This window comes from Ruegeria sp. YTSA108 (assembly GCF_059610185.1).
On the sequence record NZ_JBXWND010000016.1, the window covers coordinates 1 to 57,142 of the forward strand.

Annotated in this window: 51 protein-coding genes, 3 tRNA genes and 1 riboswitch (1 of these 55 cut by a window edge); of the genes, 30 read left to right on the forward strand and 24 right to left on the reverse strand. The window is 57.5% G+C overall.

Annotated features, from left to right (window positions below):
- Positions 1-610: 610 nt before the first annotated feature.
- The 3 genes from AC2FHW_RS17700 to AC2FHW_RS17710 all read left to right on the forward strand — a co-directional run bounded on the left by AC2FHW_RS17700 (position 611) and on the right by AC2FHW_RS17710 (position 6,030).
- Positions 611-4,210, forward strand: a complete 3,600-nt coding sequence (locus tag AC2FHW_RS17700) for an adenylate/guanylate cyclase domain-containing protein (protein WP_496822363.1) — start codon at positions 611-613, stop codon at positions 4,208-4,210.
- 27 nt (positions 4,211-4,237) lie between these two features.
- A complete protein-coding gene (locus tag AC2FHW_RS17705) occupies positions 4,238-4,495 on the forward strand; it encodes a DUF4242 domain-containing protein (protein WP_142640326.1) in 258 nt (85 codons plus the stop codon).
- A 119-nt stretch (positions 4,496-4,614) separates the two neighbouring features.
- Positions 4,615-6,030: an FAD-binding oxidoreductase gene (locus AC2FHW_RS17710; protein ID WP_496822365.1), complete on the forward strand. Its 1,416-nt coding sequence runs from the start codon at positions 4,615-4,617 to the stop codon at positions 6,028-6,030.
- Positions 6,031-6,399: 369 nt separating this feature from the next.
- Here the strand turns inward: AC2FHW_RS17710 and AC2FHW_RS17715 are convergent, their stop codons facing one another.
- Complete coding sequence (locus AC2FHW_RS17715) at positions 6,400-7,314, reverse strand: LysR substrate-binding domain-containing protein (RefSeq protein ID WP_496822366.1); 915 nt, start codon at positions 7,312-7,314, stop codon at positions 6,400-6,402.
- A gap of 90 nt (positions 7,315-7,404) precedes the next feature.
- Here AC2FHW_RS17715 and AC2FHW_RS17720 point away from each other — a divergent pair, with 90 nt between their 5' ends.
- From AC2FHW_RS17720 to AC2FHW_RS17755, 8 genes are all read left to right on the forward strand, one after another.
- Positions 7,405-8,529, forward strand: coding sequence for an NAD(P)/FAD-dependent oxidoreductase (locus AC2FHW_RS17720; protein WP_173487991.1), 1,125 nt, complete (start codon positions 7,405-7,407; stop codon positions 8,527-8,529).
- 13 nt (positions 8,530-8,542) lie between these two features.
- Positions 8,543-8,812: a (2Fe-2S)-binding protein gene (locus AC2FHW_RS17725; RefSeq protein ID WP_276155382.1), complete on the forward strand. Its 270-nt coding sequence runs from the start codon at positions 8,543-8,545 to the stop codon at positions 8,810-8,812.
- Positions 8,805-10,193 carry an FAD/NAD(P)-dependent oxidoreductase gene (locus tag AC2FHW_RS17730; RefSeq protein WP_276155383.1) on the forward strand — a complete coding sequence of 463 codons (1,389 nt, stop codon included), beginning with the start codon at positions 8,805-8,807 and terminating at the stop codon, positions 10,191-10,193. The genes AC2FHW_RS17725 and AC2FHW_RS17730 overlap by 8 nt, the downstream gene beginning before the upstream one ends.
- The gene (locus tag AC2FHW_RS17735) at positions 10,190-10,960 is read left to right on the forward strand and encodes an ABC transporter ATP-binding protein (RefSeq protein ID WP_048531648.1); all 771 of its coding nucleotides are present in this window, start codon (positions 10,190-10,192) and stop codon (positions 10,958-10,960) included. Before AC2FHW_RS17730 ends, AC2FHW_RS17735 begins: the two co-directional genes overlap by 4 nt.
- A gap of 23 nt (positions 10,961-10,983) precedes the next feature.
- Entirely contained in the window at positions 10,984-11,775 is a 792-nt protein-coding gene (locus tag AC2FHW_RS17740) for an ABC transporter substrate-binding protein (RefSeq protein WP_394423932.1), read from the forward strand.
- 66 nt (positions 11,776-11,841) lie between these two features.
- On the forward strand, positions 11,842-12,531 hold the full coding sequence (locus AC2FHW_RS17745; RefSeq protein WP_276155385.1) for an ABC transporter permease: 690 nt from the start codon (positions 11,842-11,844) through the stop codon (positions 12,529-12,531).
- A 2-nt stretch (positions 12,532-12,533) separates the two neighbouring features.
- Entirely contained in the window at positions 12,534-13,301 is a 768-nt protein-coding gene (locus AC2FHW_RS17750) for an ABC transporter permease (protein ID WP_173487995.1), read from the forward strand.
- A 2-nt stretch (positions 13,302-13,303) separates the two neighbouring features.
- Complete coding sequence (locus tag AC2FHW_RS17755; protein WP_276155386.1) at positions 13,304-13,651, forward strand: RidA family protein; 348 nt, start codon at positions 13,304-13,306, stop codon at positions 13,649-13,651.
- 233 nt (positions 13,652-13,884) lie between these two features.
- On the opposite strand, the gene AC2FHW_RS17760 is transcribed toward AC2FHW_RS17755, so the two are convergent.
- Positions 13,885-13,971: transfer RNA gene (locus AC2FHW_RS17760), tRNA-Leu, on the reverse strand.
- 198 nt (positions 13,972-14,169) lie between these two features.
- On the opposite strand from AC2FHW_RS17760, the gene AC2FHW_RS17765 reads away from it, so the two are divergent.
- Positions 14,170-15,153 (forward strand): complex I NDUFA9 subunit family protein, encoded by a 984-nt coding sequence (locus tag AC2FHW_RS17765; RefSeq protein WP_496822370.1) that lies wholly within the window; start codon positions 14,170-14,172, stop codon positions 15,151-15,153.
- Here AC2FHW_RS17765 and AC2FHW_RS17770 read toward each other — a convergent pair whose 3' ends face one another.
- Positions 15,154-15,957 carry an undecaprenyl-diphosphate phosphatase gene (locus AC2FHW_RS17770; RefSeq protein WP_142640289.1) on the reverse strand — a complete coding sequence of 268 codons (804 nt, stop codon included), beginning with the start codon at positions 15,955-15,957 and terminating at the stop codon, positions 15,154-15,156.
- Between the two features lie 230 nt (positions 15,958-16,187).
- Between AC2FHW_RS17770 and AC2FHW_RS17775 the strand changes: the two genes are divergently transcribed.
- From AC2FHW_RS17775 to AC2FHW_RS17810, 8 genes are all read left to right on the forward strand, one after another.
- Positions 16,188-17,621, forward strand: coding sequence for an NAD(P)-dependent oxidoreductase (locus AC2FHW_RS17775; protein WP_496710612.1), 1,434 nt, complete (start codon positions 16,188-16,190; stop codon positions 17,619-17,621).
- A gap of 23 nt (positions 17,622-17,644) precedes the next feature.
- Complete coding sequence (locus AC2FHW_RS17780; RefSeq protein ID WP_271951681.1) at positions 17,645-18,079, forward strand: GFA family protein; 435 nt, start codon at positions 17,645-17,647, stop codon at positions 18,077-18,079.
- Positions 18,076-22,608 (forward strand): glutamate synthase large subunit, encoded by a 4,533-nt coding sequence (gltB, locus tag AC2FHW_RS17785; RefSeq protein WP_271951683.1) that lies wholly within the window; start codon positions 18,076-18,078, stop codon positions 22,606-22,608. The genes AC2FHW_RS17780 and gltB overlap by 4 nt, the downstream gene beginning before the upstream one ends.
- 184 nt (positions 22,609-22,792) lie before the next feature.
- The gene (locus AC2FHW_RS17790) at positions 22,793-23,707 is read left to right on the forward strand and encodes a Hint domain-containing protein (protein ID WP_142640281.1); all 915 of its coding nucleotides are present in this window, start codon (positions 22,793-22,795) and stop codon (positions 23,705-23,707) included.
- Between the two features lie 39 nt (positions 23,708-23,746).
- Positions 23,747-24,481, forward strand: coding sequence for a monofunctional biosynthetic peptidoglycan transglycosylase (gene mtgA / locus AC2FHW_RS17795; protein WP_142640279.1), 735 nt, complete (start codon positions 23,747-23,749; stop codon positions 24,479-24,481).
- A gap of 58 nt (positions 24,482-24,539) precedes the next feature.
- Positions 24,540-25,205, forward strand: coding sequence for an FtsZ-binding protein FzlA (gene fzlA / locus AC2FHW_RS17800; protein ID WP_142640277.1), 666 nt, complete (start codon positions 24,540-24,542; stop codon positions 25,203-25,205).
- An 80-nt stretch (positions 25,206-25,285) separates the two neighbouring features.
- On the forward strand, positions 25,286-26,323 hold the full coding sequence (gene queG, locus AC2FHW_RS17805; protein WP_496678858.1) for a tRNA epoxyqueuosine(34) reductase QueG: 1,038 nt from the start codon (positions 25,286-25,288) through the stop codon (positions 26,321-26,323).
- A gap of 72 nt (positions 26,324-26,395) precedes the next feature.
- Positions 26,396-28,399: a hydantoinase/oxoprolinase N-terminal domain-containing protein gene (locus AC2FHW_RS17810; protein WP_496822372.1), complete on the forward strand. Its 2,004-nt coding sequence runs from the start codon at positions 26,396-26,398 to the stop codon at positions 28,397-28,399.
- A 21-nt stretch (positions 28,400-28,420) separates the two neighbouring features.
- Here the strand turns inward: AC2FHW_RS17810 and msrA are convergent, their stop codons facing one another.
- The 3 genes from msrA to AC2FHW_RS17825 all read right to left on the reverse strand — a co-directional run bounded on the left by msrA (position 28,421) and on the right by AC2FHW_RS17825 (position 30,348).
- Positions 28,421-28,930, reverse strand: coding sequence for a peptide-methionine (S)-S-oxide reductase MsrA (msrA, locus tag AC2FHW_RS17815; protein ID WP_142640270.1), 510 nt, complete (start codon positions 28,928-28,930; stop codon positions 28,421-28,423).
- The gene (gene msrB / locus AC2FHW_RS17820) at positions 28,927-29,376 is read right to left on the reverse strand and encodes a peptide-methionine (R)-S-oxide reductase MsrB (protein WP_142640268.1); all 450 of its coding nucleotides are present in this window, start codon (positions 29,374-29,376) and stop codon (positions 28,927-28,929) included. The genes msrA and msrB overlap by 4 nt, the downstream gene beginning before the upstream one ends.
- A gap of 93 nt (positions 29,377-29,469) precedes the next feature.
- Positions 29,470-30,348 carry a DMT family transporter gene (locus AC2FHW_RS17825; protein ID WP_496729636.1) on the reverse strand — a complete coding sequence of 293 codons (879 nt, stop codon included), beginning with the start codon at positions 30,346-30,348 and terminating at the stop codon, positions 29,470-29,472.
- A gap of 139 nt (positions 30,349-30,487) precedes the next feature.
- Between AC2FHW_RS17825 and AC2FHW_RS17830 the strand changes: the two genes are divergently transcribed.
- Positions 30,488-31,684: a BCCT family transporter gene (locus tag AC2FHW_RS17830; RefSeq protein WP_142640264.1), complete on the forward strand. Its 1,197-nt coding sequence runs from the start codon at positions 30,488-30,490 to the stop codon at positions 31,682-31,684.
- Positions 31,685-31,907: 223 nt separating this feature from the next.
- Here the strand turns inward: AC2FHW_RS17830 and dxs are convergent, their stop codons facing one another.
- The 6 genes from dxs to AC2FHW_RS17860 all read right to left on the reverse strand — a co-directional run bounded on the left by dxs (position 31,908) and on the right by AC2FHW_RS17860 (position 37,164).
- Positions 31,908-33,836 carry a 1-deoxy-D-xylulose-5-phosphate synthase gene (gene dxs / locus AC2FHW_RS17835; RefSeq protein WP_281995949.1) on the reverse strand — a complete coding sequence of 643 codons (1,929 nt, stop codon included), beginning with the start codon at positions 33,834-33,836 and terminating at the stop codon, positions 31,908-31,910.
- 16 nt (positions 33,837-33,852) lie between these two features.
- Positions 33,853-34,719, reverse strand: coding sequence for a polyprenyl synthetase family protein (locus AC2FHW_RS17840; protein ID WP_271951699.1), 867 nt, complete (start codon positions 34,717-34,719; stop codon positions 33,853-33,855).
- Positions 34,720-34,962, reverse strand: coding sequence for an exodeoxyribonuclease VII small subunit (locus tag AC2FHW_RS17845; RefSeq protein ID WP_496822374.1), 243 nt, complete (start codon positions 34,960-34,962; stop codon positions 34,720-34,722).
- Positions 34,959-35,885 carry a histone deacetylase family protein gene (locus AC2FHW_RS17850; protein ID WP_271951702.1) on the reverse strand — a complete coding sequence of 309 codons (927 nt, stop codon included), beginning with the start codon at positions 35,883-35,885 and terminating at the stop codon, positions 34,959-34,961. Before AC2FHW_RS17850 ends, AC2FHW_RS17845 begins: the two co-directional genes overlap by 4 nt.
- 68 nt (positions 35,886-35,953) lie before the next feature.
- Positions 35,954-36,655: a response regulator gene (locus AC2FHW_RS17855; protein ID WP_142640254.1), complete on the reverse strand. Its 702-nt coding sequence runs from the start codon at positions 36,653-36,655 to the stop codon at positions 35,954-35,956.
- Positions 36,652-37,164 carry a MarR family winged helix-turn-helix transcriptional regulator gene (locus AC2FHW_RS17860; RefSeq protein ID WP_142640252.1) on the reverse strand — a complete coding sequence of 171 codons (513 nt, stop codon included), beginning with the start codon at positions 37,162-37,164 and terminating at the stop codon, positions 36,652-36,654. Before AC2FHW_RS17860 ends, AC2FHW_RS17855 begins: the two co-directional genes overlap by 4 nt.
- Before the next feature lie 160 nt (positions 37,165-37,324).
- Here AC2FHW_RS17860 and AC2FHW_RS17865 point away from each other — a divergent pair, with 160 nt between their 5' ends.
- Positions 37,325-38,191: a branched-chain amino acid aminotransferase gene (locus tag AC2FHW_RS17865; RefSeq protein WP_271951706.1), complete on the forward strand. Its 867-nt coding sequence runs from the start codon at positions 37,325-37,327 to the stop codon at positions 38,189-38,191.
- Positions 38,192-38,666: 475 nt separating this feature from the next.
- Here the strand turns inward: AC2FHW_RS17865 and cobO are convergent, their stop codons facing one another.
- The 5 genes from cobO to AC2FHW_RS17890 form a co-directional block, all read right to left on the reverse strand.
- Entirely contained in the window at positions 38,667-39,266 is a 600-nt protein-coding gene (gene cobO / locus AC2FHW_RS17870) for a cob(I)yrinic acid a,c-diamide adenosyltransferase (protein ID WP_271951707.1), read from the reverse strand.
- 56 nt (positions 39,267-39,322) lie between these two features.
- Positions 39,323-40,258, reverse strand: a complete 936-nt coding sequence (locus AC2FHW_RS17875; RefSeq protein ID WP_142640242.1) for a DMT family transporter — start codon at positions 40,256-40,258, stop codon at positions 39,323-39,325.
- Between the two features lie 54 nt (positions 40,259-40,312).
- Positions 40,313-40,975 (reverse strand): HD domain-containing protein, encoded by a 663-nt coding sequence (locus AC2FHW_RS17880; RefSeq protein ID WP_271951710.1) that lies wholly within the window; start codon positions 40,973-40,975, stop codon positions 40,313-40,315.
- The gene (gene aroC, locus AC2FHW_RS17885) at positions 40,959-42,059 is read right to left on the reverse strand and encodes a chorismate synthase (protein WP_271951712.1); all 1,101 of its coding nucleotides are present in this window, start codon (positions 42,057-42,059) and stop codon (positions 40,959-40,961) included. Before aroC ends, AC2FHW_RS17880 begins: the two co-directional genes overlap by 17 nt.
- 94 nt (positions 42,060-42,153) lie before the next feature.
- Complete coding sequence (locus AC2FHW_RS17890) at positions 42,154-42,594, reverse strand: 6,7-dimethyl-8-ribityllumazine synthase (protein ID WP_142640236.1); 441 nt, start codon at positions 42,592-42,594, stop codon at positions 42,154-42,156.
- 128 nt (positions 42,595-42,722) lie between these two features.
- Positions 42,723-42,868, reverse strand: a riboswitch (FMN riboswitch).
- Positions 42,869-42,922: 54 nt separating this feature from the next.
- Between AC2FHW_RS17890 and AC2FHW_RS17895 the strand changes: the two genes are divergently transcribed.
- Complete coding sequence (locus tag AC2FHW_RS17895; RefSeq protein WP_271951721.1) at positions 42,923-43,537, forward strand: FMN-binding negative transcriptional regulator; 615 nt, start codon at positions 42,923-42,925, stop codon at positions 43,535-43,537.
- A gap of 13 nt (positions 43,538-43,550) precedes the next feature.
- Here the strand turns inward: AC2FHW_RS17895 and AC2FHW_RS17900 are convergent, their stop codons facing one another.
- The gene (locus AC2FHW_RS17900; protein WP_142640232.1) at positions 43,551-43,994 is read right to left on the reverse strand and encodes a c-type cytochrome; all 444 of its coding nucleotides are present in this window, start codon (positions 43,992-43,994) and stop codon (positions 43,551-43,553) included.
- Between the two features lie 485 nt (positions 43,995-44,479).
- Between AC2FHW_RS17900 and petA the strand changes: the two genes are divergently transcribed.
- The 3 genes from petA to AC2FHW_RS17915 are packed head-to-tail and all read left to right on the forward strand — an operon-like array spanning position 44,480 to position 47,237.
- Positions 44,480-45,064, forward strand: a complete 585-nt coding sequence (gene petA, locus AC2FHW_RS17905) for a ubiquinol-cytochrome c reductase iron-sulfur subunit (RefSeq protein ID WP_142640296.1) — start codon at positions 44,480-44,482, stop codon at positions 45,062-45,064.
- Positions 45,065-45,075: 11 nt separating this feature from the next.
- Positions 45,076-46,407 carry a cytochrome b gene (gene petB, locus AC2FHW_RS17910; protein WP_142640230.1) on the forward strand — a complete coding sequence of 444 codons (1,332 nt, stop codon included), beginning with the start codon at positions 45,076-45,078 and terminating at the stop codon, positions 46,405-46,407.
- Positions 46,408-46,424: 17 nt separating this feature from the next.
- Positions 46,425-47,237, forward strand: coding sequence for a cytochrome c1 (locus AC2FHW_RS17915; protein WP_496822376.1), 813 nt, complete (start codon positions 46,425-46,427; stop codon positions 47,235-47,237).
- 80 nt (positions 47,238-47,317) lie between these two features.
- On the opposite strand, the gene mtaB is transcribed toward AC2FHW_RS17915, so the two are convergent.
- Both mtaB and dapF read right to left on the reverse strand, forming a co-directional pair.
- Entirely contained in the window at positions 47,318-48,574 is a 1,257-nt protein-coding gene (gene mtaB, locus AC2FHW_RS17920; protein WP_496822377.1) for a tRNA (N(6)-L-threonylcarbamoyladenosine(37)-C(2))-methylthiotransferase MtaB, read from the reverse strand.
- Positions 48,571-49,413, reverse strand: a complete 843-nt coding sequence (dapF, locus tag AC2FHW_RS17925) for a diaminopimelate epimerase (protein ID WP_496822385.1) — start codon at positions 49,411-49,413, stop codon at positions 48,571-48,573. The genes mtaB and dapF overlap by 4 nt, the downstream gene beginning before the upstream one ends.
- Before the next feature lie 212 nt (positions 49,414-49,625).
- Between dapF and AC2FHW_RS17930 the strand changes: the two genes are divergently transcribed.
- Positions 49,626-49,701: transfer RNA gene (locus tag AC2FHW_RS17930), tRNA-Lys, on the forward strand.
- Positions 49,702-49,952: 251 nt separating this feature from the next.
- On the opposite strand, the gene AC2FHW_RS17935 is transcribed toward AC2FHW_RS17930, so the two are convergent.
- Positions 49,953-50,028: transfer RNA gene (locus tag AC2FHW_RS17935), tRNA-Thr, on the reverse strand.
- Positions 50,029-50,204: 176 nt separating this feature from the next.
- Here AC2FHW_RS17935 and AC2FHW_RS17940 point away from each other — a divergent pair.
- From AC2FHW_RS17940 to arsJ, 3 genes are read left to right on the forward strand one after another with little or no spacing between them, the layout of a single operon-like run.
- The gene (locus AC2FHW_RS17940) at positions 50,205-51,038 is read left to right on the forward strand and encodes an arsenate reductase/protein-tyrosine-phosphatase family protein (RefSeq protein WP_271951740.1); all 834 of its coding nucleotides are present in this window, start codon (positions 50,205-50,207) and stop codon (positions 51,036-51,038) included.
- Positions 51,035-52,033, forward strand: a complete 999-nt coding sequence (locus AC2FHW_RS17945; RefSeq protein ID WP_271951742.1) for an ArsJ-associated glyceraldehyde-3-phosphate dehydrogenase — start codon at positions 51,035-51,037, stop codon at positions 52,031-52,033. Before AC2FHW_RS17940 ends, AC2FHW_RS17945 begins: the two co-directional genes overlap by 4 nt.
- Positions 52,030-53,289: an organoarsenical effux MFS transporter ArsJ gene (gene arsJ / locus AC2FHW_RS17950; RefSeq protein WP_496678877.1), complete on the forward strand. Its 1,260-nt coding sequence runs from the start codon at positions 52,030-52,032 to the stop codon at positions 53,287-53,289. The genes AC2FHW_RS17945 and arsJ overlap by 4 nt, the downstream gene beginning before the upstream one ends.
- 411 nt (positions 53,290-53,700) lie before the next feature.
- Here arsJ and AC2FHW_RS17955 read toward each other — a convergent pair whose 3' ends face one another.
- The 3 genes in view from AC2FHW_RS17955 to AC2FHW_RS17965 are tightly spaced (at most 1 nt apart) and all read right to left on the reverse strand, a layout consistent with a single transcriptional unit that may run on beyond the window.
- Positions 53,701-56,100, reverse strand: a complete 2,400-nt coding sequence (locus AC2FHW_RS17955; protein WP_496822379.1) for a trimethylamine N-oxide demethylase — start codon at positions 56,098-56,100, stop codon at positions 53,701-53,703.
- A complete protein-coding gene (locus AC2FHW_RS17960; RefSeq protein WP_496822381.1) occupies positions 56,097-56,468 on the reverse strand; it encodes a cupin domain-containing protein in 372 nt (123 codons plus the stop codon). The genes AC2FHW_RS17955 and AC2FHW_RS17960 overlap by 4 nt, the downstream gene beginning before the upstream one ends.
- 1 nt (position 56,469) lies before the next feature.
- Positions 56,470-57,142: the end of an ABC transporter permease gene (locus AC2FHW_RS17965; RefSeq protein ID WP_271951749.1), read on the reverse strand. It continues 1,310 nt past the right edge of the window; only the last 673 of its 1,983 coding nucleotides appear in the window; its start codon lies off the right edge, out of view — the gene reads right to left on this strand; its stop codon occupies positions 56,470-56,472.

Sequence of the window (57,142 nt, forward strand, 5' to 3'; positions counted from 1 at the left end):
TTCGATACCTGGAAGCAGGGTATACCGGCGACGATAACAGGGACACTTGCGGCTCTTGTTTTGAACGCTGGGTATTCGAAGCTTCTGGACGTTCTTTGATTTTGCCCACCGACTGATCTGGGGTTTACTAAGTCAGCGATTGAACAGCCTTAGCTGGCTCCAGTTATCGGCTCTGCAAGGCCCGCTTTCTGCACAATGCTGTCCTTCGTGCATGGTGCAGCATTAGTTGCTCTGGGCTCGCTGCCGACTTCGGTGCCGTTGCAGCAAAGCCCCCTGCCCCAATAGTAGCTGATCACGAGGGCGGCCCAGAGCCGACCTTGAACACTGTCTTGAAATACTGCATCCGCAGCCCGCATTGCTGCCGTTCGCCGCAACCGCAAAAGATGAGGTAGGTTGAACTCACGCAATACGGACAAAGCTGCCTATCGCGGCAGCGCAGCAAGTGCTCGCTGAGGGAGATCTGCCTGCAAAAAACCTCTGCATTCTGAAAAAAGTTGCATAAGTAGGTGTCATTTCTGTGAAAAGCAATGCGGACGTTTGACCGCCAAAAATCAGCCTGTGGTTACAGCGTTTTCTTGATTAGCGTCCCGTATCTAAGCATGATCCCGTTATGGCGGTTGAAATCGACAAATGGCTGAACGATCTCGAACTGGGTCAATACTCAGACGCTTTTGCACAGCATGATATCGACGCGCGCGTACTGCCACTACTGTCAAACGACGACCTTAAAGAGCTTGGGGTTAGTCTGGGCCATCGAAAAATCATCCTGGCAGCGGTTCAGGAATTGACTGGTCAAAAGCACTCGTCTCAATCGCCGCAGGCCGTAGACGTGGATGCAGACGAAGTCGGCCCGGTCCCCATTTCGGATGAATCGCAAGGCGTGACCTTATCCGCAAGGAAGCCTGCTTCATTAGCGATCGCAGAGAGGCGTCACTTAACAGTTTTGTTTGCTGATCTCGTCGCCTCGACTGAGTTGACTAACCGGTTTGATCCCGAAGACATGCGCGAACTGCTGCAGAGCTACCAGGATGCGGTTGCAGGTGCAGTTAGCAGGTATGGCGGCTACGTCTCGAAGTATTTGGGCGACGGTCTCCTGGTTTTTTTTGGCTGGCCTACAGCCTATGAAGATCATGCAGTTCGCGCTTTAAAGGCTGGTCTTGAGGCCGTTCGGCGGGTCAGAGATCTTAAAGCACCTGACGGTGAGCGTTTGTCAGCCAGGTTAGGTATCGCGAGTGGCGACGTGGTAGTTGGCGATACGATCGGTGAAAACACCTACGAAGAAGGAGCCATGACGGGGCCAATTGTCAATCTGGCAGCGCGGCTTCAGGAACACGCAGAACCGAACTCAGTTGTTTTATCTGCTGAGGAGACCGAAGAAACTTTGCATCGGCTATTTGAGTTTAGGTCTCTTGGACAAACCGAGCTGAAAGGTTTCAAAGAACCACGGACCCTTTTGACTGTCGTATCAGAACACAGCGCGGAAAGCCGGTTTCGAGCATCTTATAGAGACGAAAGTGGCAGCGTCATGATTGGTCGCGACTACGAAAAAGGTATCCTTTTACAATCATGGCTGCGTGCGCAGAACAGTCAGGGAGAGGTTGTTCTGCTTGCCGGTGAAGCAGGGATCGGTAAATCGCGATTGGCGGAAGAGTTTCTCGCTAATGCTGTAGCGACTAGCGAAGCTGATATTATCAGGCTGAACTGCTCTCCTTACCTTATCAGTAGCCCGTTCCACCCTGTCGCCCAGAGGATTTCTCAGGATGCTGGTGTGGGGACAGATTTTGATGACGACCAAATTCTCGACCTTGTCAAAAAAATGTTGGAAAGCCGAGAGGGCTTGGAATGGGAAAAGGTTCTGCCCGTCTTTGCCGCGCTGGTTGCGCCTCACAGTGCTCTTGCCCGAAGCGTTCTCGATATGTCACCGCAGGAGCAACGTGACCTCACGATTCAGACGTTAATCCACACGGTTCAGGTGCGCGCAAGCACGCGTCCTGTTATTCTTTGTGTTGAGGACGCGCATTGGATTGATCCTTCCACCCAAGCTCTTTTGGATCGCTTCAAAGCAATTTGCGCAGATCTGCCTTTGATGATTTTGATTACCCACAGGCCCGGCTGGGAACTTGCCCATGATGACGGGGAAGCGCACGTACATACGCTCCAGCTGCGTCGGTTTGATACGACCCATGTCTCGAACCTAGTTCGCCATGTTACCGGAAAAGCACCCGACGATGCTCTGATTGCCACAATCATTGAGAAGACGGACGGCGTGCCTTTGTTCGTCGAGGAACTGGCCCGGGCGATTGTTGAGGCGGGTGAACACGGGCAAGTCCACATACCCGCGTCTTTGAAGGGCACACTGATGGCACGTCTTGACGCGGTCTCGCCAGAGGCTAAACAAGTCGCGTTAACAGGAGCCGTCATTGGACGGGAGTTCGAGCCTAGCTTGCTGGCTTCCGCAATAGGTCTTGCGAGTGCGGAAATTCAATCTCGTATAGAAGAGCTGTCTCGAACGGGTTTGATCTTTGAAAGCGGGCACAATCGAGGGTATTTCGTTTTCCGTCATGCCCTTATTCGCGATACCGCCTATCAATCCATGCTTGGCTCAACCCGCAGACAACAACATGCAAACGTGGCCCGTGCTTTGATGCAGTTGCGGTCAGCTGAGATTGAACGCCGGCCCGAGTTGGTTGCCCGCCATCTTTCAGAGGCCGAAGAATGGCGTGCTGCGTTCGACAAATGGCAGACGGCAACCGAAATGGCATTGGCGCGATCCGCCAGCCAAGAGGCGATGGTCAACGCTAGGGAAACACTCAAAGCGGCTGAAAATCTTGGATCTGACAACGGCGTCGAAACGATCAAAGCCAAAATCCTGATTGGTCGCAGCCATGACAGCCTGGGTCAGTTGCCAGAGGGGATAGCGGCTTTGAAAGAGGCCTCGGACGCCGCCCGTGGAATAAACGATGTGGCGCTCGCCGCTGATGCTGTGAACCATTTTGCGGACTCGTGTATGATGTCGAGTAAGAGACACGGCGAGGCCATTGAGCTTTGTGTTAGAGCTCTGAACGACCTTCCCGACGATGACGAAGTTCGGCAGTGCAGATTGATGAGCCAACTTGCACGGGCACATATGTTTGTCGGCCAGTTTTCTGAAGGCGCACGCTTTGGTCAGCAATCAATGGAACTGGCCGCGAAACTGGGGGACTATAAATCCCAATTCTCAGTGATGATGATGCATTTTGGGGCACCATTCGTCGCACGCAAAGGAAGAGAGGTACGTCATTGGCGTGAAAATCTTGATGCGATGCATCGAGCGGCCGAAAACCTGGGGAGTATTGATCAGGGTCGGGACCGGACACTCAGTCTTTTTGTCGGGGCCGAAATGGCCGACCGCGACTTGATGGATCATTCACTCGAATTGCTGACGGAGATTTCGGAAAAGGACAATCATCTGCAACTCTACTGGGTGCAAAAGCACGCACGCGCCATGGTTGCAATTATGGATGGCGATTTTGAGCAAGCGGAGATGCATGCCAACGAAGCGGTGAAAATCGGTCGTCAGACACATGGAGAACATGTTGAGGGCGTATTCGGTGTTCAGATGTTTACCATCCGCCGCGAACAAAACCGGCTGCACGAAGTTGCACCGGTGATCAAGAAGCTGATGACAGATAGCCCGGAAGACATTTCCTGGAAACCAGGATTTGGCCTTATTGCCGCCGAGTTGGGATACAAGGAACCAGCTGAACGCATACTGAATGAAATGGCAGAGAATGGCTTCGATCTTCCGCTTGATGCTATGTTTTCAACTACTTTGTCTTATCTCGCTGACATTTGTGTCGCAGTCGAGCATCTGGGACATGCTGAGACCCTCTATGACATGCTGACCCCATACGAAGAGCTGACGATCACCGCTGGGGCAACAACAGTTTGCGCCGGGGCGGCAGCAAGACGTCTAGGCAATCTGGCAGCGGTGCTAAAAAACTGGGACGCCGCTGAGAGGATGTTCCATAAGGCCATCGAAATAGACACGCGCATGAAGTGCCCACCGTGGATTGCGCACAGCAAGGCCGCGTATGCATCCGCGCTAAGGCAACGGGGCCGAACGAATGATTTGAAACTAGCGTTTCAACTAGAAGGGGAAGCGTTGGCAATTTCACAGCAATTGAGTATGGTTTTCCTTAGGTCAAAGCTCGAGGGAGTAGCTGTTTAAAGTCATTTACATGCTTGGGGGAGCATTATGCCAAGGTACATAATTGAGAGAAATTTTGCCGAGCAGCTGAACGTTAGCGACGACGACAAAATTCACATCAAAGAGATCAATGACGAAGTCGGGGTCGAGTGGATTTTCTCGTTCCTCAGCGCAGACAAGCGCAAAACATACTGCCTGTATGAGGCCCCTGACGAGGAAAGCCTCAGAAAGGCGGCCGAGCGCCTTAACATCCCAGCCGATGTCATAACACCCGTGGATCAGATAGATCCCGGAATATTCACCTGAGTATTCGCAGTTCTAAAACCTAATCCGAGGCGATTTAACTGCGGGACAACGCATCGGAAGTCACAACTATATGAGGCAGCCGCGCAAGAAGCCTGATCTGAAAACAGGGAGGCCTATGCATGTACGACATAAAAACACTCGACGGAAACACGGCAACTGTGGATCAAGGCGCTTTGGATGCGCTTAATTCCTCGCTTCGCGGCGGCGTCTACTTACAGGGCACTCCGGAATATGAAGGCGCAAGAACAACATGGAACAGCATGTTCGAACGTCACCCTGGGTTCGTGATCCGCGCGATGGGGGCGAGCGACGTACAGAAAGCTGTAAACTTTGTTAGGGACGCCAGCCTCATAATGTCAATCCGATCAGGTGGGCATCAAATTGCAGGGCACGCTGTTGCAGACGAGACCGTATTACTCGATCTGTCCCAGATGCAATCGGTACACGTAGACCCTGTCAACAAGACTGCTCGGGTTGCACCGGGTGCATTGCTTGGCGATGTAGATCGCGAAACCCAGGCTCATGGGCTTGCTGTCCCTGTCGGCATCAATTCGACAACTGGTATCGCTGGTCTGACCCTTGGCGGCGGCTTTGGGTGGACCACGCGGAAATTCGGAATGACGATCGACAATCTTCTGTCGGCAGAAGTTGTGACGGCAGATGGGACGATTGTCTGCGCCTCGCCCACAAGCCATCCGGAGCTTTTCTGGGCCATCCGCGGTGGAGGCGGCAATTTCGGCGTCGTGACCTCATTCGAGTTCCAGTTGCATGATCTTGGGCCCGATGTTTTGTCGGGTCTGATCGTTCACCCGATCGAAAAGGCGCCAAAGCTGCTTGCAGAATTCGCAGCCATTGCAGATGACTCACCCGATGAACTGACCGTCTGGAGCGTGATGCGAAAAGCTCCTCCTCTCCCGTTCCTACCAGAAGAGTGGCATGGGAGAGAGGTGCTGATTTTTGCAGCTTGCTACAGTGGTCCTATAGACGATGGTGAAAAAGCCTTGTCGGGTTTGCGCGCGCTAGGAGAACCGATTGCCGATGTCATCTCACCTCACAAGTTTGTAGACTGGCAAGCAGCATTCGACCCTTTGCTTACACCGGGCGCTCGGAATTATTGGAAAAGCCATGATTTCGAAGCGCTTTCCTCGGAAGCAATCACAGGTCTTCTCGAGGCGGTTTCCAGCCTTCCCGACCCTGCTTGCGAAGTATTTATTGCGCATGTAGGTGGCGCAATGGCACGCATTGAACCCCACTCAACAGCTTATCCGCAACGATCAGCACACTTCATAATGAATGTTCACACACGTTGGGAAGACCCGAGCAAGGATGATGAGTGCATTGCGTGGGCGCGGGGACTTTATAATCAGATGCGGCCTCATGCGACCGGTAGCGCGTATGTAAACTTTATGCCCGAAGACGAAGCGGATCATATGGCTGGTGCATACGGCCTAAACAGCGGGAAGCTTTCGAAAATAAAGGGCAGCTATGATCCAAAGAACCTGTTCAGGATTAATCACAACATAGTGCCTGAGTAGGGCCATCCGATTTGGAAAGGCCGATCTATTCGGACGCTTAGAGCTTATGCTTGATATTTGACAACGAGTATTCTGTTACGCGTTAAGACCACCAAATATTTTTCGCGTCAAAAATGCCGACACTGTCTTTTCCACTGTCAGGCGAATTCCGTGTTCCGCTGCGACGGCAGGGATTTGTTGACCAATTAGCCGCTTTGGGCTCGATGCTAACGCCGGAGCTATCGTGGCATCTTTTCGACTGCCTGACCTCGCTCAGGTGTGAGCGGCCCATACCGGCCTTTCGGTACACCATGCGCTGCCGCAGTGCAGCGATCAAGTTTATGAGTTCATATTCGCGGGGTGCCAACGCAACCCCTATTGCCCAGGTGACTAAAATTGAGTGCGAGGAAATGCCTCGAAACGTGCGTTCACCAACCTCAAGAATTGGCCGGCGACGCGTGAAGGCTGACGGGTCGCGGGAAGCAGCAGATCGTAGCGAAAGGGCTGGGCCGGTGACAGTGGTCGCACGACGCAGCGTCCGAGTTCGGCAAAATGTCTCGCAGTCACTGGCTCCACGATCGAAACTCCCGCGCCTGCCGCGACCATCTCGCAAATCGAAGCGGACAATTGCGCTTCGGCGACAATCCGGGGGCGGGCGTCGCGAAGTGATAGAAAGGCATCTGTCTCCGACCGTGTGCCAATTTCTGCCCCAAGTGCGATGAAGGGCCGTTGATCGAAGTCCTTAGGCTCAAGCACGGTTTTTCCTTCAAGCTCATGTCCGGGCGGAAGCACAGCCAGCATTGCCCCCGTAAACAGCGGACGGCGCAGAACGGCGGGATGATCATTATCCAGAGCTGCAAAGCCGAGGTCGAACTGTTGCGAACTGAGATGGCGTAGCACCGCTTGGGAACTGCGCGTGCGTAGTGACACGGCGATGCCCGGCTCTTCGGCGATAAACTCGGTGATAACATCGGGAAGGAACTTCAGCGCGAGGGCCGGCATTCCAGCGATGAGCAAGCTACCTGTCCGGAAATCTCGGATATCTTCGATCACCCGTGAAATTTCCGCCATGCCGACAAAAGATCGCTCGACCTCTTCATAGAGCGCCCGGGCTTCCGGAGTGGGCACGACCTGCCGCCCCTGGCGCTCAAACATACCGAAACCGGCCGCATGCTCCAGATCTGCAATAAGCTTGCTGACAGAGGGCTGTGTCGTCCCAAGCACCTGCGCGGCGGAGGTGACCTTGCCGGTCTCCATCACAGCGCGGAAGGCTTCAATTTGTCGATGTGTGAGCCGGCCGATCATGGTGATATATAACCTCAGAGAATGAATAATGAAAATATTACGATTATTCTTATGTGATCAACCCTGCGATCTTGGACTCGGAGGAATCACATGCAGCACAGCGACCCTGAAATCACAATCGTCGGCGGCGGCCTTGTCGGCCTATCTGTCGCGCTCGGTCTGCTTTCGGCCGGAAGGCGAGTGCGGGTGCTGGACGGTGCTGACGGGGACGCGCGGGCTTCGCAAGGGAACTTCGGGCTTATCTGGGGACAGGGCAAGGGCTGGAATTTCGCGCCCTATGCGAACTGGACGATGGATGCGCTGGCCGCCTGGCCGGGTTTTGCGCGCCAGCTGAAGGAGCTTTCGGGCATTGATGTGGCTTTGGATCAGTCGGGTGGGTATGAGTTCTTTACCGATTCAGCCGAGATGGCCGGTTTTGCAGCGCAGCTTGAACAGCAAGCCGCCCACCTAAACGACCGTGCCAGCTTTGAAATTCTGACCGGAGATGACCTGCGCAGTCAATTGGGGGGCATCGGGCCGAAAGTCGTCGGAGCGAGTTTTTCGCCCCGTGACGGACATGTGAACCCGCTTCGCTTTCTTCGGGCCCTCCGCTGTTCCGTGCATGTCTTGGGCGGATGCGTGACCATGGGCGCGACAGTTTCCACGATCACGCCACAGCCGGACGGTGGCTTCTTGCTTACCTTGGCGAATGGTCAATCCCTTGGGGCCGAGATTGTTGTGCTCTGCGCCGGACTTGGCTCAACCGCTTTGGCCAGGGGGCTCGGGTTTGAGACTCAGGTAAGGCCGCAACGTGGCGAGCTCCTGATTACCGAAAAACTTGGTGATCGGTTGCCGTTCCTTTCCAGCACCATCCGTCAGGTCGACGAAGGTGGTATCCAGATCGGTGGCACCAAGGCGGAAACAGGGATGGACGACAGCGAGAGCCTTGACGTCATGGCAGGCCTCGCGCGCCATGCGGTGACCGTGTTCCCCGCGCTTGAAGGCGTGCGGGTCGTCCGCGCTTGGGGCGCGCTGCGGGTAATGTCTCCTGACGGCTACCCCGTCTATGCCAAGTCTGCGGCGCACCCTGGCGCCTTTCTTGTGACCTGTCACAGCGGTGTCACGCTCGCACCTCTGCACGCCAGCGTCCTTGCCGAATGGATTCTGAACACATCTCCCACCCCTGATATGGAGGCTTTCGATGAGCGTCGCTTCGCGCTTTCGCACGCTGCCTGACACGGGAGACTGCGTGCAATTTTACCTTGACGATCTGCCGGTCACGGCCCCCGCCGGTGTGACGCTGGCGGCAGCGCTGTTGGCGCATTCGGGAGATTGGACGCGGCAAACCGCACAGGGCGCGCCGCGCACGGCGTTTTGCATGATGGGCATCTGTTTCGACTGCCTCGTGAACGTTAATGGCACGCCTAATACCCAGGCATGCATGACGCCGGTGCGCGAAGGGATGGTAGTGCGGCGCCAGTTGGGTCTGCGCAGCCTGAACGGCGGCCAACATGACTGATGTGGACCTCATCGTCATCGGGGCCGGACCGGCGGGCATGTCAGCGGCCGCTGTGGCGGCGCGCAGCGGACTTCGGGTGCTGATGCTGGATGAACAGCCGCAGGCCGGCGGGCAAATTTACCGCCACGTCGCGCAGAACCAGGGCCGCCGTAGTTGGCTCGGCACGGCCTATGCGCAGGGGGCGGGCCTTGTTGAGGCGCTTGAACATCCGAACATCAAGTTGCTGTCAGGCGCGACCGTTTGGAAGGTGGACAAGGGGCCGCGGGTTACGTGGTCGCGCGGCGGGGCGAGCCAGACATCCTCGGCGGCTCATGTGCTACTTGCGACCGGCGCGCAGGAACGTCCGGTGCCCTTTCCGGGCTGGACGCTTCCGGGCGTCATGCCCGCTGGTGCAGCACAGATCTTGATGAAAACCGCCGGCATGCTCCCCCAAAATGCCGTGCTCGCAGGCTCGGGACCGTTGCTCTACCTCGTCGCGGCACAGATGATTGACGCCGGCTGCGCGCCGCAGGCGCTTGTCGAAACACAGACCACCCGCGGACTCCTCGGCGCGATGCGGCATTTGCCCCGGGCGATGTTCGGGGCGGCGACCCTGCTGAAGGGACTGGGCCTGATCGCGAAGATCCGCCGGGCGGGCGTGCCGCGCTATACGGCTGCTTCGGACTTCCGAGCTACTGCGGAGAGGAGCGGTGATATCCGCTTTTCCTTCCGCGCCGCGGGAGAGGCACAATCTCTCATCTGCGGCCTGCTGCTGACCCACCAAGGGGTGGTGCCGGGAACGCATATCACGCGGGCGGCGGGTATTTCGCACAGCTGGAACAAGGATCAGGGCGCCTACCAACCCGAATGCGACCGCTGGGGCGCCACCAATCAACCCGGTCTGCATACCGCAGGCGACGGCGCCGGAATCGGAGGGGCGGAAGCCGCCGCGGCGGCGGGTGAACTGACGGCGCTGAACATCCTGCGTCAGCTTGGCAAATGCGACGCCGATGCGCGCGACCAGCGTGCGGCGAGCCCGCGAGCCGCCCTGTTCCGCGCCCGAGCCATCCGCCCGTTTCTTGATGCCGCCTATGCTCCCCCGGCAGAGATCCTCGCCCCGGCAGACGACACGATTGTTTGCCGCTGCGAGGAGGTTTCCGCCGGCGCTGTCCGTCAGGCGATAGGCGAAGGTCCTCACGGGCACCGGCAGATCAAGACCTCTTTGCGTTGCGGCATGGGGCCCTGTCAGGGCCGCATGTGCGACGCCACCCTACGCGGTCTCCTGAGCGTCGAAGCGAAGGGCAACCACCCGATCACGCCGCCGCGCGCGCGCAGCCCGATCAAGCCGATCGCCTTGGGCGAAATGGCCGCACTTTCACCCATCAAGGAGGACCCGGCATGAGCGCTCCCGCCGCCCTGAAAATCAAGGATTTGCACAAGAGCTTCGGCTCCCACGAGGTCATTAAGGGTATCTCGCTCGAGGCACAGAAAGGCGAGGTCATCGCGATCCTCGGTGCCTCTGGTTCAGGAAAGAGCACGTTCCTACGCTGCATCAACCTGCTTGAGACCCCGAATTCCGGTGAGGTCTGGCTGCGCGGCGAACAGATGCGCATGACGAAGAACCGCCGGGGCGAGATCGTCCCGGCAGACCTGCGGCAGGTCGAGGGCATGCGCGCCCGTTTGGCGATGGTATTTCAGGGCTTCAATCTCTGGTCGCATATGACCGTAATGGACAACATCATGGAGGGCCCGCTTTACGTTCAAGGTATCTCGAAAACCGAGGCGCGCGGGAAAGCCGAGGCCCTGCTTGCAAAGGTAGGTCTGTCTGACCGGGCGGACTACTACCCGGCGCATCTTTCCGGTGGCCAGCAGCAACGGGTGGCGATCGCCCGGGCGCTGGCGATGGACCCCGACGTGATGTTATTCGACGAGCCGACCTCGGCCCTGGACCCCGAACTGGTTGGCGAGGTCTTGGGCGTCATGCGGGATCTGGCCGAAGAAGGCCGCACCATGCTTGTGGTGACCCATGAGATGGGCTTTGCCCGCGATGTCTCCACTCGAACCGTGTTCCTGCATCAGGGCGAGGTCTGCGAAGCGGGTCCGCCGGCAGAGCTGTTTTCCAACCCGCAAACCCCCGAGTTTCAAGCGTTCTTGTCACGCATGAACTGACCAACCACAGAGAGGACCAAACCATGTTTCGTAGAACCATCCTGAGCACCGTCGCGGCCGCCGCACTGGCCGCCATCGCCTTACCGCTTGCCGCCCAAGACACGCTGCGCATCGGCGTCGAGGGGGCCTACCCTCCGTTCTCCTCCAAAGAGTCCGATGGCACGCTGGTGGGCTTTGACATCGACATTGCCAAAGCGCTCTGCGTCGAAATGCAGCGCGAATGCGAGCTGGTCGAGCAGGAGTGGGACGGCATGATCCCGGCCCTGAAGGCGCGCAAGTTTGATGCCATCGTCGCCTCCATGTCGATCACCGAAGAGCGCAAGCGCCAGATCGATTTCTCCGAAAAATACTACCAGACCCCGGCGCGACTGGTTGCCCCGAAGGATGCCGGTTTCGAAGGCACTCCCGATGGACTGGCCGGCAAGCGCATCGGTGTCCAGCGCGGTGCCACTCACCAGTGCTACGCCGAGAAGATGTTCCCCGAGGCCGAGATCGTGCTCTATGGCTCTCAGGACGAAGTGTTTCGTGACTTGGCGCTTGGCCGGGTGGATGCACAGCTGTCCGACAGTCTTATCGCGCAGGAAAGCTTCCTGAGTTCCGATGAAGGCGCGGACTACGCCTTTCTCGGCGGCGATCACACCGATGTCGACTGCTACGGTGAAGGCGTTGGCATCGCCGTGCGCAAGGGTGAGGATAAGCTGCGTGAAGACTTCAGCGAGGCCATCACTGCGCTCCGCGAGAACGGCACCTATGCCGAGATAAACGACAAATACTTCCCCTTCGACATCTACGGCGGTCGCCCTGAAGGGCAATGACCTGAAGAACAAGCTTTGCTTTGGGGCGGCAGAGCGCCGCCCTGATGATCCAACGGAGGACACGCGATGAACCTGCTCTTGGACTACCAAGACCAATTGATCGACGGCACGATCATGACCATCAAGCTGGCGTTGACATCGCTGGTGATCGCGCTGATCTTCGGCCTGCTGGGCGCTTGGGCAAAACTCTCATCCAATCGCGCGGCGCAGCGGCTGGCCGGCGCCTATACGACCGTCGTGCGCGGCGTGCCCGATCTGGTGCTGATCTTGCTGGTGTTCTTCGGCGGACAGGTGACCCTTAACAATCTCGGCGCGGCAACCGGGATTTGGGGCTATGTGGAGGTCAGCCAGTTCGCGGCTGGTGCGGGCACCATCGGGGTGATCTTCGGCGCCTATTTCACCGAAACGTTTCGCGGCGCCATCATGGCCATTCCCCGTGGCCAGATCGAGGCGGGGATCAGCTGCGGAATGCGCAGATCGCTGATTTTTCGCCATATCATCTGGCCCCAGATGATCCGCTTTGCACTGCCGGGCTTCACCAACAACTGGTTGGTGCAGCTCAAGACCACGGCGCTGGTGTCGGTCATCGGGCTTCAGGATCTGGTTTACAATGCCTTTACCGCCGGCCGCTCGACCGGCCAGCTTTTCACCTTCATGGCGGCGGCCTTTGTTATCTATCTGCTGCTGACCGGCGTCTCCGATTTAGCTCTGCGCGCGCTGGAGCGTCATTACAACCGTGGCGTGGTGAGGGCGTGATCATGGAAACTGTGCTGACCTATATTCCACTCGATGTTGCCCTCATTGCTGCTAACTTCGACCGCTTCCTCTATGGCGTCTGGGTGACGCTCAATCTGACCTTCTTGTCGCTTGTGCTGGGTGGACTGTTGTCGATCCCTATGGCGATTGCCCGCGCTTCAGGGCATGCGGTCCTTAACCCGCTCGTCCAAGGTTACACCTATGTATTCAGAGGCACGCCGCTTCTGGTGCAGACCTATCTCATATACTACGGCGTCGGGCAGTTCGAGGTGATCCGCCAGAGCTTTCTCTGGGACCCCATCCTGTCGTCGGCTTGGTGGTGCGCACTCATCGCCTTCACGCTCAACACTGCTGCTTACACGACCGAGCTACTGCGCGGCGCCATCGCAGATACGCCCAAGGGCGAGGTCGAGGCAGCCATCGCCACGGGGCATTCCTATCGTTCGCGCATGCGTCGTATCATTCTGCCCTCGGCCTTTCGCCGCGCGATCCCGGCTTATTCAAACGAGGTCATCTTCATGCTGCACGGATCGGTCATTGCCAGCACGATCACGCTTCAAGACATCCTCGGCGTCGGGCGCTGGCTTAACGGGCGCTATTATCTCGCCTACGAAGGCTTCATCACCGCCGCTGTGCTTTATTTCCTGATCGTTCTTTGCATCACATGGATCTTCCGCAGCATCGAACGCCGCTATCTGCGCCATCTAACCCGCCGCGCGACGACTGCTTCATCCGATGCGGTCGCCCTTCCTACAGCTGAAAGAATATGACCATGATCGAACGCCACCAGACCAATCAGCGCATGAGTAGAATCGTCAAGCACAATGGGGTCGTCTATCTCTGCGGACAGGTCGGCGATGGTGCCACCGTTGCCGAGCAGACCGAAGATTGCCTTGGCCGCGTCGATAGGTTGCTCCGCGAAGCAGGTTCTTCGCGTGAGCATATATTGCAGGCGATCGTCTGGCTGGCCGACATGGCTGACTTCGACGAAATGAACGCCGTTTGGGATGCTTGGGTGCCACGAGGATCTGCCCCGGCGCGCGCATGCGGCGAAGCCAAGCTGGCCGATGCAGACCTTAGGGTCGAGATAATCGTCACCGCCGCGGTGATTGAGTCATGACAAGTTTGCATTGTGACATACGCCACGTGCTGCACTAAGAGCCTATATCTAAACAAACTGATACTTGACTAATTGCCAAAGAGCGAACTTGCGGTCGCAGCGAACGACCGCTTTCCGCCGTTCAAGTCGGAAAGCTGGAATAACACCATACGCTCAAAGGTGGGCTATAAGGTGGATAGAAATACAGATACCCGCCTTAAGTGATTGTAAAATATAATAATATTATGGATATTTGGTGCCCAGGAGAGGACTCGAACCTCCACGTCCATACGGACACTAGCACCTGAAGCTAGCGCGTCTACCAATTCCGCCACCTGGGCAGGTGTCGTGGAGGGGCGTTTAAGCCTACTGGCGGAAGGCGTCAACCGGATTCGGGAAGTTTTTCGAAAGTTTTTTGACCACCGCTTTCAACCGTCTGTGCCGCGTTGCTTTTTCGTGGCTGCGCGGCGTTATTGCGCCTTGTTTGAAAGGGCATTGGGCGGTAGATCGGATCAGGACCCAATAGCAGGAGCCCTCAAATGTCCAAACTGGTCACGATTTATGGCGGATCCGGATTTGTCGGCCGGTATATTGCGCGACGTCTGGCGAATGAAGGCTGGCGCGTTCGGGTTGCGGTGCGCCGTCCGAACGAAGCGATGTTTGTTAGACCCTACGGTGCGGTGGGGCAAGTCGAACCTGTCCTGTGTAACATCCGCGATGACGCTTCGGTTGCTTTGGCGATGCGGGGGGCTGATGCGGTGGTGAACTGTGTTGGTGTGTTGAACGAGATTGGCCGGAATGAATTCGATACCGTTCAAACCGAAGGGGCTGAACGCGTTGCGCGTCTAGCAGCCGCTGAAGGTGTAACCCGTATGGTCCATATCTCGGCCATTGGTGCTAATGCCGAGGCGGGGAGCGAGTATTCTCGTACCAAAGCGCAGGGCGAGGCCGGTGTTCTGGCGCATATGCCGGGTGCAATGATCCTGCGCCCTTCGGTGATTTTCGGAACCGAGGATCAGTTCTTCAACCGTTTCGCTGCGATGACCCGAATGGGGCCATTTCTGCCGCTGGTCGGGTCCCAGACGCAATTTCAGCCGGTCTATGTGGATGATGTCGCCAAGGCTGCGGTGCAGGGCGTGCTGGGGCAGGCCAGCGGGGGTGTCTACGAATTGGGCGGACCCGAAGTGAAAACCTTCCGTGCGTTGATGCTGCAGATGCTGGATGTGATCAACCGCCATCGGATTGTCCTTGGGATTCCCTTTTGGGTGGCCCGGATCATGGCGGGAATGCTGGACATAATGAAATTTGCGAGCTTTCAGTTGTTTCCGAACAATATCCTGACGCGTGATCAGCTCAAGAATCTGCGTCACGACAATGTTGTCTCAGATAGCGCGCTTGGCTTTGCCGATCTGGGGATCGAGCCGGCGACGCTGGATTCGGTCCTGCCGGATTATCTGTGGAAGTTCCGCCCCTCGGGTCAGTATGATGACATACAGAACTCGGCCAGCAATATGCGGACCTGATCAGCTGTAGGCGATGACCAGAAGGATTGCGCCCACTACTACGCGGTAGATCACGTATGGCGTAAAGCTGACGCTGCGCAACAGGCGCATCATTAGCGACAAGGCAAGCAGCGCGGACAGAAACGCAAAGAACGCAGCAACAGCACTGTCGAACGCCAGTTGGGCATTTGCCTGGCGGATGACCTCTGTGGACAGCAGCGCTCCGGATGCCAGAATCGTGGGTATGGACATCAACATCGCGATGCGTGCACCGTCTTCGCGGCTGTATCCAAGCTGGCGCGCCCCGGTGATCGTGATCCCGGACCGGGATGTTCCGGGGATCAGCGCCAGAACTTGCCACAGGCCCATGATCATCGCATCGCGCAGGCCCCAGTCAGAGGTTTCTTTGCTTTGCGGCCCTTTCTGGTCCATCCAGTAGAGCAATATGCCGAACCCCAGCATCGTCCAGCCGATGACCGTCATTGAGCGCAGAGACTGGCTGAGCCCGGTTTTGAACAGGATCGCTCCGACAATGACGGTTGGGATCGTGGCCAGAATCAGCCCCAGGGCCAATCGGGCTTGTGGTGTATCGGTGCGCCCCAAAAGAGCCTGCGGCAGTCCGGAAATCGCCATTTTCACATCAGACCAGAAATACAGAATTACGGCGCCCAGAGTGCCCACATGCACAGCGACATCGATGGCCAACCCCTGATCGTCCATACCGGTCAGGCTGGGTAAAAGTATCAGATGACCCGAAGATGAGATCGGCAGAAATTCGGTAATTCCCTGAATGACTGCTGCAAGAATCAACTGAAAAAGACTCATTTACCTGCCCGTGCTGCCGCCACGTGTTCTTTGTGATCCCTGCGTATAAGCGCGGTAAGGAAAAGAAAAGGATGCAAATAGGTCCGAATCGGAACTAATATCCTGTATTTCTCACTGGTCATCGGTGGAATCCAGCAAAGTTTTTGAAAAAAGGTCAGCACACTTGACTTTTAATCCCCCTACGCATCTTTTAAAGAGGCGCGACCAAGCCAATTCATGGAGTCTGACCCGTGGCCAAGCAACCGATGCTGAAATTTGTGCAGATCGACCGAGTAATGCCGGAAAAACGGGCCGCAGATGCCCGTACGGAAGACTTTGACGAAATCTATGCCGAATTCGCTGCTGCCAAAGCTGAAGAACAGGCCAGCCGCTGCAGCCAATGCGGTGTGCCTTATTGTCAGTCGCATTGCCCGCTGCACAACAACATCCCCGACTGGCTGAACTTGACCGCAACGGGTCGTCTGGAAGAGGCCTATCACACCAGTCAGGCCACCAACACCTTCCCCGAGATTTGTGGGCGCATCTGCCCACAGGACCGCCTGTGTGAAGGGAATTGCGTGATCGAACAATCCGGGCACGGCACTGTTACCATTGGCTCGATCGAGAAATATATCACCGACACAGCCTGGGAAAAGGGGTGGGTCAAGCCGGTCGTACCGGGTGCTGAGCGCCGCGAAAGCGTCGGCATCATCGGCGGCGGCCCTGGTGGACTGGCAGCGGCGGACATGCTGCGCCGTGCGGGTATTCAGGTCTCCGTGTATGATCGCCATGACCGGGCAGGCGGACTGCTGATGTATGGAATTCCGGGCTTTAAGCTGGAAAAAGACGTTGTTCAGCGCCGCAATGACCTGTTGGCTGATGGCGGGGTTGAGTTTGTTCTGAATTGCGACGTGGACGCCGCCAAATTCGCGGAAATCCGTTCCAAACATGACGCGATTATCATCGCAACCGGCGTTTACAAGTCGCGCGACCTGTCCATGCCTGGCAGCGGTTTGACGGGTATTGAAAAGGCCATCGACTTCCTGACAGCCTCGAACCGCAAAAGCTTTGGCGACGAGGTCGAAGATTTCGACAATGGCCGTTTGAATGCCGAAGGCAAAAAAGTTGTCGTGATCGGTGGCGGTGATACCGCGATGGATTGCGTGCGGACTTCGATCCGTCAGGGTGCGACCTCGGTCAAATGCCTGTATCGCCGCGACCGCGCGAACATGCCCGGATCGCAGCGCGAAACGCAGAATGCCGAGGAAGAAGGCGTCGTATTCGAATGGCTAAGCGCGCCAAAGGGCTTTACCGGCGATGATCAGGTTTCCGGCGTTTTGGTCCAGAAGATGCGTCTGGGTCAGCCCGATGCCACTGGTCGTCAGGCCCCCGAGTTGATCGAAGGCGCGGATTATGTCGAAGACGCTGATCTGGTGATCAAGGCGCTGGGGTTCGAGCCCGAAGACCTGCCCACCCTGTTTGGCCAGCCTGACCTGCCCGTGACCCGCTGGGGCACTGTAAAAGCAGCATTCGAGACCGGCGAGACCGAGATGGACGGTGTCTATGCCATCGGTGACATCGTGCGCGGTGCCTCTCTGGTGGTCTGGGCGATCCGCGATGGGCGCGACTGCGCCGACGCGATCCTTGACCGTTTCAACAACACGGCTGCGGTTGCAGCCGAATAAGCCCCGCGACAGGAGGGACAGAGATGCCCGAATTGCAAGGCCAATGTATGTGCGGCGCGGTCACAGTGACTGCCACCCCGGCGAAAGAGTCGTTGGGCGCGTGCCATTGCGACCAGTGTCGCCGCTGGACCAGCTCGATGCTGATAACGTTTCCCGCGCAAGAGGGGTATGCGGCCCTTGGGCCGGTTAAGACCTTTACGTCCTCGGATTGGGCGGAACGTGCATTTTGCGCCGATTGCGGATCGGCCCTGTGGTACCGGATCACGCTGCCGGGTGAAATGCACGGGCATACCCAAATGGCAGCAGGCCTGTTCGACGACACGGACAATCCGCTGCAACTGGAACTTTATATCGACAAAAAGCCTGACGGGTACGCGTTCGCAGGCGAGCGTCGGCAGATGACCAAAGCTGAGGTCGAAGCCATGTACGGCCTGCCGGAAGAAGGAGACAGCCAATGACCAAATATGATGCCGATTGGGTGCGGGCCGAAGAAGCCAAACGTCAGTTCATGGCCGAAAACGGTCTCTATTCCGAGGAAGAAGAGCATTCGTCCTGCGGTGTGGGTCTTGTGGTCTCAGTCGATGGCAAGCCGTCACGCAAGGTTGTGGATGCTGGCATCGCCGCGCTCAAGGCGATCTGGCACCGCGGCGCGGTAGATGCGGATGGCAAGACCGGCGACGGCGCGGGTATCCATGTGCAAATCCCGGTTCCTTTCTTCTATGACCAGATCCGTCGCACTGGGCACGAGCCCAAATTGGATCAGCTGATCGCGGTTGGTCAGGTCTTTCTGCCCCGCACCGATTTCGGCGCGCAGGAACAGTGTCGGACTATCGTGGAATCCGAAGTGCTGCGCATGGGCTATTACATCTATGGCTGGCGCCACGTTCCGGTTGATGTCACCTGCCTCGGCGAAAAGGCCAACGCGACCCGACCCGAGATTGAGCAGATCCTGATCTCGAATTCCAAAGGCGTGGACGAAGAGACATTCGAGCGTGAGCTTTATGTCATCCGTCGTCGCATTGAAAAGGCTGCCGCAGCGGCCGGGATTTCCGGGCTGTATCTGGCGTCACTGTCCTGCCGGTCAATCATCTACAAGGGCATGATGCTGGCCGAGCAGGTTGCGGTTTTCTACCCCGATCTGATGGATGAACGATTCGAATCCGCCTTTGCCATCTATCACCAGCGCTATTCGACCAACACCTTCCCGCAATGGTGGCTCGCCCAGCCCTTCCGCATGCTGGCCCATAACGGTGAGATCAACACTCTCAGGGGCAACGTCAACTGGATGAAAAGCCATGAAATCCGCATGGCCAGCGGCACCTTTGGCGATTACGCCGAGGATATCAAACCGATCATCGCTGGTGGATCGTCGGATTCTGCCGCATTAGACTCTGTATTCGAAGTTCTTGTACGCGCAGGCCGCTCGGCCCCGATGGCGAAAACCATGCTGGTGCCCGAAAGCTGGTCCAAGCAAGCTGTGGAACTGCCGCAGGCCTGGCGCGACATGTATTCTTACTGCAACTCGGTGATGGAACCCTGGGATGGCCCTGCCGCGTTGGCCATGACCGATGGCCGCTGGGTCTGTGCCGGTCTTGACCGGAATGGATTGCGTCCGATGCGTTATGTGGTCACTGGAGATGGTCTTGTAATTGCAGGCTCCGAGGCCGGGATGGTCCCGATTGATGAGGCCAGCGTGACCGAAAAAGGCGCGTTGGGCCCGGGCCAAATGCTGGCCGTGGATATGAAAAAGGGCAAGCTGTATCGCGATACGCAGATCAAGAACAAGCTGGCCCGCGCACTGCCATTCGGCGATTGGGTCGGCAAGATCAACGATCTGGACGAGTCTCTGGCTTGCATCACCGAAGCGCCGATCTATGCGGGCGAGGAGCTGCGCAAGCGTCAGATCGCCGCCGGATATTCGATCGAGGAACTGGAGCAGATTCTGGCGCCAATGGCCGAAGATGGAAAAGAGGCACTGGCTTCAATGGGCGATGACACGCCATCGGCTGTTCTGTCGAAACAGTACCGTCCGCTCAGCCATTTCTTCCGCCAGAACTTCAGCCAGGTGACCAACCCTCCCATCGACTCGTTGCGCGAATATCGTGTGATGTCGCTGAAAACCCGGTTCGGAAACCTGAAAAACGTGCTGGATGAAGACAGCAGCCAGACCGAAATTATCGTGCTGGAAAGCCCGTTTGTGGGCAATGCCCAATGGGAAGCACTGGCAGAAAACTTCAATGCCCCATTGGCAGAAATCGACTGTAGCTTTGAAGCCGGACAAGGGGCGCTGGGCGCAGCTTTGGCCCGTATTAGAGCCGAAGCCGAAGAGGCCGTGCGCTCGGGCGCGGGGCATTTGGTGTTGTCCGACATGAATTCAGGTCAGGGTCGCGTAGCGATGCCGATGATCCTGGCAACAAGCGCGGTGCATTCGCATCTGACCCGCAAGGGTCTGCGCACATTCTGCTCGCTGAACGTGCGGTCGGCGGAATGCGTTGATCCGCATTACTTCGCCGTTCTGATCGGGTGCGGGGCCACTGTGGTCAACGCCTATCTGGCCGAAGATTCTCTGGCCGATCGTATTGATCGCGGGTTGCTGGATGGCAGCCTGACCGAAAATGTCGCGCGGTACCGCGAGGCGATTGACCAGGGCTTGCTGAAAATCATGGCCAAGATGGGGATTTCGGTGATCTCATCCTATCGTGGCGGATTGAACTTTGAGGCCGTGGGCCTCAGCCGTGCCATGGTCGCCGAATTTTTTCCCGGTATGACCAGCCGGATTTCCGGCATCGGTGTTACGGGCATTCAATCCAAGGCCGAAGAGATCCATGCCAAGGGCTGGGAAAGCGGTCTGGATGTTCTGCCGATCGGTGGTTTCTATAAGGCCCGTAAATCAGGCGAGACCCATGCGTGGGAAGCGACTTCGATGCACATGCTGCAGATGGCCTGCAACAAGGCGTCTTACGAGCTGTGGAAGCAGTATTCGGCCAAGATGCAATCGAACCCGCCGATCCATCTGCGCGACCTGATGGATTTCAAACCGCTGAGCAAGCCGATCCCGATTGAAGAGGTGGAATCTATCACGTCGATCCGCAAACGGTTCGTGACGCCGGGCATGTCTCTGGGGGCGCTGTCGCCCGAGGCGCACAAGACGCTGAACGTTGCGATGAACCGGATCGGGGCGAAATCCGACAGCGGCGAGGGCGGCGAAGATCCGGCGCATTTCGTGCCGGAACCCAATGGTGACAACCCCTCGGCCAAGATCAAACAGGTGGCTTCGGGCCGGTTCGGTGTAACCGCCGAATACCTGAACCAGTGCGAAGAGCTGGAAATCAAGGTTGCCCAGGGTGCCAAACCCGGTGAGGGCGGGCAGTTGCCTGGCATGAAGGTCACCGACCTGATTGCGCGCCTGCGCCATTCGACCAAGGGTGTAACACTGATCTCACCGCCGCCGCACCACGATATCTATTCGATCGAGGATCTGGCGCAGTTGATCTATGATCTGAAACAGATCAACCCGCGCTGTAAGGTGACGGTCAAGCTGGTGGCGTCCTCGGGTGTTGGCACGATTGCTGCAGGTGTAGCCAAGGCAAAAGCGGACATTATCCTTATTTCGGGTCACAATGGCGGCACCGGCGCGTCGCCTGCGACATCCATCAAATATGCTGGTCTGCCGTGGGAGATGGGCCTGACCGAGGCGCATCAGGTTCTGGCGATGAACAACCTGCGGGATCGCGTGACCCTGCGAACCGATGGCGGCTTGCGTACCGGTCGTGACATCGTCATGGCCGCGATGATGGGGGCCGAGGAATACGGTATAGGCACTGCCGCCCTTATCGCGATGGGCTGTATCATGGTGCGTCAGTGCCAGTCCAACACTTGCCCAGTTGGCGTGTGTACTCAGGACGAAAGCCTGCGCGCCAAATTCACCGGTAATGCCGATAAGGTCGTCAACCTGATCACCTTCTACGCGCAAGAAGTGCGCGAGCTGCTGGCCAGCCTGGGTGCGCGCTCGATTGACGAGATCATCGGTCGGGCAGATCTGCTGGCGCAGGTCAGCCGAGGGTCGGCGCATCTGGATGATCTGGACCTCAACCCGCTGCTGATCACCGTCGATGGTGCCCATAACATCGTCTATAATCGCGACAGAGACCGGAACGCGGTGCCCGATACGCTGGATGCGGAAATCGTGCGCGATGCCGCCCGGTTCCTGAAAGACGGCGAGAAAATGCAGCTGTCTTACGCAGTGCAAAACACGCACCGAACCGTTGGGACGCGGGTTTCCAGCCATATCGTGCAAAATTTCGGGATGCGGAACACGTTCCAGTCGGATCACCTGCACGTGAAGCTGCAGGGCTCTGCCGGTCAGTCGCTGGGAGCGTTTGCAGCGCCGGGACTCAAGCTCGAAGTTTCGGGTGATGCCAATGACTATGTCGGAAAGGGCTTGTCTGGTGGTATGATTGTTGTGCGTCCACCGCAGGTCAGCCCGCTGAAGGCGGATGACAACACCATCATTGGCAACACGGTTCTGTATGGGGCCACGGACGGGTATCTGTTTGCAGCAGGCCGCGCCGGGGAACGGTTCGCTGTGCGCAATTCAGGCGCCAAGGTGGTGATCGAAGGCTGCGGCTCGAACGGGTGCGAATACATGACCGGCGGGGTCGCCGTGATCCTGGGCAGTATCGGCGCCAATTTCGGAGCGGGCATGACAGGCGGCATGGCTTACCTGTACGACCCCGACGGCAAGGCGCAGGCGCTGATGAATATGGAAACGCTGGTGACATGCCCCGTGACCATTGGCCATTGGGAAGACCAGCTGAAATCGCTGATCGAAACCCATCAGGCCGAAACCATTAGCCGCAAGGCTGCGGATATCCTGCAGCACTGGGAGGTCGAGAAGGCGAACTTTATCCAGGTCTGCCCGAAAGAGATGCTGAACAAGCTCAGCCATCCGTTGGCGGTCGAGGCAACAGCTGTTCCTGCAGAGTAATCTGAGGGCCAATGAAAATGGCAACCCCGCGTGTCTTTTAAACCACGTGGGGTTTTCTTTTATTGGTCCTAGGTGGTCGTTTGCTTGTCGAAACGGGCCCAATAAGCCTAGATTTCGTCACTTTTTGTTCGGAAGTTGCGGTTAGGCTGCTGTGCAGTCGTGCGAATGCGTAGGAGTCTGTTAGATGCCAACCACCTATCTTGATCAGTTTTATTCGTTTGACCCCGCGAATCCGCCACCGGGCGGTACATCGGTAGTTGTTGATAAATTCAACCTCACCGATGTGGATGACGATGGCGAGATCGACGCGCCCAGCGGGGATACGGTAAACGGCCAGGATGTAACTTCGTCGTGGCCGGGTGATGTTGTTACGATTAACGTGACAGGCGTTGGCAATGTCACCTATACCGGCACGACCTTCTATCTTGCTGACGGAACCCGTGTCTTTACACCAACAGACGGGCAGGTTCTGCAACCGGGCACGTTTGTCTCATCAACATTTGTCAACACGCAGGGGCCGCTAGATGTTGGCAATCTTGGCCCGCCCTGTTTCACCCCCGGAACGCTGATCGAAACGCCTGACGGCGCTTGCTCAGTCGAAGATCTGAAGCCCGGCGATATGGTCATCACATCGGACAACGGTGCGCAGCCGCTGCTTTGGGTGGGGCGGACCACGGTTGAGGCCGAAGGCAAGCTGGCGCCCATTCGGTTTGAGGCTGGCGTGCTAGGGCTGGAACAGCCTTTGATCGTGTCGCCACAGCACCGGATGCTGGTCTCGGACTGGCGGGCGCCGTATTTGTTCGGCCATTCCGAAGTGCTGATCGCAGCGCATTGCCTGGTCAACGGGGATTCTGTTACGCGTGTTGAGGGTGGTCAGATCGACTATATTCATCTTCTCTTTTCGCGCCATGAGATCGTCATTGCAAATGGGGCCAAAAGCGAAAGTTATTACCCGGGGCACGCGCTCTCTCAGTCTGACGCCGAGACAAAGGCTGAAGTTCTGGCCCTGTTTCCCGAATTGCAGACCCGCGACGCGGTCCTGCCAGAAACCGCCCGCCCCGTGATACGCCCGCGCGAGGCGCGCGCTTTGGCGATTTAATCCGTTCCAAACATCGTCGCCGCGTCGTATAGCAACAATATGGCAAAGAAAGCAGCGCGCAAATCGAGCAGTAAGAAAAGCAAGGCGTCGAAGGCAAAGAACCAGACACAATCGCGGATTCGCCGCTGGGTGACCCGCGCAGTATTGGGTCTGGTTGCGTTTGTTGTGGCGCTTGTGGTGCTTTTTTCTGTGGTGAATCCCCCGGTAACCCATACGATCTGGTCTGAATGGCGGCGGCTGGGCAAAGTTCAGCGCGATTGGGTGCCGATTGAACAGATCTCGCCCGTCATGGCGCGATCCGTGGTGGCGGCAGAGGATGCCAATTTCTGCCTGCACTGGGGGTTTGATGTCGATGCCATTCGCGATGCTTTGGAGGAAGGCGGTACACGTGGCGCCTCAACCATCACGCAGCAAGTGGTGAAGAATGTGTTCCTGTGGCAGGGACGCAGTTGGGTGCGTAAGGCGCTTGAGACATCTCTCACCCCCGTGGTCGAGATTTTCTGGAGCAAGCAGCGCATTCTCGAGGTCTATTTGAACGTGGCCGAGACTGGCGAAGGTGTGTTTGGCGTTGAGGCCGCAGCCCAGCGCAACTTCAATGTGACCGCGGCCCAGCTGTCGCCAGTCCAGGCCGCACGTATTGCCGCAATCCTGCCTTCTCCCAAAAACAGGTCCGTTCGGGATCCGTCGGTCCGCACACGCAGACGGGCTGCCTCGATCCTCGATGGGGCGGCCACCATTCGCGCAGATGGTCGCGCGGATTGTTTCGAGGATTGAAACCCAAGGCCCTGCAAGGCTAAAGCTTGAGTGTATTCACTGGTTCGATTGGAAGCCCATGGCGCGTTTGTTTCATGTTCCCTTGTCCCCCTTCTGCCGCAAGGTGCGCCTGTCACTGGCGGAAAAGAAGATTGAGGTTGAGCTGGTCGAGGAGAAATACTGGGAGAAAGACCCGGATTTCCTGCGGCGCAACCCGGCCGGAAAAGTCCCGGTTCTTCGTCTGGACGGAAAGATCATGTCCGAAAGCAACGCGATTTGCGAATATATCGAAGAAACCCGGCCCGATCCTGCGCTGATGCCCCAAACGCCGGAGGCACGATACGAAGTGCGTCGGCTGGTGGCCTGGTTTGATGACAAGTTCCATCACGAGGTGACATCCAAACTGGTTTATGAGCGCGTGAACAAGAAAGTTACCGGTCAGGGCTATCCTGACAGCAAAAATGTCAAGCAAGGTGCCAAGGCCATCAAGTATCATCTGGATTACATGGCCTGGTTGCTGGATCACCGCCGTTGGCTGGCCGGGGATCAGATGACATTGGCCGATTTTGCGGCTGCGGCGCATCTATCGACGCTGGATTATATCTCAGACGTGGATTGGAATCGGTCTCAGGCGGTTAAAGACTGGTACGCCAAGATCAAATCCCGACCTGCTTTCCGGTCGATCCTGGCGGATCAGGTTCCTGGGTTCAGGCCGCCCACCCATTACGCAGATCTGGATTTCTGATAGGGTCGCACAAGGGGGGCTGTCTGCCCCCCCCCATCGCGCCTTGGGGCGCGATTCCCCCCGAAGGTATTTAGGGCCAGATGAAGAGCGGATCGGGTTTAAAGGATAGGCTGGTGGCACAGGCGCTGAGCGAGGGCTTTGTGTCTTGTCGCATTTGTCGCCCGTGGGATGTCCCCGAAGTGCCCGCTCGGCTGGAGGCGTTCCTGCAGGCCGAATATCACGGGCAAATGGGATGGATGGCCGAGCGGACCCATTGGCGAGGCGACCCGGCAGCGCTCTGGCCCGAGGCGAAATCGGTGATCATGTTGGCAGAAAGCTATGCGCCCGAACATGATCCAACCGAGATTCTGGACCACCCCGAGAAGGGGGCGATCTCAGTCTATGCGCAGAACAAGGACTATCACGTCCTGGTCAAGAAGCGGCTCAAAAGGTTAGCCCGCTGGTTGATAGCCGAGGCTGGTGGCGAGGTGAAGGTCTTTGTCGATACCGCCCCGGTTCCGGAAAAGGCCTTGGGTCATGCTGCGGGGTTGGGATGGCAGGGTAAGCACACCAATCTTGTAAGTCGCGATTGGGGAAATTGGGCCTTTATAGGGTCTGTTTTTACAACTCTGGACCTACCTTCGGATCAAGCAGAGGTGGATCACTGTGGATCCTGCCGGGCCTGTTTGGCCGCCTGTCCGACAGACGCATTCCCGGCGCCTTATCAGTTGGACGCGCGGCGCTGCATTTCTTACCTGACAATCGAACACAAGGGTCCGGTTGATGAAGACCTGCGCGCGAAACTCGGCAATCGGATCTATGGTTGCGATGATTGCCTTGCCGCCTGCCCCTGGAACAAATTCGCAGTCACGGCCAGTGACATGCGCTATGCAGCGCGTGAGGATCTGAAGGCTCCTCGGCTGGCAGAATTGGCTGGCCTGGACGATCCGGAATTTCGAACGAAATTCTCGGGCTCTCCAATTAAGCGGATTGGACGGGACCGGTTTGTGCGAAATGTGCTGTACGCCATTGGCAACTCAGGCCTGCAGGGGTTGATACCGATTGCACAGGATTTGACAGAGGATCCGGATTCAGCCGTGGCAGATGCCGCGCGCTGGGCGGTCAAACAACTCTCCTAGGTGCCGCAAACAGGCTGGACGTGTCGGTGCAAACCGCTAAACCCAATCACAGCGAACAGGAAGGAGAACCCGATGGCGCTGGCTTTGGGGGTTGATACAGGCGGAACCTATACGGATGCGGTGCTGGTCCGGGATGAGACTGAGGTGATTGCTTCAGCCAAATCTCTGACAACACGAGCTGATCTGGCGATTGGCGTTGGCAAGGCGATTTCTGCGGTTCTGACGCAGGCTCAGGTGTCACCGGAGCAGATCTCAATGGCGTCCCTGTCAACAACTTTGGCCACGAATGCGCTGGTCGAAGGGCAGGGTGGCCGGGTTGCCCTTGTCTATATCGGGTTTAGGGAAGGAGATCTGGAAAAGCATGGTCTGCGGGATGCTTTGAAAGGGGATCCTGCTTTGGTTGTGGCGGGCGGTCACACGCATGCGGGAACAGAGGCCAGGCCATTGGATGTTCAGGCGATTGAGGCCTTTTTAGACTCTAATTCTGGTATCTCCGGGTTCGCGGTGGCCGGGCAGTTCGCCACCAGAAACCCGGCGCATGAACTTGAGGTCGCCCGCATTATTTCTGATCGGACGGGTGCGCCGGTGACATGTTCGCACCATCTGTCGGCCAAGTTGAATGGCCCAAAACGTGCAGTGACAGCGGTATTGAATGCACGGTTGATTGGCATGATCGACCGCTTGATCGGACGGGCACAGGATCAGCTTGTGACGCTAGGTATTTCAGCGCCAATGATGGTGGTTCGCGGCGACGGAGCGTTGATGAGCGCCGAACAGGCGCGGGATCGACCGATTGAAACGATTTTGAGCGGCCCTGCGGCCTCGATCGTCGGGGCGCGCTGGCTAACGGGAGCCGAGAACGCTCTGGTATCAGATATCGGAGGTACCACGACCGATGTCGCCTTGATCCGGGATGGCAAGCCCGCCATTGATCCCGAAGGTGCCAGGGTTGGCGGCTTTCGCACCATGGTGGAGGCCGTCGCAATGCGGACCCACGGGTTGGGCGGGGACAGTCAGGTACATGTTGTAACCGAAGGGCTGGGCGGCGGCATCTTCCTGGGACCGCGCCGTGTTTTGCCCGTATCTCTGATCGCGTCAGAGGCGCCCGACGAGGTTCACACGGCCTTGGATGCGCAGTTGCGGGCCCCAACCGTGGGTGAACATGACACCCGGTTCGCACGTCTGGTACCGGGTGTTCATGCCGAAGGTCTGGGGGCAAGGGAAACCGCCCTAGTGGATCGTTTGGGGCAGAAGGTCCTGCCGCTGTCCGATTTGCTTAAAACGCGGATGGAGACAGGCGCACTTACTCGTTTGGTGGATCGTGGAATCGTTCAGGTATCCGGCGTGACACCTTCGGATGCCAGCCATGTTCTGGGCCGTTTGGATGCCTGGGACGCAGAGGCTGCACGCAAAGCGTTGGAACTGGTGGCGCGAAAACGGATTGGCACCGGTGATATGCTGGCTGCAACACCGGATCTGTTGGCGCAGATGATCGTTGATCAGTTGACCGAACAGACCTCTTTGACCTTGTTAGAGACCGCTTTCTCAGAAGAAGCCGAGGAGTTCGGCGTTCCGGCACCCGATCTGGCCCGGCATGTTTTGACGCGGAAAGGTCTGGCCGGGCATCGCGGTTTGGTGGCGCTGGACGCGGCACTGAATGTGGATGTGATCGGTCTTGGGGCGTCGGCCCCCAGCTATTACCCCGCAGTCGGGGAAAGATTGCGATGCCGCATGATTTTGCCGGAACACACGGGCGTGGCCAATGCGATTGGAGCTGTGGTTGGCAGGCTGACACTGCGCCGGGCCGGGACCGTCACCGCGCCATCCGAAGGGCGGTACAGGGTGCATCTTGAAGACGGGCCTCAGGACTTTAGCGATTCTGACGAGGCGATGGCGCTGCTGGAATCCATCCTGAGGGCTGAGGCGGAAGGAGAAGTGCGCGGAGCCGGTGCCGAGGATATCCGAGTGATCGTCGACCGTGATATCCGCACCGCCCGTATCGAAGCGCAGGAGGTCTTTGTTGAGGCAATGATCACCGTCGAGGCCAGTGGAAGGCCGCGGGTGGCGTCTGACTAGCCCCTGATCCGGGGCTAATCCTTACTCGGCCGCGTCGCGTTTGGGCAGAACCCAATCCGGGCGCGGGAAATGGCAGGTATAGCCGTTCGGGATGCGTTCAAGATAATCCTGATGCTCGGACTCGGCCTCCCAGAAATCGCCAACGGGTTCAATCTCGGTCACGACTTTGCCGGGCCAGATGCCACTGGCATTCACATCGGCAATGGTGTCCAGGGCGACCTGTTTCTGGGCGTCATCGACATAATAAATGGCCGAGCGATAGCTCATCCCCATGTCGTTCCCTTGCCGGTTCACCGTAGTCGGGTCATGGATCTGAAAGAAAAACTCAAGCAGATCGCGATAGGTGGTCACGGTAGGATCGTAAAAGATCTCGATCGCCTCGGCATGGGTGCCATGGTTGCGATAAGTGGCGTTGGGCACGTCTCCACCAGTATATCCGACGCGAGTGCGGAAAACGCCCGGGCGTTTGCGGATCAGATCCTGCATGCCCCAAAAGCAGCCCCCGGCAAGAACGGCGCGATGTTCGGTCATTCGATCTCCTCCACATGAATCAGGAATTCGCCATAGCCTTCGGCTTCCATCTGATCGCGATGGACGAACCGTAATGAGGCTGAGTTGATACAGTATCGCAGCCCGCCATGTTCGCGGGGGCCGTCGGGAAATACATGCCCCAAATGGCTATCGCCATGTTTCGAGCGAACTTCGGTCCGGATCATACCCAGCGAGGCATCGCGCAGTTCTTCAACATGCTCATGCACGATTGGTTTGGTGAAACTGGGCCAGCCGCAGCCGGATTCGTACTTGTGCGCCGAGGCGAACAAAGGCTCACCCGAGACGATATCCACGTAGATGCCGGGTTCTTTGTTATTCAGCAGTTTGCCAGTTCCGGGCCGTTCGGTGCCGCTGTTTTGCGTGACGTGGTATTCCTCGGGCGACAATGCGGCGACGGCCTCAGGGGATTTGGTGTAACGGGTCATTGCTCCTCCGGACTTCTGGTGGTTCGCATAATAGATGGGGATTATTGGCGGAAAGCAAAGGGTGTTCTGCCGGGCTCGCGCAGTTGTGCAAGGTCAGGCTGGTTTTCTGCCGGGTTGGCGAGACAGTTGCACCGCCAGAATGCCCAGTGTTGTGATAAGAACCCCGACCGCATCCAGCGGCCCCAGTTTTTCGCCCAACAAGATCGCGGCGATGGTGACACCAAAGACCGGGTTGAGAAAGTGAAACGTGGCCGCCCGGGTTGCGCCGATCCGATCCAGCAGCAGGAACCAGATGAACGTGGCCAGAAGGCCGGGAAACAGAGTTGTATAGGTGAAGGCCAGGACCAGCGGCACCGTCAAGTGGATATGAATCGTTTCGAATACCGGTGCTGCAACAAACAGAATGGCCGATCCGACCAGCATCTGTAAGCCAACCACCATCATGAAATTCCCGCCCGATGTCGCCCCACGCACTGCGAGCGTGGCAAATGTCAGCGCAAGCGCTCCAATGCCACAAAGCATGACGCCGAACAGATCAACGCCGTCGCCGATCCGACTGCTCATGATCAGAGCAACACCGGCGAACCCGGCACACAGGCCTACAATTCCAACTGGCCGTAATCTGTCGCCCATAAACAGCCAACTGGCCAAGGCAACCAGCAATGGCATGGTCGAGGCGATGATGGCGGCAACAGAGGCCTCGATTGTTTGCATCGCATAGAAGTTTAGGCCCAAATAAAGGGCATTTTGACATATCCCGAACAGGATGGTGGCATACCATTGTGACCGCGTCAGCCGCCAGCTTTGGCCCATCGCCCGTGCAATCACGACGCCAATCAAACCCGAGATCAGAAACCGCAGAGCCAGAGAAAACAACGGCGATGCGTCCGCGACGATGATCCGGGCCGAGGTGAAGGCCGAAGACCAGATAAACGCAAATGTCAGCCCCATGGCCATTGCGCGAAAATCCATCGCGACCCCCTGTTCAGATTTTCGCGCACTGTTGACCGAATAAGCGCGCGCCGCAAGCAGTGCTGTTTTTATTGATTGATCAGCCAATAAACTATAACAGCGTCATGAACTGACATTAATGGGAGGATTGTCGGTGCTATTGGAGTACATACTATCATTTGGCGTCTTGCTGGCGTTGGGCCTTGTTGCCTTCTTTGTGGTGAAGTGGTGGAATCTGCGGATCGTCGGCGTAACGCCGGTTCATCTGTTCACCTTCATCGCGATTCTGTTCACATCCGGGTTGGATGTCGGCCTGATCATGTTTCCGCTGACCGAATTCGGCGGCTATGCCGAAGATCCCGCCTATGCGTTTGCCAACCCACTGGCGATCGAATTCGGGTTCTGGGGCTTTCTGATCTGGGCGTTCTACTTTCTGACCGCGTTCTATTTCTGTGTCATCGAGCCGCGCGTGAAGTTCTTTGAAATCCCGCTGGTCAAGCTGATCAACAATGTGGTCATCATCGGCACCTGCGCTTTCACCGCCAGCCTGTTCCTGATCTACCTGCCCGGCTACCTGCCCGAGGTCGGAGACGGCGAGTCAGTGGTCACCACCTTCTATGTCATCGTGTTTGTCGTCATTCTGGCAGCGGCCTATTCTTCGACCGACCTGAAATACGTGCGTATCCTGTCGGTGGGCTCGACCTTTTTGTTCCTGGCACTGATCCTGGGCATGTGGGTTGCTGCGGGCATGGGCGTGAATGGCTTTGTGGAAACCGGAAGCAATGTTGGTGCCTATTTCACCAACCTGCACAAGTTTGTCCTGCCGCTGACAGATTATCACGCCTTCTACCTGTTCTGGTGGTTTGCCTGGTCGATCATGATCGGCCAGTTCACATCTCGCTTTGTAGGTGGGCTGAAGACCTGGCAGCTACTGGCTGCTCTGCTGATCTTTCCGTCGATACCTTTGGCGATCTGGTTCACCGTTCTCTACTATTACCACCTGAACGGCATCAGCACCGCAGGCATCACCAACATTGCGATGGTGATTGTGGGCGTGACCTTCGTGATCAACTCACTGGATTCTTTGATCAGGCTCTATACGGACAACCTGAACATGACAGTCGCCCGCTTTGGTAAAGCGATCTATGTGGCGGGCAATGTTGTGCTGCTGTTCGTCCTGACCTTGCTGTTCCAAAGCCAGTGGTTGCAGATCCAGTGGATCGGCGCAGTTGTTGTCGGCCTCTATCTGGCCTGTGTGGTTTATATCCTGATCACCAAACGCAAAGAGGTGCTGAGCATAACTGGGATGCCCGAAGACCGTGATCTGGATTTCCACAAGGTCGAGACGGTTCACTGATCAACATCGAGAAAAAGCTAATACGGGCGCCTTGGTGCCCGTATTTTTTTGGCCGCGACTGTGTAAGCGATGCGGAAAGGGTCAAAAAGGCCAAACAAAGCGACACGTGTGAAATCACAAACTTGCAATATCTTTTACTTATGTTGGCTTAGTTCAATCGTCACTCACTGGAGAGCTCTCTTGAGGTTCCATCTTCCTTGGAGTTGATAACCTTAATGGCCCCTCAGGCGCGTTTTTCACCAATCGTGGCCACACCCAGAACAGACAGGACCTTGGCCTCGATCTGTTCGGCATTCATACCGGCAACCGCATACATATCCGCCGGGTTTGCCTGATCAATGAAGATATCCGGAAACACCATCGAGCGGTATTTAAGGCCCTGATCAAACACACCCTCATCGGCCAGTAGCTGCGCCACATGGCTGCCGAAACCGCCAATCGCACCCTCTTCGATGGTGATCAGCGCCTCGTGATTGGCGGCCAGATTCAGGATCAGGTCGCGGTCCAGCGGTTTGGCGAAACGTGCATCGGCGATGGTGGGGGTGATGCCGCGTGCGGATAGGGCCTCGGCGGCTTTTTGTACCTCGGCCAGGCGCGTACCGAATGACAGCAATGCCACACGCGCGCCCTTCTGAATTATCCGGCCTTTGCCGATTTTAAGCACTTCACCACGCTCGGGCAGGTCCACGCCCACGCCTTCACCGCGGGGATAGCGGAAGGCGATCGGGCCTTCGTTGTGGGCGACGGCGGTGGCCACCATATGCATCAGCTCGGCCTCATCTGCGGCGGCCATCACGACCATGCCCGGCAGGTTGGCCAGATAGGCAATGTCAAACGATCCGGCATGGGTCGCCCCATCAGCGCCCACCAGACCAGCGCGGTCGATGGCAAATCGCACGGGCAGGCGCTGAATGGCCACATCATGCACGACCTGATCATAGCCGCGCTGCAGGAAGGTCGAATACATGGTGCAGAACGGCTTCATCCCGCCCGCAGCCAAAGCCGCCGAGAACGTCACACCATGCTGTTCCGCAATCGCTACATCGAAACAACGTGACGGGTAGCGTTCGGCAAACAGGTTCAACCCGGTTCCATCGGGCATGGCGGCGGTGACGGCGACGATCTTGTCGTCCCGCGCGGCTTCTTCCACCAGGGTCTTGCCGAAGACCGACGTATAAGAGGGTGCGTTTGACGGCGCCTTCTTTTGCTCACCCGTCACAACATCGAATTTCGCGGTCGCGTGACCCTTGTCGCGGGCCTGCTCGGCAGGGGCATAGCCCTTGCCCTTTTTTGTCAGCACATGGATCAGGATCGGTCCGGTGGCCCGCGTCTTGACCGTGCGCAGCACCGGCAACAGCTGATCCATGTCGTGTCCGTCAATCGGGCCGAGATAGGAAAAGCCCAGTTCTTCGAACAAAGTACCGCCTACGGCCATGCCCTTGAGCATTTCCTTGGCGCGTTTGGCGCCTTCGCGGAACGGTTCCGGCAACAAGGACACCGCGCCCTTGGCGGCGGCCTTCAGATCGTGGAACGGTTCTTCGGCATAAATGCGCGACAGATAACTGGACAGGGCGCCAACCGGCGGTGCGATGCTCATTTCATTGTCGTTGAGGATAACGATCAGGCGCTTTTTCAGGTGGCCCGCATTGTTCATCGCCTCAAACGCCATACCCGCCGACATCGAGCCATCGCCGATTACCGCAATCGCATCGCCCAGACCTTCGGGCGTCACGCCACCCAGATCTCGCGCCACGGCAAAGCCAAGGGCCGCACTGATCGAGGTGCTGGAATGCGCCGCGCCAAACGGGTCATAGGGGCTTTCGCTGCGCTTGGTGAACCCGCTCAACCCACCGGGTTGGCGCAGGGTACGGATCCGGTCGCGCCGCCCGGTCAGGATTTTATGCGGATAGCACTGGTGCCCGACATCCCAGATGATTTTGTCACGCGGCGTATCGAATACCGCATGCAGCGCGGTGGTCAGTTCCACCACGCCCAGACCCGCACCCAGATGCCCGCCGGTGACCGACACGGCCGAGATCGTCTCGGCCCGTAATTCCTGCGCCACCTGATGCAGCTGCGCGTCCGAAAACTGCCGCAGGTCGGCCGGGCGGTTCACAAGATCCAGCAGAGGAGTGTTCGGGCGGTCAGACATATGGCGCGTTCCTGGCTTAGCTGTCCCGGGCAATAACGAAGCGGGCGGCGTCCTTCAAGGTTTCAGCCGACGCGCCATAGCCTTCCAACGCGGCGCAGGCCTGTTCCACCAGCTCCGCGGCACGGGTTCTGGCGGCGTCGAGGCCCAGCAGAGACACAAACGTGGCCTTTCCCGCCTCGGCATCCTTCTGAAGGCGCTTGCCCGCAATTTCGGCGTTACCCTCTATATCCAAGATGTCATCTGCGATTTGAAAAGCAAGACCAAGGGATTGGGCATATTGGCGCAAGGGCGCAAGATCAGCTTGGGCCAGACGCGCGCCGGCGCATGCAGACCACTCGATCAGCGCTCCGGTTTTTCCTGCCTGCAAATGGGTGATTTCTTCCAGCGTCAGCGGAGAGTCTGCCGATTCCGCCGCGATATCCAGCGCCTGGCCCAGCACCATGCCCTGCGCTCCGCTTGCCTGCGCCAGAGACAAGGCCAATTCCGCGCGAATTTCGGCGGGGCCAATTTCGGGACGGGTGCAAAGTTCGAATGCCAGCGCCTGCAATGCGTCGCCTGCCAGAACCGCGATGCCCTCATCCCATTTCACATGAACTGTCGGGCGCCCGCGACGCAAATCGTCGTTATCCATGCAGGGCAGGTCATCATGCACCAGAGAATAGGCGTGCAACGCCTCGATCCCCGTGGCAGGCCAGATCGCACGCGCTGTATCCACATCATGCAGCCGCGCGCTTTCCAGCACCAAAAACCCGCGCAGACCTTTGCCGCCTTGCGTGGCATAGGCCATCGCCTGTGTCACATCCAGATCGTCCAGCGCGCCCAGAACCAGATCAAAATGGCCCTGAATCAGCGTTGCATCCTGCGCCAGTCTTCCGCGAAACATTTACTGACCTTCGACAACCGTCGTCCCGGTCGGTTGACCATCGGCGTCAAAGGTGATCGCGGCCACTTTTTCCTCGGCCCGCTTCAGTTCATCCTCGCAGCGTTTCTTCAGCGCTGCACCCCGTTCATACAAGGCGATGGACTGGTCCAGCGCCACATCTCCACGCTCCAGCTGGCCGACAACGGCCTCAAGCTCCTTCATCGCCTGTTCGAATGTCATCTGGTCAACGGGTGTATCTGTCATCGGGCTGCCTTCATCAACTCTTCCACATGGGCACGTGTGGCCTCGGCCAGCGCTTTCAGATCATACCCGCCCTCCAAAGTCGAGACGATACGTCCCGCGCAATGCTGATCGGCAATCTTGCACAATTCGGCAGTGATCCAGGCGAAATCTTCGGTGGCCCAGTTCAGATTGGCCAGCGGATCATCCTGATGGGCGTCAAACCCGGCAGAGATTATGATCAGCTCGGGTTTGAAGGCGCGCAGTCTCGGGAAAGCCATTGTTTCATAGGCGGCGCGCATCTCGGCGCCGCCGGTTCCGGGAGACAGTGGAATATTCAGGACGTTCTCAAAGGCGCCGGTCTCGTCGGCGCGGCCTGATCCCGGCCACAAGGGCATCTGTTGGCTGGTGATCACCAACGCGCGCGCCTCATCCCACAGCAAATCCTGCGTGCCATTGCCGTGATGCACATCGAAATCCACCACAGCGACGCGGCGCAGACCGTGATGATCCAACGCGTGTTTCACCCCCAATGCGGCGTTGCCGAACAGGCAGAACCCCATAGCGGTTTCATTCTCGGCGTGATGGCCGGGAGGGCGAATGGCACAGAACGCATTTGGGGCTTCTCCGCCCAGCACTAAATCCACGGCTTTTACCACAGCCCCTGCAGCCCTATAGGCCGCATCTACAGATCCCGGCGACATGAATGTATCGCCGTCCACCTGCCGGAATCCCTCTGTCGGGCGACTTTTGCGGATGTCGCGAATATGGCTTTCGGGGTGAATACGCAGCAGGTCATCATCGGCTGCAAGCGGCGCGGTCACACGATCCAGGTCCAGCCTATCCAGCGCATGAAGGATATGTTCCAGTCGCGCGATTTGTTCCGGATGCCCCTCGGGTGTCACGTGCCCAAGACAATCCGCATGGGTCAAAAGGGCAGTTTTCATCACAATCCCCTGTTCATCTGGTCAAAATACCTTCGCCGAAGGCAAAGAACCGCCACGCAGCGGCTCAATCAATCCGGTGCCAGCATGTACCCGGCCCCGCGCACGGTCTGCAGGTACCGGGGTTGTTTCGGGTCTTGCTCGATCTTGCGTCTCAGCCGTGTGATCTGCACATCCACGGCACGCTCCTGCGCCTGACCCTTGTCACGGCCCAGATCCTCGACCAGCTTGGCGCGACTGATAGGGGCGCCGGGTTGGGCCGAGAAGATCTTCATCAGCTGGCTTTCCGTTGCGGTTAGGCGGACCGTTTCTTCGCCCCGCCACATCTCACCGCGCTCAACATCATAGCGGATCGGGCCGAGATGCAGAATCTTGGTTGCGGCATCCTGTGCCGGGGTTTCCGGCATCCGGCGCAGGATCGCATTGATCCGCAACAAAAGCTCTTTGGGCTCGAACGGTTTGGCCAGATAATCATCGGCCCCCGCCTCAAGCCCGGCGATACGGTGTTCGGTTTCGCCCCGCGCCGTCAGCAACAGGATCGGGGTGGTGTGGGTCTCGCGCAAGGCTCTGGTCAGGCTGACACCATCTTCGCCGGGCATCATCACATCCAGAACGATCATGTCGAAATCCAGCCCCGACAGCACCCGACGTGCATGGGCCGCATCCCGCGCCGCGGTCACCAGAAACCCGTTTCGCATCAGGAATTTCTTGAGCAGATCGCGAATACGCTCGTCATCGTCAACGATCAACAGATGGGCGTCCATATCACTCATGAGGTCGTATCCCGCAATTTGGTATAGGCATGACGCATATCAGCATCCATCATTGCTTCAAGCACTTTGCGAAACCCAGACACCGCTTCTGGGCCTGCGTCCTTATAGGCCGCGCGCATCCGCACGCGCTGGGCCTCGGACAGCCTGGTTTCAAGCGCCCTCCCGGCTTCGGTCAGAAACAGGTGCCGTTCGCGCTTGTCCACTGTACCGACCCTGCTTTCGACCAACCCATCGTCAATCAATGTCCGAAGGACCCGGTTCAGAGACTGTTTCGTCACTCCTAGAATAGCAAGCAGGTTATTGACGGTCGTCCCCGGCGCGCGATTTATAAAGTGGATAGCACGGTGGTGTGCCCGCCCATATGCCAGCTGTGTCAGAATGCGATCCGGGTCCGCCGTGAACCCGCGATAGGCGAAAAACATCGCCTCGATCCCCTGCCGCAGCTGTTCATCCGTAAGAAACAACAGGCTTTCTCCGCCAAAGGCCTGGGCGGGGCGGGTATCTGACATATTCTGCCTCATTCGTTACACAGGTCCGAGTTTATGTCAGCGTTGTTGACATTCCAAGAGCGGACAGGTATCGAATCGCAGTTTTTGCGCAACTTTATGTCCACTTCGGACCTATATTGCGCAATAATCGGAATATTCAACCCAGGCAGGGAGGTTTCGCATGGCGGGGTATGATGATCGTGACGGTGTCATCTGGATGGATGGAGAACTTGTGCCCTGGCGCGAGGCGAATGTCCACATTCTGAGCCATGCGATGCACTATGCGTCTTCGGTCTTTGAGGGCGAGCGGGCCTATAACGGCAAAATTTTCAAAAGTCGGGAGCATTCTGAACGGCTGGTCGCCTCGGCCGAGGCGCTGGACATGCCGATGCCCTATACGATCGACCAGATCGAAGCGGCAAAGGAAGACGCGCTGAAGGCAAGTGGCTTGCAGGACGCCTATGTCCGTGCGCTGGTCTGGCGTGGTTCGGGCGAGGATATGGGTGTGGCTTCGGCCAAGAACCCGGTCCGCATGGCCGTAGCGGTCTGGCCCTGGGGTGCCTATTACGGCGACGCCAAGATGCAGGGCGCCAAGCTGGATATCGCGGAATGGAAGCGGCCCAGCCCTGAGACCATCCCGGTCCATGCCAAGGCGGCTGGGCTTTACATGATATGCACCATTTCCAAGCATAAGGCCGAGGCCAAGGGCTGCTCGGATGCGCTGTTCATGGACTGGCGTGGTTATGTTGCCGAGGCGACCGGGGCGAACGTCTTCTTTGTGAAGGACGGCGAAGTTCATACCCCGTTGGCCGATTGCTTTTTGAACGGGATCACCCGCCAGACAGTGATCCAGATGCTAAAAGACAAAGGCATCACGGTGCATGAGCGCCGCATCAAACCTGAAGAGATGGCCGATTTTGAACAATGCTGGCTGACCGGTACTGCGGCCGAGGTCACGCCTGTGGGCCAGATCGGCGACTATACGTTTGAGGTCGGTGACCTGACCCGCGAGATTGCCGCCGATTACGAAAAACTGGTCCGGGCATAACCCGCAACCAAATTGAAACCCCGCCTTGGCGGGGTTTTATGCTTTTGGGCAACCGTCAACAGGTTCGGTTAGATATGTGAGTGCGCAAACTACCTTACAATGACCGAATTGGAGCCCAAACTTCCTATGGTCGGATGAGTTCCACGCAATTCATTTCGTAGTACAGATAAGCCCATGAAGAGGCTAGCAGCAAACCGAAACAAGCAGACACGACGGCCAAGCCCTTCTTACTGTTTTTCCAGAAAGTGAGCGAGATAGCCTATGCCACAAGGGCAATTAACCAGCTTTCCCAGTCGAAATATATGGACCGCAAACATTCTTCATAAGTCATTTAGTTTCGGTTCCATGTCGAGTTTACGTCTGGAATTCAAGCTGGCTTTCAAAGTTTTGCCAATGACCGCATAGTCCGCTCATCAAACCTTGCGCTAGCATTCCCTCAACCCGGCCTACCCGCTCTGTAAAACTGACTCTAATCCTAGAAATCGACGCCACGCTGGGCTTTGATCCCGGCTTGAAACGGGTGCTTTTCCTCGGTCATTTCGGTAACCAGATCGGCATAGTCGCGCAGCGCCTGTGGCGCATCGCGACCAGTCAGGAACACGCTGGTCTTGTCAGACCGCGCCTTGAGCCCGTCGATCACCTGATCGACAGTCAGATATTCATAGCGCAGGGCAATATTGATCTCGTCCAGAACGACCAGATCATACTCACCGCTTTCCATCAGTGCCCGCGCCTTGTCAAAAGCGGCGTTGGCAGCAGCGATATCGCGTTCGCGGTCCTGAGTGTCCCAGGTAAAGCCTTCGCCCATCGTGTGCCAGGTGACCAAGTCGCGCTCTTCAAAGAACCGTCGCTCACCGGTTTTCCACTTGCCCTTGATGAACTGTACGACGGCAACTTTCTGACCCCATCCCAGCGCTCGGATCACGACACCAAACGCGGCCGAGGATTTGCCCTTGCCCTTGCCGGTATTGATCAGCACCAGACCACGGCCCGGGTCGACGGCCTCGGACACTTTTTTGCGGTGCTTGGCCTGCACCTGCTGCATCTTTTCTTTGTGATCCTGCGCGTCGCTCATTCGGGCACCTCTGTGATTGTTGGGCCCAAACTAGGGCAAGATTGAAAAAGGTAAAGTCACGCTTTGTGATCGGTCAGGGACCGGGCCTTGCCGCGTTCCAGCCCCAGCTGGTGTTCGCGCCAGATCACGACCACATTGCCCGCAATCACCAGCGTCGCACCCAACAGGATCGCAAGCGTCGGCAGCTCATCAAACCAGATATAGCCGATGAATATGGCAAACAGCATGGTGGTATAGTCATAAGGCGCCAGCATTGAGGCCTGACCAAAGCGATAGGACGAGGTGACCAGAATCTGTGCAACACCGCCGATCAACCCCATTATGATCATAATTAGAGCCTGATTAAGTGTTGGCATGGTCCAACCCCAAAACGCGGTCAGAGCTGAAAGCAGGGTAGCGGTCATCGAGAAATAGAACACGATCGCGGCCGGGTGATCCACCTTGACCAACTGCCGGATATGGATCTGAACAAAGGCACGGGCGAGTGTGGCCGCCAGCACGCAAAGCGCCCCGATTGTGGCTGCCATCTCCATCTGGGTGGTGCCCAGCCTGGGCCAAACCATAATCAGCACGCCCAACAATCCCAGCGCGACGGCACCGATGCGGATCATGCGAATGCGCTCGCCCAGAATCAGCGCGGCTAGAATCAGGGTGAAGATCGGCGTGGCATAGCCTATCGCTGTTACCTCGGGGAGTGGCAACAGGCTGAGACCCGTAAAGGTCAAACCCATGGCGCTAGTGCCCAGAACGCCGCGCCAGAAATGACCCATCGGCTTTTTGACCACAAAGCCCTGCGCCAGCTCTCCGCGCCAAAGCAACCAGGCAATGATAACGGGAATGGCGAAGAGCGACCGGAAAAACACCAGTTCGCCGGGCGGGAAATCTTCGGACAGGGCTTTGACCAGTGCAGACATTGAGGTAAACAGAACCAACGCGGCCAGTTTCAGGCCCACTGCAAGCATGGGTCGGTGGGAAGTCAGGGATTGTGCCATTGGCCGAGAACCTGAGCCTTTGACTGCGAAAGATCAACGATTGGATTGTACCAATCAGGCAGATTTCCACGTGTCGGGCAGGGGTTGGCCGATCTCTTCGCTGAACGCCTCAAGAAACCGGATCATCCGTGCCACACGCGCCTGTGCCAATTCGCGCCCGGTGGGCGTCAGCATGTCTGCCGGCAGGCTCAACAGTTTGACCTTCCAGTGATCAATCGAGAATTGCTGATCATTCAGATCGCGGGCAGTGGCAAAAGCATCCTCGGGATCATACAGGTCGCGACCTAGATCACCTGAAACAGCGAAGTTGCGCGCAATGCCGATGGCCCCCAGCGCATCCAGCCGATCTGCGTCGCGAAGGATGCGGGCCTCGGGCGTTTCAGGCAGTATCCCGGCCGAGAAACTATGTGCGGCGATGGCGTGTTGAGTGGCATCGATTTCAGGCTGAGAAAACCCCAATTTCGCTAGAATAGGCTCTGATTCAGCCGCAGATTGGCGTGAGGCGAGGTGACGATCAGGGTCATCTTTGGGCAAGTTGACCAGGTCATGAAGATAGCTTGCCGCAAGCAGAACCCGAATATCTGCTTGCGTGTCCGCGATGGCCTGTACATTGATCCAAACGCGATCCAGATGCGCCAGATCATGGGCAGGATCTGTTTTCATGCGCTGCGCGACGATGCCGCGCAGCCGGGCGCGCAGCTCAGCCGATATGGCCACGGTTCTCGCCGATCTGACCCCGGTGCAAGAGCAGGTGGTCAAGGATTACGCAAGCCATCATCGCTTCGCCAACCGGAACCGCACGGATGCCGACACAAGGGTCATGGCGGCCTTTGGTGATGATCTCGGTCTCTTCTCCAGACTTGGTGATCGTTTTGCGCGTGGTCAGAATCGACGAGGTCGGTTTGACCGCAAAGCGTACGACTATATCCTGCCCGGTCGAAATCCCGCCCAGTATGCCGCCTGCGTGGTTCGAGCTGTATTGCGGGCCATTCTGCCCCATGAAGATTTCATCGGCATTGGCCTCGCCGGTCAGTTCAGCGGCGGCCATGCCTTCGCCGATCTCAACACCTTTGACAGCGTTGATCGACATCATCGCGGCGGCCAGATCAGTGTCTAACTTGGCATAAACTGGCGCACCAATCCCGGCAGGGACACCACGCGCAACGACCTCAACCACTGCTCCGACCGAATTGCCGGACTTGCGTAACCCGTCTAAATAGGCGGCCCAATCTTCAGCGGCTGTCGCATCGGGCGTCCAGAATGGGTTCTGTTCAATCTGTGACCAATCGAAATTCGTGCGGTCGATCTTATGCGGGCCGATCTGGGTCATGTACCCGGTGATCTGCACATTCGGCGCGATCTGCTTGATCGCTTCGCGGGCCAGGCCCCCGGCGGCAACGCGCGAGGCGGTTTCGCGCGCCGAACTGCGGCCACCGCCGCGATAATCGCGGATACCGTATTTTTGCCAATAGGTGATATCAGCATGGCCCGGGCGGAACTTTTCCATGATATCGCCGTAGTCTTTTGACCGCTGATCGGTGTTCTCGATCATCAGCTGGACCGGAGTTCCGGTCGTCTGCCCTTCGAACACGCCGGACAGGATTTTCACCTGATCGGGCTCGCGCCGCTGGGTGGTGTATTTATTCTGTCCTGGTTTGCGCTTGTCCAGCCAGTGCTGGATCACCTCTGCGTCGATGGTCACCCCCGGCGGGCAGCCATCAACAGTGGCACCCAAGGCGGGCCCGTGGCTTTCACCCCAGGTGGTGACGCGGAAAAGATGGCCAAAGCTGTTCATCGACATAAGGCGTGCTCCTTCTGAGCATCGTGATTAGCGGGCAAGGCCCGTAGCCTCAAGCGGATTTGCGGTTGGGGCCCAGCACCCCAACCCTTTCCGGTCAAGCCGCCGAGGACAGCTGCGTCCGCATGGCGGTGATTTTCAACGCCGCCTGTGCCGCCTCGCGCCCCTTATCCACGAAATGCGCGCGGTAGATGGTATTGTGGTGGTCCGTCTCTTGATACTGGTGCGGCGTCAGCGAAACAGACAGAACCGGAACACCGGTATCCAGACCTGCGCGCATCAGCCCATCGACCACAGCTTGCGCCACGAAATCATGCCGGTAGATGCCGCCATCCACCACAAAGGCCGCGCAGGTCACAGCTGCATAGCGCCCAGTCTGGGCAAGATCGCGGGCCAGCAGGGGCATTTCGAACGCGCCTGGAACGTCGAACACGTCCACCTGATCGGCGGGTATCAATTCCAGAAACCCGTCGAGTGCACGGTCGACAATATCGGCATGCCAGCTGGCCTTAACAAACGCATAACGGGTGTGTGTCATCAAGATCTCCTTCCGGTTTGGTGGTTTGCTGGCGGTTGCGAAAACCGGTTCCCACTTTTCGCTGCCAGCACGACATGACACGTCACCCAAGGCGATCACGAGCAGGCGCGCGGGGTTACCGGCACACTGCACGTTCTCTTTCATCCGGACTGTAACCGTCGGCTCTGGCCTCTCACCAGATCTGCTGACACCCCGAAAAGGGGCCGCTCGCGGGCTTACGGGTTATCGCCCGCATACCGCCGGTGGGGAATTCCGCCCCGCCCTGAGAACGAGGCGCACCTTGCCAATAGGTGCGCGGTTCTGCAAGAGCTTTTGCAGGAGGACCGCAATGCACCCCAATCCCGCCTTCCGCGCCGAGGATCGTGACCGTCATATTGCTTTTGCGCGCGAGCGCGCATTTGGTGTTTTGGCTTTGTCAGCGGACCAAGGGCCTTTGCTTAGCCATGTGCCGTTTCTGTTGTCAGAAGATGGCGCAGAAGCATCGCTGCATCTGGTGCGGTCCAATCCGATCGTCCGGGCATTGAATGAACCGCGCACGGTTCGAATCGCTGTATCAGGGCCTGACGGATATATCTCGCCCGACTGGTACGGGATTGAGGATCAGGTGCCCACTTGGAACTATGTGGCGGTGCACCTGACCGGAACGCTTTCGCTTCTTCCGCAGGACGCGTTGCGCGATTTACTCGATCGTCAGTCGGATTTTTATGAGCGCCGGTTGAACCCCAAGCCACCCTGGAGCGCCAGCAAGATGAGCGCGGAGGCTCTGGACAAGATGATGCGCATGATTGTGCCCTGCAAGTTGCAGGTAGATGACATTCAGGGCACCTGGAAGCTGAACCAGAACAAGCCGGACGATGTCCGTCTAGCCGCCGCAGATCATGTGGCGGTAGACGGGTTCGGAAGCGAGACCACTCACCTCGCCGCGCTCATGCGGTCTAGGTGAGCGGACGGGCTGGTCAGTTGCTGAAGGTCGCCAGATAAGCGGCGACATCCTCAGCCCCTTTTTTCAGTTTGACGCTCATGTTCGGACGGGCGGTTTCGTCATCCAGATAATCCCTCAGGAAAACAATCGGGTCCTGCGAATATTCGACGATGTTTTCCTGTGTCCAGACCAGCCCTTCCTGGCCAGCACGGATCATGTCATCGGTGTACATCCCGATTGGTAGGCGTTCGCTTCCGTTCAGGTAATCGGTTTCTGTTCCGGCCACCCGGCCTACGACCCCATAGAGATTCGGCCCGGTGATGCCGCCTTTGACCAGAACTTTTCCATCTTTGATAATTGCATGGCACGAAGAGCACCGATTGTAGAGGCTTTCCCCCTTTGCCGGATCGCCGGCGGCGATGGATTGCGATGAAAGGGTCAGGGCGAAGGTTAGAGTGGCTGTAAAAAGCTTTGGCATGGAAAAATCCCGTTAAGGTTGGTCCTGTTACAGGCCCTTGGGACATTCCAGCCAAATGTGCAATCGAATTGAGACTCGTCTAGTGTGTTGAAAAATATCTATTTTTAACTCATTATTTTAGCCAAGGTAGATTCAATCGAAGTGGATTTTTGCGTGGCAAAATCAGGTCAGAATTTTGCAGATCTTCGCCGGTCAACAGTCTTCGGTTCTGTGTTGTGAGGGTGTTTTCGTTGCCTGGTTGCCATCCGAATCACTCCGTGAACCACCCGCGCGGCAGGGCAAACCTTCACGGGTAATCCGGCCCATCCCTTGAAAAAAACGCCTTTCGTTGTGACATGAATGCCAAGATGCGGCGTAGTGCGCGCCTATGACCGCTGGACGAACCGATTTCTCCCGGATAGATAGCCGCGATGAGACGCCGCTTTGATGCGGTGCTGATGCATGTTTGCCCGGTATTGCCGGGCGCCGGAATCGGAGAAAACCTCGTGTCCCACGCAGAAGACCACGAAGGCACCCGCAGAGATTTCCTCTACTACGTCGCAGGCGGCGCAGGTGTCGTTGCGACGGGTGCAGCCGTATGGCCCCTGATCAACCAAATGAACCCCTCGGCAGACGTTCAGGCCCTGTCCTCGATCCGCGTGGATGTGAGCGGTGTCGAGCCCGGAACCCAGCTGACCGTCAAATGGTTGGGCAAACCCGTGTTCATCCGTCACCGCACCGGTGTCGAAATCGACGAAGCGCAGAAGCAGGACGCCGATGGCGTGGATGCCCTGCCTGACCCGCTGGCCCGTAACTTCAATCTGAATGCTGATGCACCGGCCACGGATGCAAACCGCGTGATGCCGTCGCCGGAAGGCGAAGCCGCAGGTGCCTGGATCGTCCAGATGGGCGTCTGTACTCACCTCGGTTGTGTCCCGCTGGGCGATGCTGGCGACTTTGGCGGCTGGTTCTGCCCCTGCCACGGTTCGCATTACGATATGGCTGGCCGTATCCGCAAAGGTCCTGCACCTGAAAACCTGCCCGTTCCGCCCGCTGAGTGGACGGACGCCAGCACCATCAAACTCGGCTAAGGGAGACCCAGATGTCCGGAATTCCCCACGATCACTATGAGCCGAAGACAAGTGGCGAGAAGTGGCTGAACAGCCGCCTGCCCATCGTCGGCCTGATCTATGACACCCTGATGATCCCAACCCCCAAGAACCTGAACTGGTGGTGGATCTGGGGCATCGTCCTGGCGTTTTGCCTGGTCCTGCAAATTGTCACCGGTATCGTTCTGGTGATGCACTACACTCCGCATGTTGATCTGGCCTTTGCCAGCATCGAGCACATCATGCGCAACGTGAATGGCGGCTATATGCTGCGGTATCTGCACATGAACGGCGCATCGCTGTTCTTTGTCGCGGTATACATCCACATATTCCGCGGCCTGTTCTATGGCTCGTACAAAGCCCCGCGCGAGGTTACGTGGATCATCGGGATGCTGATTTATCTCTGTATGATGGGCACTGCCTTTATGGGCTATGTTCTGCCCTGGGGTCAGATGTCCTTCTGGGGTGCGACCGTGATCACCGGCCTGTTTGGTGCGATACCGTTTGTGGGTGACGCGATCCAGACTTGGCTGCTGGGCGGACCGGCTGTGGACAACGCCACGCTGAACCGCTTCTTCTCGCTGCACTACCTGCTGCCCTTTGTAATTGCGGCGCTGGTCATCGTGCATGTCTGGGCTTTCCACACCACCGGCAACAACAACCCGACAGGTGTTGAGGTTCGCCGCGGTTCGAAAGCCGAGGCTGAGAAAGACACGCTGCCCTTCTGGCCTTACTTCGTGATCAAGGACCTATTCGCACTGGCGGTCATCCTGGTTGTGTTCTGGGCGATTGTTGGTTTCATGCCGAACTATCTGGGCCACCCGGATAACTACATCGAAGCCAACCCGCTGGTAACACCGGCACATATCGTGCCCGAATGGTACTTCTTGCCGTTCTACGCGATCCTGCGTGCCTTTACCGGCGAGGTCTGGGTTGTTCAATTCGCCAGCTTCATCACCGGCGGCATCATTGACGCCAAGTTCTTTGGTGTTCTGGCGATGTTTGGTGCGATCCTGGCTATGGCTCTGGCGCCGTGGCTGGACACGTCGACCGTACGTTCGGGTAAATACCGGCCGATGTTCAAATGGTGGTTCTACCTGCTGATCGTCGACTTCTTTGCCCTGATGTGGCTGGGTGCGATGCCCGCAGAAGAGCCCTATGCGACTTTCTCGTTAATCGCATCGGCCTACTGGTTCGGCTATTTCTTCGTGATCCTGCCGGTTCTGGGTGTCATCGAAAAACCCGATGCACAGCCGGAAACCATCGAAGAAGACTTCAACGCGCATTATGGCAAGGCTGACGCCGACGCCACGCCGGCCGAGTAAGAAGAGGGACCGGAAACATGTTCAAGAAACTTGCAATCGGTGCCGCGTTTGCCATCGCCCTTGCTCCTGTCGCGTCCCACGCGGCAGGCGGCGGCGAGCAGCATATCGAGGATTTCCAGTTTTCGTTCGAAGGGCCGTTTGGCACCTGGGACAAGCACCAGCTGCAGCGCGGCCTTCAGATCTATACCGACGTCTGCGCCGCCTGCCACGGTCTGAAATATGTGCCGCTGCGGACGCTGGAAGACCTGGGCTATTCCGAAGAGGAAGTTATCGCTTATGCTTCTCAGTTCGTTGTGTTCGACGAAGAGCCTAACAGAGCGGCGCTTTTTGATCCGGATACTGAAGAGCTTCGCATTTTGAAGCCAACAGATCATTTTCCGACCAATAACTCGCAAAATGCGCCGGACCTAAGCCTGATGGCCAAGGCCCGCGCCGGGTTCCATGGCCCTTATGGAACCGGGATCAATCAGCTGGTCAAAGGTATGGGCGGGCCGGAATATATCGCCTCACTTTTGACCGGATATACCGGTGAGACAAAAGAAGAGGCCGGATCGGTTCTGTACGAAAACACCGCCTTCCCCGGTGGTTGGATTTCGATGGCGCCACCCTTGGCGGATGAGCAGGTCGAGTTTGCCGATGGCCACGCAAATGACGTCGAGCATATGTCGGAAGACGTTGCAGCCTTCCTGATGTGGACGGCTGAACCGAAGATGATGGAGCGTAAGTATTCGGGCTTTGTCGGTGTTGTCTTCCTGACGCTTCTGTCGGTCCTGCTGTACCTGGTCAACAAGCGTCTGTGGGCAGGCGTTAAAGGCAAGAAGAAACACTAAGCGCCTTTCCAGAAAAGTTAGAAACCCCCGCGCCACTGGCAGCGGGGGTTTTTTTGTTGCTTGGGGGTGGAAGGGGCGGATCAGGCGCTGAGCTGTGTTGCGGAGCGGCCGGTGATGGTGGCGGTCACGACTTGCCCTTCGGATTGAGCGGTTTTGAACGTGACTTCGGTGAACTGCTCGGTCCGGCCCATATGCGGGTTTTCCATCAGGATGTGATGTATCTTGCCAACCTGGGCGGTCAGGTGCTTGGCAATCTGCACCTCGCCAGCGGCACGCAGACGGGCGGCGCGGGTTTTGATGACATTGCCGTTGACCTGCTGCGGAATGCGGGCAGCGGGTGTACCTTCGCGTTTGGAGTAGGGGAAGACATGCAGCCATGTCAGATCGCAATCGGCAACCAGCCTTAGCGAGTTTTCGAAATGGGCCTCGGTCTCGGTCGGGAAACCGGCGATGATGTCAGCGCCAAAGGTCATCTCGGGGCGCAGTTTGCGGGCCTCTTGGGTAAAGCGGATCGCATCGTCACGCAAATGGCGGCGTTTCATCCGCTTCAGGATCAGATCGTCGCCATGCTGCAGCGACAGATGCAAGTGAGGCATCAGGCGGGGTTCTGTGGCAATGGCCTGCATCAGGTTTTCATCGACCTCGATCGAATCGATCGAGCTGATCCGGAGGCGCGGCAAATCGGGCACCAGTTTGAGGATGCGCATAACCAGATCACCCAGCTTTGGCTGGGCAGGCAGGTCAGCCCCCCATGAGGTCAGGTCGACGCCGGTCAGAACGACCTCATTATAGCCCTTATCGACCAGACGCTTGATCTGGTCCACAACAACGCCCGCGGGGACGCTGCGCGAATTACCGCGGCCATATGGGATGATGCAGAAGGTACAGCGGTGGTCACAGCCATTCTGAACCTGTACATAGGCGCGGGACCGAGTGCCAAACCCGTCGATCAGGTGGCCAGCGGTTTCGGTAACCGACATGATGTCATCAACCTGGACGGCCTCGGTTTCACCAATGAAATCCGCCGCCATACCTTTCCAGGTTTCGGGTCGCATCTTTTCCGTGTTGCCAATGACGGCATCGACCTCTTCCATCTGGGAAAAGGTCTGCGGTTCTGTCTGCGCAGCGCAGCCGGTCACAATCAGCCGGGCATTCGGGTTTTCGCGGCGCAGTTTGCGGATTTCCTGCCGGGCCTTGCGCACTGCCTCGGCGGTCACGGCGCAGGTGTTCACCACCACCGCATCGGTCAGACCGGCCTGTTGCGACAGCTCTTTCATCGCCTCGGTCTCATAGGCGTTCAGGCGGCAGCCCAGCGTGGCGAATTTGGGCGGGTTCATCCCAGCGACCTCAGGAATTCCGGCGTCAGCAGGCCTGAGAAGACATGGGCGGTAGGGCCGGTCATCCAGACGCCATCGTCGCGCCAATCAATCCAAATCGTGCCGCCGTCCAGCTCGATCTGAACCTTGCGTCCGGTCAGGCCGCGCCGGGCTGCGGCCACGGCCGTTGCGCAGGACGAAGAGCCAGAGGCCAGGGTGATGCCAACGCCCCGTTCCCATACGCGCATGCGGATATGATCCGGACCGATCAGCTGTGCCACTTGTACATTGGTCCGTTCTGGATAGAGCGGATGATATTCATACCGTGCGCCGAACTCTGCCAGCGGAATCGCCTCGGCATTGTCGACAAAGAAGGTGCAATGCGGGTTTCCCATGCCGGTGGCGGTTGGGGCGCCTTCGATCGGCAGTTCCAAGGTGTCCACGTCTTCGGTCAGTGGAATCTCGTGCCAGTTCAGCTGCGGCAGTCCCATATTAACCGAAGTCAGCCTGTCCCCCGCATCGCTTGCATAGAGCGTTCCCCGCTCGGTGGTCAGGGTCAGGGTCTGTTTGCCGGTTTCCTCCATCAGAAACCGCGCGATACAGCGGGTGGCATTGCCACAGGCGGCCGAGGTCGAGCCATCGGCGTTGTAGAACACCAGATGGGCATCTGATGCGCCGTTTTCGATGACGGCGAGCTGATCAAAGCCGACCCCAAATTGCCGATGCCCAATGGCTTGAGCCAAGGCTGGTGTCACCCCGACCTCATGCGCGCGCGCATCCACAATGACAAAGTCATTGCCCAGCCCATGCATCTTCATAAAGGGCAATCCGGTGTTCTGAATTCCTTGCATGGCGGGCATATAACGTTGCTGCGGATGGGAATCCACCCTGTGGCGCAGATTCGTGAAAAAAGGGGTTGACCCCCTTGCGCCACCTGCCTAAGTAGGCCGCCTATCGGGACGCCGTTTCGAAAGAAACTACAGGCGTAACGAGGTGTGAAATAAGGTCTTGAACCCAGTCGGGAAAATGCCTTACAGAGCGCCACGGATCCAAAGGATCCAAACAAAAGAGTGGGCCGTTAGCTCAGTTGGTAGAGCAACTGACTTTTAATCAGTGGGTCGCAGGTTCGAATCCTGCACGGCTCACCACTTTTTACATAGCACCAACGCGTTACGCAGGATCAGATTGATGCGAACGTATAACCACACCGCATGTGCAATGATCTGCCGAGGAGATCCGTGGCGATTGTAGCTTATCGGCGATGGCTGCTTCGATGTCACCTTCGTCCAATTACGGGTGTGAGAATCCAAACGGCAAGTTGGCGGGACAAAACCCTTCGAACTGCAGAAATCACTTTACGTTCAAGGGTTTGCGACTTCTGTTAGCCTCTGAATGTAAATGGTGCCTCAAGAGGGACTCGAACCCCCGACCTTGTCCTTACGAAGGACCTGCTCTACCAGCTGAGCTATTGAGGCAAGCGAGGCTCATTTAAACCCTCGTGCGGGTGCTTGCAAGCGGTGAAACCCCGGGTTTCATGACCTCAGAAGCACCTGTTTCCGCATTTTGTTATCACCGTTCATTGAGGGTCCGGCGCGCACTGGAAATCGGAACCGGGTTGACTGCAGTTATATATTTCTATATTTCATGAAATATGGAAATAATAGCAACAGAACAACTGGCGACTTTGGGTCACCCGCAACGGCTTTCAGTGTTTCGCATGTTGATGCGACGCTTTCCTGACGCTGTCCCGGCCGGAGAGCTTGCCTTGGGGCTGGGGATCAAGCCCAACACATTATCGAACTATCTGAACGCGTTGCGACAGGCGGGGCTGGTCCGGCAGAATCGGTCTGGTACCTCTTTGCTCTACTCGATCGAGATGCAGAATGTGCAGCAGATGCTGGATTACCTACTGAACGATTGCTGCCGCGGACGCCCCGAAATCTGTATCCCGTCAGGCTGGGAAAGCGACAGATCAGCGGACCGAAAATATAACGTTCTTTTCCTGTGCGTTGGCAATTCCGCCCGTTCGATATTTGCTGAATCTATCCTTCGCGCGCTGGCGGGTGAGCGTTTCAACGCATATTCTGCGGGAACGCAGCCTTCATCCGGGCTCAACCCTATAGCGGTGCAGGTCCTTAAGGACAAAGGGCATGATGTTTCGGCTCTGCGCTCGAAACATATCTCAGAATTTGCCACCTCTGACGTGCCCGAGATGGATTTTGTCTTTACCGTCTGCAATCAGGCCGCGAATGAGGAATGCCCGGCCTGGGATGGCCAGCCGATCAGCGGTCACTGGGGCGTGGTCGACCCGGTCATGGCGACAGGCACGAAGGCTGAAAAAAGCCTGGCCTTCCAGAACGCCTATGGTTCGCTCAGGCGCAGGATCGAGGCCTTTACCTCGCTGCCGGTCGAAAGCCTCGACCGGATCGCCTTGCAATCTGCTGTCGACGATATTGCCAGAACATCTGACGAGGACATGACATGACAACCTACGCTGTGAATGGCCTTGGCCGGATGGGCAAGCTGGCCCTGAAACCACTATTGGAGAAAGGCGCAAAGATCGCCTGGATCAATGACGGGATCGGTGATCCTGAAATGCACGCACATTTGCTGGAATTTGATACGGTTCATGGACGCTGGGAAGCAGATTTTGACTATGACAAAGACAGCGTCACCATAGAGGGTATGCGCTTGCCGTTTGTCGGTACCCGCGACCTGAACGCGCTGCCACTGGACGGGGTCGACGTGGTGATTGACTGCACTGGCGCCTTCAAAACCGAGACCAAGCTGGCGCCATATTTTGATGCAGGCGTCAGGAAGGTTGTCGTCTCGGCACCGGTCAAGGATGGCCCGACCGCCAATATCGTGATGGGCGTGAACGAAGGTACATATGATCCGAGCGCGCATCACATCGTGACGGCTGCGTCCTGCACCACCAACTGCCTGGCGCCGGTGGTCAAGGTGATCCACGAAAATCTGGGCATTCGGCACGGGTCGATGACCACGATCCATGATGTGACGAATACGCAGACCATCGTGGACCGACCCGCCAAAGACCTGCGCCGCGCGCGCTCGGCCCTGAATTCGCTGATCCCAACCACCACCGGCTCGGCCACGGCAATCACCCTGATCTACCCCGAGCTAACAGGCCGGTTGAACGGCCACGCGGTCCGGGTGCCGCTGCTGAATGCCTCGCTGACCGATTGCGTGTTCGAAGTGGAGCGGGAAACAACCGTCGAAGAGGTCAACGCGTTTTTCAAAGAAGCCGCCGATGGAGATTTGAAGGGTATTCTGGGCTATGAGACCCGCCCTCTGGTCTCGACAGACTATACCAATGACCAGCGTTCTTCGATCATCGATGCCCCGTCGACCATGGTGGTGAACGGCACCCAGGTAAAGATCTACGCCTGGTATGACAATGAGATGGGATACGCGCACCGTCTGGTCGACGTCGCGCTCATGGTCGGAGCCGCGCTGTGACCCAGCGGCCCGAAGGTTTGTCGGCCTATATCGCGGTCACGGCAGCCTATTGGGCATTCATGCTGACCGACGGCGCGCTTCGTATGCTGGTGCTGCTGCATTTTCATACGATGGGCTTCTCGCCGGTCCAGCTGGCCTATCTGTTTGTTCTGTATGAAATTGCCGGTATCGGCACCAATCTGGCGGCGGGCTGGATTGCGGCTCGGTTCGGGTTGACCTCGACGCTCTATGCGGGGCTTGGCCTGCAGGTGGGGGCGTTGCTGTTGCTGACACAACTAGACCCTAATTGGGCAATTCCTGCCAAAGTGGCCTTTGTCATGATCGTTCAGGGTGCCAGCGGCGTGGCCAAGGATCTGGCCAAGATGTCTTCGAAATCCGCCGTGAAACTGCTGGCCCCGACCGAGGATGGCGGCCTGTTTCGCTGGGTTGCCCTGCTGACCGGGTCCAAGAACGCGGTCAAAGGGCTGGGCTTTTTGCTGGGTGCAGGTCTGCTGGCCACGTTTGGCTTTAACTGGGCGGTGCTGGCCATGGCTATGGTGCTGGGCGTCATCATGATCGCGGTCGTTCTATTCATGCCGCCGGGCCTGCCCAAAGGGCGTAAAGACGCAAAATTCTCTGAGGTTTTTTCGAAATCCCCCAATATCAACTGGCTGTGCCTGTCCCGCCTGTTTCTGTTTGGCGCGCGCGATGTGTGGTTTGTGGTCGGGATTCCGATCTATTTCTATGCGGTGCTTTCCGACGGGTCCGAAACCGGGAACCGAGCGGCCTTTTTCATGATCGGGACATTCATGGCGGCCTGGATCATCCTATACGGCGCAGTTCAGGCCAGCGCCCCGAAGATCCTGCGCGCCTCTGACCGGTCCGAGCCCCAATTGATCCGCGCCGCGCGCGATTGGGCCGTAGCCCTGTTCTGCGTGCCTGCCGCCCTGACCGTCGCTGTGGCCTTATCCTCGGGGCCCGCCACTTGGCTGACCATTACGCTGGTGATCGGCTTGCTGATCTTTGGAGTGATCTTTGCCGTGAACTCCTCGCTGCACTCCTATCTGATCCTGTCCTTTTCTCAGGCCGAGCGGGTCACGATGGATGTCGGTTTCTATTACATGGCCAACGCGGCCGGCCGATTGCTGGGCACAGTGCTGTCTGGCCTCACTTACCAGATCGGTGGTTTGGCAATGGTTCTGGGAACAGCCGCAACAATGGTCGCTCTGTCCGCGATGGCCTCGGACAGGATGCAGGACCGTTTGGCGGTGGGTTAGCATTCTCACCAAACTTGCTCGCGAATGCGGCATGGACTTCATAATTTTTGCGGATGAATTCTGTGACAGGACAAGTGGAATTAGCCCCTACATGTTACGCTATCCGGTAGAAACGCTTTGTTGGCGATGCCGCAGGGCATTTCAGCGGATCCAATTTGTTGTTTCAAAATCTCAGTGGCACACTCGGGAAGCGCGCAAAGCCACGCGTTCGAAAGCTCACTGAAGCAAAAGACTATTTTGATTGGTACCCAAGCAATAAGGCTTGCAGTGGTTCGTGGCCGACCGCTCAGCCTTAACAATCCGATATCACTGCCCAGAGGCATTTGACCTGGAATGCCACCACTCGAGTTGCATGAGGTCCGAGCATCAGCATTCCTTGGTCGGGTAGAAGTTAATGTCACACCACCGTCGCTATTCTGCAGCGTTCGGAACCGTCGCTTCTGCGTACATTCCCTTCACACGTTCCTTTGTTGGATCGAAATGCGGGAATGGCACGATCTTGGCTTTCAACCGCTTTTGTTGGCCGTCCAGCTGCCCGATTTCGATGTCCGCTCCAACGATGGCATGGGTAACCGAAATCCGACCCAAAGCGATGACCTTGCCGAGGATGGGTGATTTCATCGCGCTGGTAATCTCTCCGACCTGCGCTTTCCCAACGCGCACGCAGTCACCGGGTGAGGGGACCGTACCCCCTTCGATCTCAAATCCAACCAGTTTGCGGTGTGGGTGGGCCTTGCGCTCCTCTATCGCCGCCCGCCCAATGAAGTCGTCGGTCTTTGATTTCAGCGGCACAGTAAAGCCGATGCCGGCCTCGAACGGATCGGTCTGATCGTCGAATTCTGACCCGGCAAAGATCAGACCGCCCTCGATCCGCAACATGTCCAATGCGGCCAGGCCCAGAGGCGCAATGCCATACTCTTGGCCCACCTCCCAGACACGATCAAAGATTTCGACGGCATCCTTGGGGTGGCAGAAGATTTCATACCCAAGCTCTCCAGAATAGCCGGTCCGAGAAATTACAACAGAAGTCCCCTGCACATCACCAACCCGCGCGACCGAAAGCCGGAACCACGGCAGTTCGTCGATCGTTGGTTGCTGAGGCGGTGTCCAGAATATCTTGGAAAGTATGTCGCGGCTATGCCGCCCCTGAACTGCAATGTTGTGCAACTGGTCCGTAGAGTTGCGCACCCAGACATTCATATTGCGTTTGAGCGCCTGTTCCTGCAGCCACAACCCGCTGGTGTCATTCCCACCGATCCAGCGGAAGTTCGTCTCACCCAACCGGTAGACGGTGCCATCGTCGATCATACCGCCGTGCTCATAGCACATGGCCGTATAAACGACCTGACCAACGCTCAACTTTTTCATGTTGCGGGTCACGCAAAGCTGCATCAGTTCTTCGGCGTCAGGTCCCACGACTTCGTATTTGCGCAGCGGGCTGAGGTCCATGACAGCAACCTTGTCCCGGCAAGCCCAATATTCGGCAATCGCGCCATGATTGGTCATCGTGTTGGGCAGCCAATAGCCATTGTATTCTAAGAAATCACGGGTGTGCCGTGCAAAGCAGTCGTGAAATGCTGTTTTTTTAGTTTCTTCCACATCCGCCTCCGCAGATTTTCTATAGCCATAGGACCGCTTGAAATCCTCGGTCGCCTTATAGGTTCGCACTTGAATGTCTGTTGGATTCCAGCCATTTGCCGGGTCGATATCGCAGGGACAGCCGGTGCTGACGCAAACCAGATCGGTCAGGGCGCGCAGCAGGACGAAGTCACCGGGTCGCGACCACGGATCGTCCATGCCAATGGCGTTGGTGTCATCCAGCATCGTGTTGAAAAAGAAGTTAATCGCTGGCCAGCCACCGCGCGGCTTGATGCCATATTGGTCCAGATCCTTGTTGATATTGTCCGAACAATTCACATGGCCGGGATAGCCAAGGTCTTCATAATATCGCGCCGTACAGGCCAGACCGAACGTGTCATGGCGCCCACAGGTATCTTGAACGATTTCGATCAGAGGCTCTTGATCTACTGACCAGTACTTTGAGAAAATCCCGGGTTGAGGATACAAGCTGCCCATCAGGCTGCGTGTTGTTGTCGGGTCGATTTCACGCTCGATCCCCTGATCCAGTGCGCGGCGGCTGAATGCCTGAAAATCGGAACACTCTCGGCCACGAATATCGACGATCTGGATGAATTCACCGGCCTTCACTTCGTATGAGTGCGCATTTCCCGGCTGAATATTGAAATCCTTAAGCGGATCGGCCAGCGGATCGGGTGGTCCGATATCGGGCTTTTCCAAACCGGGTGCAGAGCGCTGAATGTACAGGATGATATCTGTGGGAGGGTTGTTATCTTCGGGACGCATTGCCTTGCCGGGTGCAGCCACGATCAGAAGGCCATCACGTTCAGCGACGAAATGCACCATGTCACCGGGGCGCGACCCGTCGGTAAACGCCCGGATCGCGTCACCTTTTCCGATGTCGAAGCCCGCGATTTCCAATGCACGCAGAACTTTTTTGCCAGATGCTGATCCATTTGCGAGGGTTGTGATCAAACCTTCGGGCCGTCCATGCCCCTGAGTGCCCAGCATGGCTGCATCGGAGCTTCGGTCAGGAGAAAAGAAGACCATCTCAGCCGGTTGCATCCCATCGCGGTCCAGCAGCGTGATGGTATCGCCCTTGGACACCGGTACCGCGCGCGACCCCATTCCGGGGATCGGGTGGCGTTCCGTTCCATGCGGCAGGATCGGAAGGCCGGGGACCAGAACCCCGCTGCGTTCGAATGGAACTTCGAAGGCCGGCTTCACATTCATAGTGTGTTTTCCTGAATGGCTTCGGTTGCACCGCGATGGGTGACCACCAAGAGGCATCCCGCCTCGGTTCGCGAATAGTGGCTGAACCCGGCAGCAAGGCTGACAAAATCGCCGCTGCGATATCGAAACCCGTCGTGGTCGGTCAGATCGCCCTCAAGCACGAAGAACTCTTCCGGCCCGTAATGGACATGAGGGTTCGAACGTGTGCCTGGCGCCATCTTCATCAGATAGCTGCCTTGTCCGGTTTCTTCATCGAAACTGATATTCTTCCACCAGACCTGCGCATCGGGCAGGCCGTCCATCCGCATCCGGACAAATCCGGGGTCATCGAAGCGGATAACGGTGCGTGCGCTCTGTTTTTGTGCCATCTTAGTCGAGCCCCAACCGCTTTTTGCGCTGATCAGCCCAACTGCTGATCGCCATGTCGAAGGTAAGCGCCATCAGCGAGACATTCATGCCGAGCACAAAGTTCTTGCCCAGTTCGGTACCTGCCAGAGTTCGTTGAAGTTCCTGCCCCAGATCCTGCGTTCCAATGAAGGCCGCGATAATGACCATGAAGAAGGCGAACATGATGGCTTGATTAAACCCGACCGCCATAGTTGGCAGCGCCAGAGGGAACTGTACCGACATAAGTTTTTGCCGGCGGGTCGAGCCGGACATATCTGCTGCCTCGGTCATTTCCGGCGGCACGTTGCTGAGGCCAATAATGGTGTACCGGATCAGCGGGACGGCGGCGAAGATCAGAATCGAGAACACAACCGCGACATCATTGACCCCGAACAACATGATCGCAGGGATCAAGTAAATGAAGCTGGGGAAGGTTTGCGCAGTGTCGCAAGCCAGCAAAATGCTCTTGGACCAACGCGCGGACCGCGCAGCGACAACGCCCAGGGGGATACCGATCATGGTTGCCAGCGCAACGGCCGAGATCACGGTATACAAAGTAATAACCGACCGATCCCACCAGCCCGAGAACGCGACAATCGTAAAGAAGACTGCTGCGTAGATGCCGGGCTTTCGGCCACCAACCCAATAAGCAAAG

Bases quoted from the DNA above. Each gene is read 5' to 3' on its own strand.
- gltB (WP_271951683.1), top strand. From the start codon at position 18,076: ATGACCAAATATGATGCCGATTGGGTGCGGGCCGAAGAAGCCAAACGT.
- msrB (WP_142640268.1), bottom strand. From the start codon at position 29,376: ATGACCCGTTACACCAAATCCCCTGAGGCCGTCGCCGCATTGTCGCCC.
- AC2FHW_RS17810 (WP_496822372.1), top strand. From the start codon at position 26,396: ATGGCGCTGGCTTTGGGGGTTGATACAGGCGGAACCTATACGGATGCG.
- AC2FHW_RS17745 (WP_276155385.1), top strand. From the start codon at position 11,842: ATGAACCTGCTCTTGGACTACCAAGACCAATTGATCGACGGCACGATC.
- AC2FHW_RS17735 (WP_048531648.1), top strand. From the start codon at position 10,190: ATGAGCGCTCCCGCCGCCCTGAAAATCAAGGATTTGCACAAGAGCTTC.
- AC2FHW_RS17770 (WP_142640289.1), bottom strand. From the start codon at position 15,957: ATGAGTCTTTTTCAGTTGATTCTTGCAGCAGTCATTCAGGGAATTACC.
- AC2FHW_RS17840 (WP_271951699.1), bottom strand. From the start codon at position 34,719: ATGTTTCGCGGAAGACTGGCGCAGGATGCAACGCTGATTCAGGGCCAT.
- AC2FHW_RS17875 (WP_142640242.1), bottom strand. From the start codon at position 40,258: ATGGCACAATCCCTGACTTCCCACCGACCCATGCTTGCAGTGGGCCTG.
- AC2FHW_RS17700 (WP_496822363.1), top strand. From the start codon at position 611: ATGGCGGTTGAAATCGACAAATGGCTGAACGATCTCGAACTGGGTCAA.
- mtgA (WP_142640279.1), top strand. From the start codon at position 23,747: ATGGCAAAGAAAGCAGCGCGCAAATCGAGCAGTAAGAAAAGCAAGGCG.
- aroC (WP_271951712.1), bottom strand. From the start codon at position 42,059: ATGTCGATGAACAGCTTTGGCCATCTTTTCCGCGTCACCACCTGGGGT.
- AC2FHW_RS17750 (WP_173487995.1), top strand. From the start codon at position 12,534: ATGGAAACTGTGCTGACCTATATTCCACTCGATGTTGCCCTCATTGCT.
- AC2FHW_RS17850 (WP_271951702.1), bottom strand. From the start codon at position 35,885: ATGAAAACTGCCCTTTTGACCCATGCGGATTGTCTTGGGCACGTGACA.
- AC2FHW_RS17895 (WP_271951721.1), top strand. From the start codon at position 42,923: ATGCACCCCAATCCCGCCTTCCGCGCCGAGGATCGTGACCGTCATATT.
- AC2FHW_RS17710 (WP_496822365.1), top strand. From the start codon at position 4,615: ATGTACGACATAAAAACACTCGACGGAAACACGGCAACTGTGGATCAA.
- AC2FHW_RS17890 (WP_142640236.1), bottom strand. From the start codon at position 42,594: ATGACACACACCCGTTATGCGTTTGTTAAGGCCAGCTGGCATGCCGAT.
- msrA (WP_142640270.1), bottom strand. From the start codon at position 28,930: ATGACCGAACATCGCGCCGTTCTTGCCGGGGGCTGCTTTTGGGGCATG.
- mtaB (WP_496822377.1), bottom strand. From the start codon at position 48,574: ATGAACCCGCCCAAATTCGCCACGCTGGGCTGCCGCCTGAACGCCTAT.
- AC2FHW_RS17915 (WP_496822376.1), top strand. From the start codon at position 46,425: ATGTTCAAGAAACTTGCAATCGGTGCCGCGTTTGCCATCGCCCTTGCT.
- AC2FHW_RS17765 (WP_496822370.1), top strand. From the start codon at position 14,170: ATGTCCAAACTGGTCACGATTTATGGCGGATCCGGATTTGTCGGCCGG.
- AC2FHW_RS17720 (WP_173487991.1), top strand. From the start codon at position 7,405: ATGCAGCACAGCGACCCTGAAATCACAATCGTCGGCGGCGGCCTTGTC.
- AC2FHW_RS17900 (WP_142640232.1), bottom strand. From the start codon at position 43,994: ATGCCAAAGCTTTTTACAGCCACTCTAACCTTCGCCCTGACCCTTTCA.
- cobO (WP_271951707.1), bottom strand. From the start codon at position 39,266: ATGAGCGACGCGCAGGATCACAAAGAAAAGATGCAGCAGGTGCAGGCC.
- fzlA (WP_142640277.1), top strand. From the start codon at position 24,540: ATGGCGCGTTTGTTTCATGTTCCCTTGTCCCCCTTCTGCCGCAAGGTG.
- AC2FHW_RS17940 (WP_271951740.1), top strand. From the start codon at position 50,205: ATGGAAATAATAGCAACAGAACAACTGGCGACTTTGGGTCACCCGCAA.
- queG (WP_496678858.1), top strand. From the start codon at position 25,286: ATGAAGAGCGGATCGGGTTTAAAGGATAGGCTGGTGGCACAGGCGCTG.
- AC2FHW_RS17780 (WP_271951681.1), top strand. From the start codon at position 17,645: ATGCCCGAATTGCAAGGCCAATGTATGTGCGGCGCGGTCACAGTGACT.
- AC2FHW_RS17715 (WP_496822366.1), bottom strand. From the start codon at position 7,314: ATGATCGGCCGGCTCACACATCGACAAATTGAAGCCTTCCGCGCTGTG.
- AC2FHW_RS17825 (WP_496729636.1), bottom strand. From the start codon at position 30,348: ATGGATTTTCGCGCAATGGCCATGGGGCTGACATTTGCGTTTATCTGG.
- AC2FHW_RS17865 (WP_271951706.1), top strand. From the start codon at position 37,325: ATGGCGGGGTATGATGATCGTGACGGTGTCATCTGGATGGATGGAGAA.
- AC2FHW_RS17960 (WP_496822381.1), bottom strand. From the start codon at position 56,468: ATGGCACAAAAACAGAGCGCACGCACCGTTATCCGCTTCGATGACCCC.
- AC2FHW_RS17945 (WP_271951742.1), top strand. From the start codon at position 51,035: ATGACAACCTACGCTGTGAATGGCCTTGGCCGGATGGGCAAGCTGGCC.
- petB (WP_142640230.1), top strand. From the start codon at position 45,076: ATGTCCGGAATTCCCCACGATCACTATGAGCCGAAGACAAGTGGCGAG.
- dxs (WP_281995949.1), bottom strand. From the start codon at position 33,836: ATGTCTGACCGCCCGAACACTCCTCTGCTGGATCTTGTGAACCGCCCG.
- AC2FHW_RS17705 (WP_142640326.1), top strand. From the start codon at position 4,238: ATGCCAAGGTACATAATTGAGAGAAATTTTGCCGAGCAGCTGAACGTT.
- AC2FHW_RS17955 (WP_496822379.1), bottom strand. From the start codon at position 56,100: ATGAATGTGAAGCCGGCCTTCGAAGTTCCATTCGAACGCAGCGGGGTT.
- AC2FHW_RS17740 (WP_394423932.1), top strand. From the start codon at position 10,984: ATGTTTCGTAGAACCATCCTGAGCACCGTCGCGGCCGCCGCACTGGCC.
- AC2FHW_RS17845 (WP_496822374.1), bottom strand. From the start codon at position 34,962: ATGACAGATACACCCGTTGACCAGATGACATTCGAACAGGCGATGAAG.
- AC2FHW_RS17755 (WP_276155386.1), top strand. From the start codon at position 13,304: ATGATCGAACGCCACCAGACCAATCAGCGCATGAGTAGAATCGTCAAG.
- AC2FHW_RS17730 (WP_276155383.1), top strand. From the start codon at position 8,805: ATGACTGATGTGGACCTCATCGTCATCGGGGCCGGACCGGCGGGCATG.
- AC2FHW_RS17860 (WP_142640252.1), bottom strand. From the start codon at position 37,164: ATGTCAGATACCCGCCCCGCCCAGGCCTTTGGCGGAGAAAGCCTGTTG.
- dapF (WP_496822385.1), bottom strand. From the start codon at position 49,413: ATGCCCGCCATGCAAGGAATTCAGAACACCGGATTGCCCTTTATGAAG.
- AC2FHW_RS17790 (WP_142640281.1), top strand. From the start codon at position 22,793: ATGCCAACCACCTATCTTGATCAGTTTTATTCGTTTGACCCCGCGAAT.
- AC2FHW_RS17855 (WP_142640254.1), bottom strand. From the start codon at position 36,655: ATGAGTGATATGGACGCCCATCTGTTGATCGTTGACGATGACGAGCGT.